Consider the following 57671-nt stretch of genomic DNA (forward strand, 5'->3'; position numbering starts at 1 on the left):
TTTTGCCGCTGCAATAGAGGCATCAAGCTGTTCATTATTTTGAATCACACGTTCAAGGTTAAGTTGAGCCTTTTCTACGGCGAGCTGATAAGGCTGTGGATCAATCTGGAATAGCAGATCGCCTTGGCTTATTTCTTGGTTGTTGGCAACATAAAGATGCGTAATCTGTCCACTCACACGGGGAGCTACTTTAGTTACCACTCGCGTTGCCATTGCCTGAGGCGTCAGTGGCATGGCGAGATCTGCGACTAGAAAATAGGCAAAGACAAGGACAAACGCGACGCAAGAATACTTGATCCAACGTGCGAATTTTTGATCTGGAGTCATAGGCGTTTACTTCTCTTTTAATTCGGGTTTCTGACTTATTCGCTAAGTGAATCAAGTGCATTGTGAGCAATCTGATCTAGGATCAATGAAAGCTTTTGAAGCTCTTGGTCATTGATTTCCGTCAGTAGCTTGCTCCGTACTTGAAGAATTCGAGTCTCCATTTGCTTGAGTAGGGTTTTACCTTCTTCTGTAAGGCTAACAATGCGTGCTCGCTTGTCATGCTCACTGCAATGGCGAGTGATCAGAGATTGCTCTTCTAATAGCTTTAATGTGCGCATCAGCGATGCCAACTCAATCTCAAGCGCTTCAGCCAAATGCTTCTGACTAACGTTGTCGCCCATTCGATAAAGTTTCCATAACGCAGTCCAACGCGGGTACGTCAGGTTTAAAGGCTCCAACTCGCGATCTGCAACCATTTTCCACAAACGGGCAACGCGAGATAACTTTTCAGCCAGAGAAAGGTCGCGCAAACTGTTGATGTCTTGAATCATAAGATCTACTCAATTACTTAGCTTGCTAAGTAATATAAAATAGTTAGCACGCTAAGTAAATAAGTTTTTGTGATTTAAATCACATAGAATATGCCATTGGGGAACAAGTTTGCGTAACGCAACGTAGTACTTGGGTTGTAATAGTAGTGATATACGACACTAAAGGTGATATCAGCACTCCAGGCTTATCAACAAGTGAAGCATTGAGATACAAAAAAAGCACAACCCTAAGTTATGGAGTTGTGCTTTTCGGTTTAGTGAGCGATTGAATTATCAATTAAGGCTCATAGCGAATGAGTTCATCACGTTCGTTCAATTAAGAATCGCTGCTTGAAGTCAACAAAGGCTTCATGCAGCGCATTTTCTTTAATCGGTTTGAGCAATACGTAATTCGCGCCCGCCTCCATAAACGCATCACTGGTTTCTTTCGCCGTATCGGCAGTACAAGCATAAATTGGCGTGCCTAACTTCAGCTTCTGTCGGATCTCTTTGGTTGTTTCAATTCCTCCAAGATGCGGCAGTTGGTTGTCCATCAAAATCAAATCGTAAGTATGATCTTTTAAGAACTCCATCGCTTCCAACCCATCTTTTGCCCAATCAACCTGCATTTTGTACTTGTTACAAAATGCTTTGAGAATGAAGGCATTAGTATGGTTATCTTCTACCAACAGTACTTTTAGACTCTCTGCGAATAACTCACCAGGTTTAACTCTCAAGCTTGAATCAAGAGGGGTGAGCACTCGCTCACGATCTTTCACTGGCATTGTAATAACAAAGGTCGTACCCAAACCTTTTTGACTACGTACTTGAACGTCACCTTCCAGCATATCGACGAGGCTTTTCACAATGGTCAGTCCCAAGCCACTGCCACCGTATTCTCGAGTGGTCGTTGCTTCCTCTTGAACGAAAGGTTCGAACATTTGGTCGAGCTTATCAGGCTCTATGCCGATGCCCGTATCCGTAATTTCTACTACCAACACACTATTTTCGGCGCCGTAGAACTGCTCCAGTTCAGCATGCAAGCGTACGCTGCCCGAGGGGGTAAACTTAACTGAGTTACTGACTAAGTTGAATAAAATTTGGTTCAGACGAACTTGGTCAGTAAAGATTTCAACATTGGGATCAATCTTGTTTTCAATGACGAGGTTAACGCCTTTATTTTCGCAAATTGGACGATAAATGTTTTCTAACGTTCGAATCGTGTCAGTGAAAGAAAACGGGTGCTTTTGAATATTAAACTTACCCTGCTCAATCTTCGAAAAATCCAAAATATCATTCAAAACAGCAAGTAAGTGCTCACCGCTATGTCGGAGTACATCAATTTGGTTATTCTGCTCTTCCGTTTCGACCGAGTCTTTTAATAATTGAGCAACTCCCAGAATGCCATTGATTGGCGTTCGGATTTCATGGCTCATTTTAGCCAGAAAATCGGCACGTGCTTGGGCGGATTTTTCTGCCTCTTTGCGTGCCAAGTTACTTTGTTTTTCCGCTTCAATAAGCGTCGTAATATCCTGACCTTGAACAATGATACCGCTGATATCACCATCCACTCGAATCGGCGATAAGTTCCAGCGATATACCTTGTCTCCAATTGGTACATTGACGCCAGTTAATGTGGCTCCTTGAGCTGCCATTCGCAGGTGCGGCATCAACTTTTCTTTGAAGCCTTTAAACACTGGGTGCATGGTTTCAATGTCGTTTTCCATGACCAATTCTTTGCGGGCTGCCGGATTGATTTGGATGAGTACGCCAGACTCTGACCACACCATAATCGGCGATAACGCAAAGTTAAACAGATCGCGGAATGAACGCTTTTGCGCTTCCAGCTCTTCAAAGGTGTTTTCTAGTGTCGAACCAATATGATCGAACTCCTCGATATCCGATCCGCCAAATCGTTCGAACCCTTTTTCTTCACGAGCCGAACGAGTGTATGCCATCAACGAACCAAGCTCTTCGACGACTCGATTCTCAATCCACTCTTTGGTCATCAACGCAATCATCACCATCCCGATAACCGAAGCCAGCATCGCTAAAAGGTGCTGGATTTGCAGCGTCACAACACTCTGATTGTCCTGCACGGTTAGTAAACACAAATCCGTCGTGGCAGCATTGACTTCGATAGGGGTTTTAATGATCAACAACTGGTCAAGCTTTTGCTGAGACTCTCGCCGCTTCAGAACATCAAATATCTTGTACGCTTCATCTCCGACTAGTGAGCTAGCTAGTGGCGTATCGTTGGCCACCAAAACAACATTATCAACGTTCCCTTCGTTTTTTAGTCTTTCCATCAACCCGAAGTTGTTATCTAGAACAACAACATTGTAAGAATACCCCATCACTTCACCGGTTTTAGGTTGTAAAACCGGTACACGACGCAGTAACAGGTGGCGAGTTCCCATTGGGGTATGTGAAGGAAGGTAATACCAATTGTTGCTAAAAGTCACTTGGCTCGCGAGGTCATTGAGAATCAAGTTATTGATGCCATAGAAATGCGCATTCCCATCATCCCAAATAATGCCTTGATGATCGGTGAGGAAGCGAAATTCTGGCGTATGAGAAGGATCACTCTGGTCAATACTCATGAAAAAGTAATTGAGAGCTTCTTCATCCCGTTCTGTATAAAAATCTAAAACAACATCACTCTTCGAGTTGCTGTTGTGATGAATCTGAATCGCAGCAAAATGGCTATCAAAAATATTAAGAATCAGCGCTGACGTCTGTTGCTTAGTTCTATCCACTTCTTGCCAAATAATTTGCTTCGAGAAGTAATAACTCTGAACGAAGATGCCTAAAATGATCGGAGCAAGTACGAGAATGATTATTTTCGTAATAAGCGTCGACAATGAGCGACGCTTTCTTGTTTTTGATGTAGTTGTCATCAATTGTCTGAGTATCTAAATGCGCGTTTTCTTAATGCTTCAATTCTTTCTGGAGAATCAGATTTCGTGACGACTTCAAAATCACCAGAATAAACGGTTGGAACGGGTTTCCCTTCAAGATCCCACTTAATCGCTTCTGCCATTGCAATGCCAGTATCATCGTTCATACGCATAACAGTAACGTCTAACTCCCCTTTCGAAAGCGCTTCTAATTCTGCAGAGCCGCCACCCCAGCCGTTGATCATGACATCTTCACGCCCTAATTCTTTCAGCGCATCAACAGCCCCTAGCGCCACATCTGTAGAACAAGCATAAATAAAATCGACGTCAGGGTATTTTTCCAAACTCGCTTTTGCTGCTTCATACCCAGACTGCTTTGTCGCTTTGGTATAGTAAGCAGATTGTAGTTCAAAGTTGTTATCACGGTTGACTTGATTGATAAAGGTATTACCTCTGATATCGCTGATATATCCTTCTGAAAAGTAGAGCACACTATAATGGCTCTGTTTTGGAAAACGCTTACCAAACTCCACGGCAAGCTCACGGCTGCCTTCAGCATGATCAAAACCAACATAAAGGAACGGTTGGTGATCCTCCCAATCTCTTACCGGTGTAGTGATATTTTGTAAGATCAACTTGGTTTTCTTTGAGTCTAAGACGTGTTCAACAAACTTACGATGCCTAGTGGTATCGAGAGTGAAAATCAGATAATCGGAGTTGCTCTTCAGCGCTTCCATTAAAGACAAACTTTGTTGCTTAATATCTGCGTTGGGACGGGTAAATACTTGATTAAGTTGATAGTCGATATCGAGTTTATCTAAACGCTGTTCAAATGCGTCGATATTTCGAATCCAATAATCCGAAATCTGTTGACCTGGATAAACCACAGAAATTTTTAACGGACGTTTTTTGTCTCTTTCAACCGGAACAGGAGTCTCTCGCACGGCGTCAGCCAACGCATTCGTTAACTGCTTCTGTTCTGGAAACTGGTCTAAAAATTCTTGATATGCCCAATACCCATTGAGGACTTGAGTGGCTTGCGCTATCGGCGCGACAGTGGCCATTGACATCAGGGAGAATACTAACGCTTTTTTCATCTACTGCTCTTTTAGCTTTTTATGAGCCTAATTCAGCTCTATTCGTTACCTAGCCGAGTCATCCTTTACTCTTGTAATCTACCTTCCTCTGAGTGCCTGTTTCAATAATAAATTGGTTCTTAGTCTGAGTTGGAACGAATAAACGTTTATTGTGTACCTAATTACAAGGTCACAAAATATCATTTCTCCTTTTCATACTCTGAGTGTTTAAACAGAACACCAACCCATTATGCGTCAGTTTGTTCTTACATGGTACTCAAAAACTAAAAAGAAACCGCCTCAGTGGACGGTTTCTTTGTTATTCGGCATGTCGCGAACGCTTATTTCGATAAAGCCATTTCTAACATCATCTGCTGATTTTCATCAACGACAATACTTGCTTTTGACGTAACAAGTAGCTCTTTCTTAGCTTTTGTTAGTTGCTTAATATAATACTCAGCCCGCATGGCAAGTGTCTTTGAATCAAAATCCGAAGACCACTCCAATACCAAGGGACCTTTTCCTTTTAAAGCTTTCGCTCCTTTGCCCGTTTGGTGCTGATTGAATCTTCGCTCAACATTGTTTGTGACACCGCAATACAGCGCATTGCGGTTATTTCGTATCAAATAGACACTCCAACGCTGCGCTGTATTTTCAATCATGAAAGTAGTGACTCGACCTTAGCTTTAAGTTCATCGAGCTCTTCTTTAAGCTGAGCAACTTCGAGCTCTAGCTGGCTGACTCGATCAGAATTAGAGCCAGCCGCTGACACTGGCACTGCTAGCTCAGAGACGTCAACGTCGCCACAGAACAAATGCATATAGCGTGACTCTCGCTTTCCGGCTTCACGCGGTAACTTGACCACTAATGGCCCTTTGTCTTCGCTTGCTAAGTGCTCCAGAACCGTTTCAACTTCTTTTACATCATGAAATGTCGCGAGACGACTGGTACGAGTGCGAATTTCCCCAGGCGTTTGAGCACCACGCAAAAGCATACAGCACACGATTCCTTTCTCTTGTTCTGTCAGTTTTAAATCACCAAACTCCGTATTACAGAAACGGTGCTGAAACTTGCTAACACGGCTGTTAAACGCACTTTCGTCACTGACGAGCCTACGCTCAATTAGAGCGTCAACGGCATCGAGAACGTCTGACTCAGAGAGCGACATTACGGGATCACGGTTGCTTTTTTGATTACACGCGTTGGTTAATGCGTTTAGGCTGAGGGGGTAAAGATCTGGGGTGGTGACTTCTTTTTCGATCAAGCAACCAATGACTCGTGCTTCAATTGCCGTTAGCTCAACTTTCATAATGCATTTCCTTATTATTTTTGCATTTGACTTGGTACCTAAATCGCTTCGAAATCATGCATCATACATTGGCAAAGAGATGCAAGAAGCGTTAGCGATTCAGGTGTCGGTGTCAGGCTAAAGCATAGCGCAAGACCTGGCACCCTTTGCGAATCGGGTCAGGTATCAATGCTCCGAGAGAATTGGCACTTTCGTCAAATTGCCATCTTGATCAACCATCATTATTTTTGAACGATTCAGCTCAACTTCGATGATTTCGAGTTGCTCGCGAGCGTTGATATACGCTGTTTTTAACTTTTCAGCCACAGAGCGAGTGGCTTGCTCATTATCTTGACTACTTACTTGCTCCGCAGTGTTCCCAGAGTCCATATCAAGTTCATCATTTTGCATTCAATGGTGTTGATAATATAGTGAAGGCCACGTTATGACAATGCATCGATGGATTCTACGATGTTGCCCAAAACTCGATTAAAGAAGCGTGATTATGTAGACACATCGCAATTGGTTGAGAAATGTTCAACTCTGCATTGTGATTGATCTAAAGACTGTTATGCCACTGGATGTTGTGCTTTAATCGAGGGAGATATTCATAAAATTAGGAAAGAGAACTATGAGTAGCGTATTTGAAATCGTTAACCAAGCTCGTCGTAAAAACAAACTAAAACGTGAGCTGCTTGATAACGAAAAGAAAGTTCGTGATAACCGCAAACGTGTTGACCTTCTAGAAAACCTTCTAGATTACATCAAACCAGAAATGACTCACGATGAAATCGTCGCAATCATCAAAAATATGAAAGCAGACTACGAAGATCGTGTTGATGACCACATCATCAAAAGTGCAGAAATCTCTAAAGCACGTCGTGACATCAGCCGTCGTATTCGTGAACTGACTGAAGAAGACAAGCAAACTAGCGGCAAAAAATAAACGCTTAAGCTAGATTTTCCAACCCCGAGTAAAGCTACCTTACTCGGGGTTTATTTTTGTCTCTAAACTAAGCGCCGTGTACAATCAATCCAACTCTTATTCCTAACGCATTCAGCTTTCTATGTCCTCAACTACGACAAGTACACAACCAACACTTGCAAAACAATTATTTACGATGACTTGGCCAATGCTATTTGGCGTTCTATCTTTAATGAGCTTCCAGCTTGTAGATAGTGCGTTTATCGGTCAGCTCGGCGTTTTACCTTTGGCCGCTCAAGGTTTTACTCTTCCGTTGCAAATGGTCATTATCGGAATTCAAGTCGGTTTAGGTATCGCCACGACCGCTGTCATTTCTAAAGCGCTTGGTGCGAATGAAAGTCGTTATGCCAAACAGCTCGGTGGCTTAGTTTTGATGATTGGCTCAATCGGTGTAGCCGTTTTTGGAGGGCTAATTTGGCTTTTGCGCTACCCCATTTTATCTCTATTAAGTGCTCCAGAGTCTGTGATGCCGATTATCGACAGCTACTGGCCTTGGTGGCTGCTAAGTTCATGGACTGGCGCGGTTTTATATTTTTACTACAGTATTTGCCGGGCTAACGGCAACACCATGTTGCCTGGCACAATGATGATGGTAACCAGCGGCGTGAACCTTGTGCTCGATCCACTATTTATTTTCACGTTTGACTTGGGTATTAACGGAGCAGCAATAGCAACCATCGTTGCTTTTGGGTTTGGTATTTTAGTCGTCGCGCCTCGCGTAAAGAAGAATCACTGGGCAACAACGCAGTGGCAAGACCTCAACGTAGCTAAAAGTGTTGCGTCTATCGGTAACATCATGGGACCTGCGATGATCAGCCAACTGCTGCCTCCGTTGTCGTCCATGTTAGCAACAAAGTTATTGGCAAGCTTCGGGACCGCCGCAGTCGCCGCTTGGGCGCTCGGTTCACGCTACGAATTCTTTGCTATCGTTTCGGTGTTAGCGCTGACAATGTCTATGCCCCCAATGGTCGGGCGCTTACTTGGCGCAAAGAACTACCAAGATATCCAATCGCTAGTCAGTATTGCCGTAAAATTCATTCTGGGCTTTCAACTTTTGATCGCAGCCATTACGTTTGCCGTCGCAAACCCACTTGCACTACTGATGACCAGTGATGTTCAAGTAGAGCAAGTATTAGAAATGCATTTGCTGATTGTTCCTATCAGCTTAGGTTCACTAGGTGTATGTATGTTGATGGTTTCTCTTTGCAATGCATTAGGTAAGTCTTACACCGCGCTCACCATTTCAGCGCTACGCTTGTTTGTCTTTTTCCTTCCTTGCTTATGGGTTGGCGCTCAAATGGGGGGAATCCGAGGTCTACTTTTAGGCGCTTGTATGGGCAACATTCTGGCGGGCATTTCCGCTTACCTAACCTATCGACAAACCATACGTAAACTCGCTGGCGCTCAAGCAAACGCATAACAATACATGGTTAAAATAAAGCCCCTTTGATTGGGGCTTTATCGTCTTGAAATGTTATCGATTTAGGCGAGTTTTAATTCATTGAAGAGCTCAAATAGCTGATTCGATTTATAAGGCTTAGGTAAATAAGCATCCATACCTGCAGCAAAACAGTTGTGAATGTCTTCTTCCAAAACACTCGCGGTGAGCGCAATAATGGTCGTTTTCTCACGCCCGGCTTTCTTTTCCCAACGACGAATTTCTTTCGTCGCGGTCAGTCCATCCATCACCGGCATCATACAATCCATTAAAATTGCATCGAATTCTTCTCCCTTTGTGATGGCTTCCAACGCTTCTTGTCCATTGCTTGTTATCAAATAGTCATATCCTGCTTTATCCAGAAAGAAACTCGCTATTTTCTGATTCATCAAATTATCCTCCGCGATTAAGATCCTCCTGTGAGAGCGCGACGTTCGATATTCAGACTTTGGAATACCATTGGTGACAGCGTCACTTGAAATGGTTTTTTCTACCTTCGCTAAATCGTCAATGACATGCTTAAATCGATTGCCAAGAAAAGGCAATGTGAGCACAGCATGTACTCTTTCTGCATTGTCGTAGGGAGTGGATAGATGATGCTGACAAATAATCACACGACGAAGATCATACTTGAGTGACAACTCATCTAAGGCTTCATCCGTATTGGAGTCGTCTCTATGGCACAGAAATATGACATCAAAGTCATCGTTTATTGCTTTTACTTCATTAACATTATTCGCACCAAAGAGATTGATTTTTGCTAATCGACACTCTTTCAAAAGTTGATCAGCGTAATCGTAATTTGTGCAGATCAAGAGCCCTTTATTTATCACGTCCGAGCGCCAGCCAAACACCGGAATAACGTCAACCTCAATAGAGAATTCAAAGCATGTGCCCACTCCTTTTGTGGATGTCGCTATAAGCTGCCCTCCCATCATGGATACCAGTTGACGACAAATTGCCAATCCCAGTCCCGTTCCGCCGAACTGCCTCGACACCCCTTCATCTTCCTGAGTAAAGGGTTCAAAAATCGTCGTTAACTTATCTTGTTCAATGCCTATCCCGGTATCTTCGACTTTAAACATCAGCACTCCGCACTCTTTCTCAGATAACTCGTCATAACTGACATCAACACGTATATGGCCGCTTTCGGTAAACTTGACCGCATTCGATACCAGATTCGTGATTACCTGCTTGATTCGATGATCATCAACCATCACTCGAGTTGGAATGTTTTCAGCTAAGTTAATCCCCAGCTCTAGCTGTTTAGATGTGGCTTTGGATTGAAATAAAACCATCGACTGGTACACCACCTCTCGGATATCGGCCTCGACTAGCGACAACTCCAGTCGACCAGATTCGATTTTAGAAAGATCCAAAATATCGTTAAGCAAGGTAAGTAATGTTTGGGATGAAGAGTCAATGTCATCAACGACTTCTTGTTGATGGGAAGATAACTCGCTTTGAGAGAGTATCTCCGTCATGCCCATAATACCATTTAGGGGGGTGCGTATTTCATGCGACATGTTGGCAAGAAATACTGATTTAGCGCGATTAGCAGACACTGCTGACTCTTTAGCATGGAGTATTTCGTCTGTTTGTCTCTGCTTTTCTTCAACCACTCGATTCACTTGCTGAGCGAAAATCGTCAGTTCATCACTGCCATCGACTTTGACTTTCGTCTGTTTCTCTTCATCGTTGATCAGCGCCGTTAAGGTATGAATAATCGCATCTAGTTTGCTATTAACCCGAAACCAAGTGCCAAAGCCAAGCCAGCAAAGCATGACGATAACCAAAATAACGCCAGAGGTAATCATCGCAATATTGGTCTTTTGTTCATGAACTTGTGTTAGGAGCGACTGCTCTGTTTGTTTCGTGAACCCATCAATGAGTACTTGCAAGCGTTGCACACGGAAATCGAGTTCTCTCAAATACGCTTCATAGTCACTACGTGACATGTCCCCTGACATTAATCGCCCACGAGATGCCAAATTTCTCTGATATCTGGGCGACGTAAACAAGCCTAGCAGTTTATCAACTTGATCGTATGACCCTCCTAAATTTAAAAACGCATCCAAATTTTGCTGCTGTCGATCAATAGCCTGAAAAAACAGACTCTGACTCAACCGACTCTTAGGATCTTGAACTAGGCGATGTGTCAACCAGGCTTCTTTCTGTGTCCAAAAAGACAGCTGAGCAAGGTAAGCAATAAAATTCTGCATTCGAATACCGTCCTCACTGCCATACCACTGATGATTTTGTAGCAAAGAGCGCGACATATTTTGAAGCAGTTGAAATGCCCAATCGCCAAGGTCATCCATCTCGTCCAACCTACCTGATAATACCCCTAGCATGGCCTCTTTCAGCTCATCAGCATATTCAGCGGTATTGGGGTTACTGACGAATTTTTGATGCATGGAAGAAATAACACCGTCTTGTTCTTCTATATTAAGTGCGGCTGATGCTTGAAGCGTAGGCTGGCGGCGTGCTTTCTCTATGGAGTATATAAAATGCGAGGCTTGGGATATCAACTGGAAACCTTGGATATTGATTACCGTTTGATTGAGACGGCTTACGCGCAACGCATTGTCAGAAAACTGCTGAACTGCAAAAACCACTATCACCACCGTGGGTAATAGTGCGAGGAGTGCTAAGCGTGTTTTTATTGATAATCTCAACATCCATCAGCCCAATGGTTGATCTCATCCGATTATTTAATACTAGACTAGTTTCTAGCATTGAAAGGCATATACGACATGGTTACTTTAAAACAACATTCACCTACCAAAATCATGGTCATTCCGCTTATTTCGTCATCGGTCAATGAAATGGTAATTGTGACTCGAATCATACTTTTTGATCTTCAAGCTGAGTACAAACAGTGAAGTTTCACTCATACCTAAGATGCACATCACTTTTCATAAAATTCCAAACCATATGTTCACCTATTTCGTTGCCTTATCGAGACAAATCACACAAAAATGCAAACGAATTAACAGTGACAACAAAACTAATTTGAAAACACACGTTATCATCGCGAAAAAAGTGGATGACTTTTTAAATGTCAATACGTGAAAACCACCGCTTTAGTCACATTAATTCACCACTAACACAACCTTAACTAGTGTTTTACACTGGATTTAATTTTCCTAGCAGAATAAGGGCTCCGACCTTAGAATCCGCACACACAACTATTACAACCCGATTACATAACCCACCACACTCTTGCACGCTGCCGAAGAGGCAACAGCAGAGAGTATGGTTAGCCCCCAAAACGTGAAAGGTCTAATACAACAATGAGTCCAGAGAAATATCTCCAAGACTGGCAAACTAGCCAAACGATTGCTGAATCTATTTCCCCTCTAATTGGTAAGCTATATCGTCAAAAAGGAATCGAAGTGGTTCTGTTTGGTAAAACGCTTATCAATGCTACTACTATAGACATTCTCAAAACTCATCGCGTTGCAAGACGTTATACAGGCAGCCCACTCTCACTTGAGCACACAATGCCTATCATTCAAGCGCTATGTGAAATGAGCATTTCTTCGTGTCGTGTCGATGTTGGCCAATTGGCAACTAAGTACTGGAATGAGCATGACGATACTGCGTCTCTAAATGATTTCCTTATCACTGCACTTGATGGCGCACGCGATGCAGACTCTTCATTGAAAGCGCGTGATGTAGTTCTTTACGGTTTTGGTCGCATTGGTCGACTACTAACTCGCCTTCTGATCGAGAAAAGTGGCCCAGGTTACCCACTACGACTACGAGCGATTGTGGTTCGTGGCGGTAAAAAAGGCGATTTAGAGAAGCGTGCTAGCTTACTGCGTCGTGACTCAGTCCATGGTCAGTTCAACGGTAGCATCGTGATCGATGAGGAACGTAAAGCTCTGATCGTTAACGGTAACTACATCCAAATCATCTACGCAAACAATCCAAGCGAAGTGGACTACTCTGCTTACGGTATTAACAACGCGCTTGTTGTTGATAACACAGGTGTTTGGCGTGATTCTGAAGGCCTAAGCCAACACTTAGCGTGTCAAGGTGCAGAGAAAGTGCTGCTAACGGCACCAGGTAAAGGCGATATCAAAAACGTTGTATTCGGTGTAAATGAATCAGTTATTCAAGAAGATGACACCATCATCTCTGCAGCGAGCTGTACCACAAACGCAATCACGCCGGTTCTTAAAGCGCTGAATGATAAATATGGTGTCCTTTCTGGTCACATCGAAACCGTGCACTCATACACAAACGACCAAAACTTGATCGACAATTTCCACTCTGGTGACCGCCGTGGACGTAGTGCTTCTCTGAACATGGTTCTAACTTCAACTGGCGCAGCTAAAGCAGTAGCAAAAGCACTGCCAGAGCTAGCTGGTAAGCTAACAGGTAATGCAATTCGCGTACCGACACCAAACGTTTCGATGGCAGTCGCTAACCTAAACTTAGGTGAAGACGTAGACCGTGATTCACTGAACGATTACTTGCGTGAAATGGCGTTGAACTCTGAGCTTTCGGCACAGATTGACTACACCGATTCAACAGAAATTGTATCAACTGACTTAGTTGGTTCTCGCCATGCAGGCGTCGTGGATGGTCAAGCGACTATCGCACAAGACAAACGTTGCGTACTTTACATCTGGTACGACAACGAATTCGGTTACAGCTGCCAAGTTGTGCACTGTATGGAACAAATGATGGGTGTTCGTTACCAAACATTCCCTCGATAGGTGAACTTTGCTCCACAACGTTAACCACATAGCGTAACGGACAATATCTCATATTTGTTCTAAATAATAAGCGCAAAGCGCATTACTAATATTTTTCCCCGTTTATACGCCTGATCACCCTCAGGCGTTTTTTCATTTCGCTCATTTGACACTCTCCGGACAAAGTGAAGGCTATCATTCATGTTTTGTTCATGTTCACAGCATTAATCTGAACACATGAATTACAGAGAGGTCATGATTATGAATCGGATTATTGTTACCGCACTGGCACTGATTACGGGCTTTTTTACATTAGTATTTAGCTTGATCATTGCGATTCCGTTGACCATCGCAGCATTGATTACAGGCAAGCGTATTGAGAAGCGCGTGAAGAAAATGCAGAAAGAAATGCATGAAGAGTATGAATTCAATACTGGTAAAGCCGATGCTATCGAAGGTGAGTTCGAAGAGGTTCGCCGATAAGTAAATAGAATTTATATAAGTTTCTCTCCCCCGACTGCTCCTGAGAAACTTCTTGCTTTCACCCTGTCTTTACAATGGCAGGGTGCTTTTTACAAAAAAGGCAGCCACCTGGGCTGCCTTTAATATTTTGTTGTCTTTGCAAATTTATACGGTTACGACCACTCGAAGTGCCAATAGCATGAGAACAATCCCTGACAAACGATCAATTAACACCGCTTTAGAACGAATTCTGTCCACTACTTTGGAGCTCGATAACACTAGGGTGATAAAGGTATACCAAAACCCGTCCACAACAAATGGTGTAGCAACAATGATCATTTGATTGCTCAAATCATTACCTAGCGCTACAAACTGACTAAATAGTGCGATAAAAAACAAGGCAATTTTGGGGCTTAAAATCGAGATAAAAAAGCCTTCCCGTGCAGACTGACTTACCGTTGTTTCTTCTCCTGACTCCAACTTCGCCGCCACACCGCCTTTCGAACGCAGCGCATTGAACCCTAAATATGCAAGATATGCCGCGCCTGCAAGGCTGATCGTCTTGAACAACATCGGGCTTTGCTGCAAAACAACAGCGAGGCCAATCAAAGTAATAAAGGCATAAATGCCAATTCCAAAAGCGTGTGCCCAAGCCGTTGCCAAACCATTGATGCGTCCACCAGCCAGGGCATGTTTTGCCACAATCGCTAGGCTAGGCCCAGGAGACATAGCGCCTAGTAAACACACGGTAAAAAGTGATAACCAAACTGTTAGTGTCATAAGTAACCTCTCTCCATTTGAACTCAATCTATCAATTGAAGAGCTATAATTTGAAATCAAAGTTTCGCATAAAAGTCATGATTTAAAATCATAACCTAATGAATGGAGTATTCCGATATTTTCATCACCGCGTGGATTTGCTCTCGCACCCACTGATGAGCTGGATCATTGTCGTATTTAGGATGCCACATCAGCCAATATTCATGGGTAGGAGTCTCAAAAGGAAGCACTTTATGAACCAAAGGCCAGTGCTTGGCCAAATTATTTGCAATGTGCTCCGGAACTACCATTAAGTGCTCACTTGAGACCAAACGATTTACCGCCGCAGAGAAAAAAGGCACTTTAAAGGTAACATGACGCATCAGCCCCCTGTCTTTTAGTGCCATATCGGTACTTGAGTCTTTGTCTCCCCCACCCGTCACTTGAATATGCGAATGACTAATGAGGTCCTCTACAGAAATCGAAGCCTTACCAGCTAAAGGGTGAGACGCCTTCATCAAACAAACTGACTTATCAGAACCAATATTGATGCTAGATACACCTTCAGGCTGAGTGGGATACATAGAAGAAGCAAGGTGGATTCCTAACTCGTGAAGCTTATCGATAAAATCTAGCTGCCACAGTCGATACGCCAAATCCAATTGTGGTGCTTGTTCACCCAAGTGAGAGGCAATATCGGGCAAAACGTATTGTGCCACGTAATCGCTTGAGGCAATAACCAGCTCGCCTTGCCACAGTTGCGGCTCAAAAGGTTTGTCATCGAGTAAATGGTCAAACTCAGCCAGTAACGCATCAAGCTTTGATTTTAATGCTATTGCTCGCGGGGTTGGTATCAGCTGATTACCTTGCCGAATAAGCAGTGGGTCACCACACAGATCGCGCAATTGTGCAAGCTGTCGGCTAACCGCAGACTGCGTAATGTGCAAACGCTCTGCAGTTCGGCTGACATGACACTCTTCTAAAAGTACATGCAAGGATCTAAGTAGATTCAAATTGATGTTGTTTAACATACTGGCTCAAGAAGGTTTTAATAAATAATGGCACCCATGAAGCTTACTTCACAAACTGGTTGCCAGTTGTATTAAAGAACTCAGCTAAAACGGTATGAGTCATGAGGTGCCTTAGCTCTGGGTAACGTTGAATTTGATCTCTGATTTCGTTCAAACGAGTCATCGTAGGTACTTCGACAAAAACCATCATATCCGTTTCACCACTGATTGCATGGCACCATTTTACGCCATCGATTTTGTATAGTTCGTCGGCATATGATTCGCAATAATATGTGGATGTAGATTTATCGAACTTTAGAGCAAAATAAGCACAAATCGAGTCCCCGCCTGAAGAGGCAATTTCAGCGTGATACCCGAGAATCACTTTGTCATGTTCTAGCTTACGAATACGAGCCGTCACCGCAGAACGAGAAAGGTTCACTTTATCCGCAATTTCAGTCACCGACAGCCGAGCGTTGTGTCGGAGAAGATCCACAATCTTGTGATCAAACTTGTCCATATACTTACCAAGCTTTCCTTATTTTTTTCATTCTATACCGATTATAACTGCATAAGAAACCAACATTTTGTTGGAAATATTTAAAACAACCGTCATATTGACGGTTCAGTAAATCATTTTGTTATTAAGATCTTGGATATGCTATTTGGTAAGCATGAGATGCGCACCGTTATCCATTCAAATAAAAGAGCGATAACGCATTGAAATCAAATACGCTTCTTATGCACTCAGCGCACTAGCGGGCTCATTAAACTCCAATAAATGAGATAATTAGAAGCCACAAGCGTTTTCGTCATAAGCCCTACAACATTGGATGAATCAATTAGCATGGAACAGCTCAAAAAAGACATTTCACTCACATCCGGTATCGCCCAACTATCCACAACATTAATGGGAACGGGGCTTTTTATGATACCAGCCATTGCAGCAGGCATAGCGGGTCATTTTTCACTATGGGCCTGGATTTTATTGTTCATCGCCATTTGTCCTATTGCGCTGACTTTTGCCCAGCTAGGCAAGCGATATCCCAATGCGGGCGGAACCGCATTTTTTGTGCGTAAAGCATTTAACGCCAAGCTGGAAAGCAGTGTAGCTTGGCTATTTGTTAGTGTCATTCCGGTAGGGGTTCCGGCCGCGATTGCACTCGCCGCAGGCTTTCTACAGCAAATATTGCCAGAGCCTATTAGCAATAATCTGTTTGCACAAATTCTAACGGTATTACTTCTTGTGTTCGTCAACTTGATGGGCACTAAGTCATCAGGTCATTTACAAACTCTTATTGCTTTGAGTGTCTTTGCGCTCGTTGGCACATTTTTATGGAAAGGCGACGTTAACAGCGCCGATCTCGTGATGCCAGCTATCACACAAGAGTCAATTTGGCCTATTACCGCAGCGCTTGGCGTGATGTTCTGGTGTTTTGTTGGCATAGAGGCTTTTGCTCATATGGGGGAAGAATTCAAAAACCCTCAAAGAGATTTCCCTATTGCCATTATTGTCGGTTGTTTTGTAGCGGGAGCTACGTACTGGGCTTGCTCTGTTGTTATTTTAAAGTTTGGTGCATATGGTAATGCTCAATTCGATAATGCATCGATTCCATGGTTGAGTGCTCAACTACTTGGCGATGGGGCCAAATGGATAATCAGTTTGATCGGATTCTCCGCTTGTTTCGCGAGCGTTAACTTATACACACAGAGCCTAGCGCGAATGGTCTGGGCTCAAGCTCGGGAACATCGTCCTTACAGCCCACTAGCCAAGATTTCGCGTCGTGGTGTCCCTTTCTCAGCCACCTTATTAGTTGGCGGCGTACTGCTAATATCTTGCGTGATAGGAACGCTATCGCAGCTCGATCTGGAGTTTTTCCTAAAACTAGCAAATAGTGTATTCGTTTTGGTTTACATGTTGGCGATGTTAGCCGCTTATAAATTGCTCCGTGGGTTTGGTAAAGCGCTTGCGGGACTTTCTCTACTGCTTTGTACCGGTGTTTTTATATGTTTAGGCTGGTCAATGTTTTATGCACTTGGCATTTTCACTCTACTTTTACTGCCTTGGAAACAGTGGCGACATAAACGACAAACACGCGCAGTTGAATAGTCACCGCTTCCCATGTCGAAAAATTTGGGCTAAACGTTGGATACCAGCGTCTATGTTCTCTAACGCGATATTACCGTAACCAAGCACGGCACCATGCCAGTGACGTGCTTGGAAACCTGGATGTTCATAATAGCTCAAAGGTCGCAATATGATCCCTTCATGCTCTGCCAGTTTTGTAAAACGCAGCTCATCTATACCGTTTTGCCATTTCAACGTAATATGAAGCCCAGCCGCTTGGCTAACGACGCAAACACTGTCGCCAAAATGCTGTTGAATGGATAAATGCATCTGTTCATGCTTGGTTTTATATAGTCGGCGCATTTTTCGGATATGGCGCAACAACCCACCCTCGGTAATAAAATCTGCCAACGCTTCTTGAGTGTGCGTCGGTGAATCACCACTTAACGCATCTTTAACCACTAAGCATTGCTCTACTAAACGTTCAGGAACCACCAGGTAGCCAAGCCGCAATCCGTTAAACATCACTTTACTGAAGGAACCCACATACAACACATGCTCATCTCGACCCATTTGAGCGGCTAGCCCCTGTAAGCTGGTGTAGGGACGATGAGCAAACTGAAATTCGCTGTCATAATCGTCCTCGATGATCCAACTTGATTGCTCGACCGCCCAGTTGATGATCTTTCCTCTTTGCTCGGTATTGAGTGTGGTCCCCATCGGATATTGATTACTTGGTGTGATATACAGCGCATCGGCATCGCTTGAGGTCACAGCTTCCACATCAAAGCCTAATTTCTCTCTTACGAACAAAGGCTCAAATTGATAGTTTTGGAACTGAATCAACTTCCGCATTTGCGCGTAACCCGGTTGCTCCATCAAAACCTTATCACCTTGTTTTAGAGCTACCATCGTCGCGATTGACAACGCTTGCTGTGCCCCAGAGGTAATAATAATGCGCTCTGGAGAACAATTCACTGAGCGACTTGATGCGAGGTAGTCAGCTAAAGCACTGCGCAATGCCCAACTACCCTGAATATCTTGATTCCCCAACAAGCAGGGGCGGGACATGTGGCGAGCAAGTAACTTTTGCCATTGCGCCATCGGAAATGCGTCCAAATCCGGCACACCCGGTGCAAATGCGCGGTTGATGTCAAAGTTGGTTTTCGGTGATGAGTCTCTCTGAACTGAATTAGGTTCAGGCAAGTACTGCTCCGGCAGTTCTACGGCAACATAAAAACCCGAACCTTTTTGGCTGTTCAAGTAACCTTCCGCCACTAACTGCTCGTAAGCAGAAATCACGGTATTCCTACTTAGATTAAGCGCTTGTGAAAGCTTCCGCGTAGAAGGCAACTTCCCATTCTTCACCCACAATCCTTGAACAATTTTCTTGCGAATAGCAAAAAACAACGCTTGCTGACGCGTTCCATCACTGTCTTTTAAATGCAGGTCACCGATATCAATCAAAGACAAACTGGATCCATCCATTAGTTAAAAGTGGCTCTCTTTAAGCTACCAGTTAAACGCTACATTGCAATCAAAGAATGAGGATCAATCGCTCGTAATCGTGAGCAAACAAGGAGAGAAAATGCTATCCAACACCAATAGAACGGAAATTAAGAAAGGCGCACATAAAGCCGTCTCTGATGTTAGCAAACTGCACGCCATCATAGATGAAAGCCTAATCGCTCATATTGCGATAACCAACGAGTCAGGCCCTGTGGTCATCCCTATGCTGGCATGGCGTGTCGATGATTACGTGTATATCCATGGTGCCAACAACAGTCGACTGTTACGCTCACTCAAACAAGGAGTGCAAACGTGCTTAACCTTTACTTTGCTTGATGGTTGGGTATTGGCTCGAAGTGCATTTCACCACAGTGCGCATTATCGTAGCGCCGTGGTCTTTGGCCAGTTTGAGATGGTGGAGGATAACCAAGAGAAAGACAGGTTGTTGAATCACTTTATCGAACAGATCGCTCCAGGGAGAACAAAACAAGTCCGTTTGAGCAATGAAAAAGAGCTCAAAGCCACCATGCTGCTGCGTATCCCACTCACAGAGGCATCTGTGAAAATCAGCAATTTTGGCGTCAACGACGATGCGGAAGACATGGACATTCCTGTTTGGGCAGGTGTCCTACCCTACCGAACTGTCGTAGGTCCACTGCAAGCTTGTGAAGATTTGTATGAAGGTATCGCTGAACCAGACTACCGCAGTGCCTACTCTAATCGTTGGCAGGAATAAGCACCGTAAAACGTGCGCCGCCTAAGTGACTCTCGCCGACAGAAAGTTCCCAACCTAATTGCCTCGCTGCACTGGTAGCGATGGCAAGCCCTAAACCAAAGCCTTTCACGTCGGCGTTGCGGCTTTTGTCTAAACGCGAAAATGGCATAAATACTTCTTCTCGCATCGCTTCAGGTACGCCCGGACCATCGTCCTCAATATCGATGCTCCAGCAATCCGCTACCATTCGAATCGTCACCTCAACGCAGGATTCACCGTAACGCTTGGCGTTTTGCAGTAAATTATCGAGGACGAGGTTACCCAAAGTAGGCTGAAAGTGAATCAATTGGTTCGCGAGTTCATTTTCTGCTCTCAACATGACGGACTCGAAGCCTAGGTAATTCATGCGGCTTTTACACCAAAGAGGCAGTTCCATGGTTTCAACAGAATCGATCCATGAGTGGTTTTTCACACTTAAGCGAGACAGCATGACGATGTCGGACGTTAAATCCGTCACTACATCAACGTATCGTTCAATATCGTCATGTAACTCTGCCTGCATTTCACCACTCGTGCGCCGAGCTAAATCCGTCGCTAGCTGAATACGACTCAGCGGAGTGCGCACTTCATGAGGAATAGCTTGAGTAAAGATGTGTGTTTGGCGTACGCGTCTCTCAATCTCTTCAGACATGCAGTTGAAGCCTTGGGCGAGCTCTTTCACGGGTTGCGAAAATTGCTTTAGATCGACTCTCGTATTCAACTCACCATAACCAAATTGTTGTTGTGCAGCCGTTAGTTGCCGAATTTGGCGGTCAAGACGTCGTACAGGTATGTAAACCATAATGCCTAAACTGCACACAACAACCAAAAGTAGAGTCAGTATAAATACAATCTCTGAATCTTCATTCCAATCAACATCTGGGCTAAAGAAATCCGTTTTTTCTTTGAAAACTAAACTCTGCGAGGTGTTAGGTAAAGGGAATACCGCAGCATAGGTACTGCCATCAATAAGATAAACAGGTATCCCTTGTATTCGGTACAGTAGCTTACAATCTCGACAAGGCGATGATCCGTCCCAGTTTTCAACCAATGTTAAATCAAAGATAAAGAAATCTTGCTTGCCGTTTTCGGTTAACTTCTTGTAGAGAGAATCCGGAGTGCCTCGTTGCTCAATGTATTGATCGACAAAATAAGCACCATCACTCAAAAAAACGCCGACTTCTGTTTTGCGCATGTACTCTTCCCCCATAAAGAGAAACAAAGCAACAGTCAGCGCAAGGCCAGTAACTAACCCCACATATAGACGAGTAAACAGGGAAAACATGCGTCATTTACCTGTCAGCATGTAGCCGTGGTGACGTATGGTCTTAATGGTAGCGGTATGGATATGAGCCTTAGAGAATTTCTTCCTTAGTGAGGATATACGCATATCAATCGAACGATCAGTAATACAGTATTCAATACCTCTGGCAAGACGGCAACATGATTCACGAGATACTGGCTTATCGACATTCAGCATCAGGAGCTCTAAAATTTCAAACTCAGAACTCGTCAAACCAATATCTTTTTGCAAATAAAATGCTTGGGAACGACGAAGACAAAGGCTAATGCCATATCGGCTCAGCTTTTCTTCTTCAACGGTATCAACTTGACGGCGATAGCGACGCAGCGCCGCTTCAATACGGGCGAGAAGGATATTGCCTTTTATCGGTTTGGTAAGGTAATCATCAGCACCGAACTTAAATAAGCTCACCTCGCTCATTTCATCATCGGTTGCAGTCAAAACAATGATAATCCCATGATAAAATTTACGTGCCTCTTGGCATATTTCTGCGCCATTTTTTCCTGGTAACATCAAATCTAACAGCACTAGGTCCGGCTTGAGTTCCTTAATCGTTTCTAATGCATTTTGACCGTTATCGATAACAATTACTGTATAGCCTTCGGCTTCGAGGTACATTTTGGTTAATCGAGCAATCTCAGAGTCGTCTTCTACCAGTAAGATTGTATTGCCCACCATGAATCATTTACTCCACCAATATGATGGAGGGAGTATATCGCTCGTCCTATACTGCGCAACCCACTTAAATGATAATTTTAATAAAAAGCAGGCTTACATACGCTTACAAACCATACATATACGATAATCCTAATCATTCCACGCCCCTAAAACCATGCAATAACCTGATGTTTTATTTATTAGCAGAATATAGCTTCACATAAAAATAAATTTCGGAATAAAAATCTACTACATTTTTAAATATATCGAATGATAGTCCTTACCAAAAAACAATATCGATATATATGACTTTGTTTGCTTATATAGACAGGACTTTATGTTGCTTCTAAGTTTCTTGCTCTAATAAAGTCTACGAGTAACATGAAATGAGATATTCCCAATTAACACCTTTAGCCATATTTTGCGCTATAAGTCTAACTGCTTGCAGCGGCAGTGAATCTAATTCGAAACCATCAACAACGACACCTCCAACACCACCAGCGCCAACATTGAGCACTGTCACAATCCCAACTGTCGTTTCTACAGAGCTTCCAGCCAAGTTAAAAGTGGCTGCTGATGCTGGCTTCACCCACTATGTGAAAATCTCCCTTTCTGAAGCAAATAACAATGATACATTTCACATTGTGGCTGTTGATGACGGTGCGAATAATGAAAAAATCTTTCGTGCAGCCAAAATCATCCAACACCTTCTCACAAACCAACCAGACTCTAAGTACGGCGCTGACAAGTCTCGTATCGCTAAGACATTAGCCGAGCGTGATGCCACACTAATGCTGACCGAAAACGACGAACAGAATGATGAGATGTTAACCAAAATCTTTATCAACGAACTGATTCGCCAAGACAAACTGAACGATGCAGTGACAAACTCGGGCTTAGCACACTCTTTTGATACGAGTTCTCTAGAAAAGTTTGTTGTAAGCATGATGGTACTTAACGAAGATGATATGGATACACTTGTCACATCTATCGTGGCAACATTAGTAAATAGTAAAGAAACACCAAACTGGCTAAGGAACAGCCAATCTTTGATGTATCGAGAACTGACAGTTGAAGGCGATTGCCATTACATGAGTAATTTTGCCGATTACTGTGCCAATCTTGGTAAAAAAGCCGAACGAGACGCCGCTTTTGAAGAAATTTTACACTTGGTCCAAGCACAAGGTATTGCACCTAACACGGGGACTGCGGCACTGCAAAATGACATTCAAGCTCATGCGTTAAAAATCTATAACGATATTCAAGCGGGCAAACCGACGGTGTGGCGCCCAACTCAGTATGACTGGGACGATTGGAAATCGGACGACTTCGATCCTGAAAGTGTTAAACAAACGGGCCCTTCATATTCTCACGAATACTTTGCTGCCGCTTTTGAAGCTTACATGGGTGTAGCAAAAGCAAACGGACAAGGTTTAGATGGCTACCAAGCGTTAACACGTGAAGAAATGCAAACTCAAGATCCACAAGCCGTTGATTGGATCAGCGGCTTATTCCACGGATACTTGCAATACACCGCGAACATCGACTCTGCGGGCGTCAAACTTTACACAGAAAAGACAAATCCAGGCACAGTGCCTACCTTCCGTATGGCTCCCAACAAAGACGGCTTGATAGAAGCATACACCTACAAATCTCAGTGGCTGACAAGAGTGAAGATCATTGGCGACGACGCAATGAATGTCATCGGTAATGACCAAGACAATACCTTTGAAGGCAACAGCAAAGACAACAGCATTTATGGTGAAGGTGGTATCAACACCTATATCGTGCCACACAAACTGGCAGAATGTACTGTTATCAAAGCAAAGAGCGTTTCTGTTAAGTGTCCGAGTACAGGCTCGGATGAGTTGTACGACATTCAAAAGATCCAATTCACCGACCAAATCTTAGATGTAACCGAGCTATAAACGATGAAAAACATGAAGAAACTTACTCTATTCGCTCCCCTACTCCTTGTAGGTTGTGGTGGCCTAGCCGTCATGGATCGTACTGATGCCGTAAAAGCACAACCAGAAATGCTGATCAAAACCGACGGAGATTTTTGGGGATTCGGTGCAGATGGTCATTTTGATTTTGCTGGTAAGTACAAAGGCAACTATTCACGCAGTGCTTCTAACTCAAGTTGGTTTAACCATATCTCTTTCAAAGAAGGTACGATGGGCGCAGAAGTTACTCGTATCGACAACGGGGAAACTTGGCTTCTGAGCTGCTCTGGAGGCGGTATGTCGGTTAACTACATGGGCGTCGATTTTGGTGGGAATGACCCTTACACCTGTGATATCACCCAAGATGGCGTCAAAGTGGGAGAATTTGCCATGGAGCCAAAATCCGCTCTCATCGACATCAGCTTTGAGAAAAAAGAGACTGGCGTAGTGCGTATTGGCAGCACCCACTTTAATGTAGAAACCGTACATACTAGTCCCGACGCCATGATGGCGGTAGACATTCCATTGGGTTATAGCTTTAAGGAAGGCACACAAGAAATTGCCGCTGTGCAGACGAACGGTACCATTGCGGTACAAATGCTCCCAGAACTTAGTGAACAAAAAAAGGATGTGATTGCCATCGGCGCTGTTGCAAGTGCACTAAGCTGGCGCCCTAAGAAATAGCCATTACATTAAACAACACCAAAAATAGCAAAGCCCTCTACCTTGAGGGCTTTTATTGCTTGTTTTCATAAAGACAAGTGAAGCATTACTTTTCTAATCTTCCCGCATACTGCTTGGGCGTTAATCCACGATGTTTCTTAAACATACGATTGAAGCTCGCCACATTGGTGTAACCAAGGCGCATGGCTATGTCATCAATACTCACGCGCTTACTCAATAACCCAGCCGCAACATTACTCAATACATAGCCGGATACCATCGAGAAGTTGAGGCCTAATTTGTGCAAACGACGTTGAAACTGCTGTTCAGATAAATCAAGCAGAGAAGAAACGCGCTCTAACGTTGGCAATCCATAATGACTGCTGTAGTTCACCACTTCATAAATCACTTTCAACTCATCTTCTGGGTCGGGCATATTAAGCAAATCATCCAAATCGGAAAAACTCATCGCTAGACGGCTGTCCTCGCGATGGCTCACTTGGCGGGAAGCTAATCGGTCATCTCCCGGGATCCATATTTCTGTTTTTGGCTGACTCCATTCCACCTCGCAGCCGAAATATTCTCGGTATGGTTCAGTATTTTTTCTCGACCCTGAAACCTTCACGCGCAAAGGCTGATAGTCTTTACCAAGAAATTCGCGTAGCACTTTAATCATAAATACCGCACAGCGGATACTATCGTGCACCTTTACTGACGTTTCTATAAACGGATTGTGGTAAGTCCATTTGATGATTTTGCCCGACTGTTCGCCAGCAAAAAACGCCCCAGATTGTAAGTTACTCGCACCATAATTAACGCGTCGAATCGCGCTGGCTAAATCATTCCCAGAAAATAGCCAGCGTCCCACAGGTCCAAGCTTTTGCAGTTCAATACCTCGGCTGAGACTCAAAACCACATCTGGATCACTACTGGCTTGTTCAACACAACGATACCATTCTGCGACGGCTTTTAGCGGGATCAGTGTCATTGGGTTGTGAAATACCGACGACGGAATCCCCAGTTCATCCGAGCCCAAATTATATTTAGATAACGCGAGGTTATGCATGTTTAGAATGCCCATCGCGCGAATAAATCGAACCGTCTTCATTACCAATCACATCAAATTTAATCCTCTATTGATTGAATCTGTCACAAAGAAAGACCTAAATCAAATCCAGATCACAATACGCCAACAGTTTGATAGAGGAGTGTTTAATGAGTTTACTGAGTGTCCCATTTGTCGGTACAGGCGCAGATACGGCGTTACATGTTGTCGCTGCTGTCGTTTTAATCGCGAGTGTCGCGGGCGCGTGTTACGGCTTTTGGAAAATCCATGAATTACCTATCAATAAAGCACACAGCAAAGACCATCATCAGATAGGGCTCATCACTGCGCTGACCTGGATAGGGTTTGTCTGGCACTGGGTATGGGTGCTAGCCGTGATCTTTGCATTCGTTGATATGGAAAAAGCCATCATCAATCTGCGTGATACATGGAAAAGTAAACCGCAAACAGAAACACAGCCACAAGAGGAGGCATAATGTTAGAAGGTTTAGCGGTATGGGCACTCTTCATCTATCTGCTCCGTTTAGTCGGCATGCCTTGGAACAAAGCAACCAAATCGTTCGCTTACCTAGGCGGCTTGGGTTGGTTAATGTTCGTCTGGGTAGGCCTCATCAACTTCACGCCGATGGATCTATCCGGCGGCTCAGTGGTGCAGTCACCACACATCCAGTTGCGTCCGGATTCAACCAATGTGAAGGGTAAAGTTGACCACATTTACATTAAGCCAAATCAACAAGTTAAAGAAGGTCAGCTTATTTATGAACTTGACCCAACACAATACGAAATCGCATTAAATCAGGCGAGCGTATCCGCCGATTCTGCACGAGTCGCATTAGCTACGGCAAAAGGCGACATCGAGATTGAAGAAGCGAATCATCAAGCATTGGTGCAAGATCTAGAAACATCAAAGAGCCAATTGGAAGCGGCGAAAGTTGACTACAAATTTCAGAAAAAGATGCTAGATCGTTATGTTGAGCAAAACCGAGTGGTGCAAAACACCATCACGGAAAGCGACATCGACAAACAATCGAGTGCGGTTGATATGGCACGTCACAACGTGTTGACCCTTGAGTCTCAAATTAAGAAGAAACAAGTCGATATTTCCCGCGCAAAACTGGCGATTCATAAAGCAGAGCTCGCAGTTGAAACGAAACAAGCCGAACTGCGCCAAGCTGAAGAGCAAATTGCAAAAGCGCAATGGGATTTGAATAGCACAAAAGTTCATGCCCCAACAGATGGCTTTGTCACCAACTTTATCCTGCGTGAAGGTCAGCGTGTATCGATGATGCCGCGTATCAACATGTACACTAACGAGAAGTACGTGCTGATGCGAGTCAACCACCAGGCGATTCGTAACATCAAACCGGGTCAGCCAGCGGAATTCTCTTCGTCCGTTTACCCAGGTAAGATCTTCTCAGCGACCGTTGAAGGCATTGTTGAAGCAACAGGTGAGTCACAAGGTAATCTACTGGGTTTCGATGATTCCGTACGTGTCACCACTGGAAAGAACTTACAGAACAAACACCACTTTGTTCGTCTTAAGATTGATGAGCCAGAAGGCTACGACATCCCTGTTGGCTCTGTTGGCCTCGCATGGGTCAGCGGTGAAAAACCGATAGGCTTCATGGCCTTCTTAGATGTGATTCGCGGGATCATCATCCGAATGAAGTCTCAACTGTACTTCTTCTACTCTATCTAAACTCGCAAACCGCCAGTTACGCTGGCGGTTTTCTTTTCATTTGTATCCAAACATATCCTTTTCCCGTATAACAATTAGTTAGTAAATAGCGGAGAAGATTCATGTCGGCAAAGGAAAGAAGCCTACCTACCCATCGCATCTCAAGATTCAGCAAATTCGCCTCACTTGCTACCCGTGTCGCAGGCAATGTGATTGCAGAAGGCACGAAGCAGATAGCCAAAGGCAACAAACCAAAAGCGAAAGACCTATTGCTGACGCCGCAAAACATCGCGCGTTTAACCGACCAACTTGCTCACCTACGTGGCGCTGCAATGAAGCTTGGTCAAATGCTCTCAATGGATGCTGGTGATGTTTTAGAACCTGAACTTGCCGATATTCTTTCCCGTCTTCGTTCCGACGCAGACCCAATGCCTGCAAAACAACTCAACGCAGTAATGGAAAGTTCGCTTGGAACGAATTGGAAAGCTGAGTTTCTATCATTTAACTTCAAACCAATCGCCAGTGCATCAATAGGACAAGTGCACCAAGCCTACAGCGATGCGGGCGATAACCTAGCCGTCAAAGTGCAATATCCGGGCATACGGAAAAGTATTGATAGCGACGTCGATAATGTCGGTACACTACTCAAGGTCGTTGGGTTGATTCCCGAGTCTGTCGACTACAAAGGATTGCTCGAAGAAGCGAAAAAGCAGCTACATGATGAAGCCGATTACGCACGAGAGGCGCAATTTGCCATTCGTTATCATGACGCTTTGAAGGAGCACCCTCATTTTGTCGTGCCGAAGATTCATACTGAAAGTTGCTCAGACTCCGTTCTCGCGATGGAATTCATTGATGGTAGCCCGATTGAGAAAATCGAACATTATGATCAGAGTACACGGGATTTTGTCATGCACAGCCTACTCGAATTACTGTTTAGGGAGCTGTTCGAATTTAAGATGGTACAAACCGACCCAAACTTCGCCAACTACTTATATATCGAAAACACTCGTCAAATCGGCTTGCTAGATTTCGGGGCCACTCGCGAGTACAGCGAGCGGTTCAGCACTGGTTATCGCCAAGCTTTTGCATCTGTCGTTAACAATGACGAACAAGGCTTGAATGATGCGCTTGAACAAATTGGCTTCTTCAGCCAAACCATCTTACCTGATCAACGCCAAGCGATTCTCGATTTAGTAAAAATGGCATGTGAACCCATGTTAGTTGATGAGCCATATGATTTTAAAGCCAGTGGCTTAGCGCAAAAACTTCGCGAAGCTGGCACTATTTTGAGCATGGAACAAGAGTACTGGCATACCCCACCTGCCGATGCCCTATTTTTACATCGTAAAATTGGTGGCATGTATTTGCTCGCAGCGAGAATTGGCGCAAAAGTGAACATTCGCCAATTGGTACAGCCATATCTCACTATCAACAGCGAATAGCCTATTGTTTTTCTGTTACTTTCAAGTACCTTGAGCAAGGTTAAGATGCATAGTTGTGCATCTCAATAACATGCCATACTTCCATAAAACGAATTAACTATCGGGGTACTCGGTGAGCAAGTTTCAAGATCTCTCCACTCTAATCCAGCAAATTGGCCAAGCCGAAGAAGCGGATCAAGTCGCAACGCTCAATGAATCTATTGAAGCGGGTCTCGAACCTGGCGCAGCCGCCCTAATTCTGGAAGCCTTTCCAATCGATGATCGTGTTCGCTTATGGCGAGCTTTGCCACTAGAACTGCATATCGACGTGTTAACGGAAATGCGTGCCGACGTACGTTTTTCTATCATCAATGCATTATCTGAAGTCGAGCTAAAACTCACCCTCGCTAAACTTGATAACTTATCGCTGATCGAATGGGCGGATTCGTTGCCTGAGTCGATCATCAACGAAGCGCTCGCGTTAATCGAAAAAGATGAGTTAGAGCTTTACGATCAGGCAAACGAATATGAAGATGAAGAACTCGGCCACTGGGCTGAGCGTAAAATCATCACCCTGCCCTTTAATATTACGATTGGAACGGCTAAGCAGTTAATGGAGCGCTATAGCTACGACACACCTCAACAGGTCTACCTGATCAACCGTAATAAACAGTATCGAGGGACTGTCAATTATTACGAAATTTTACGTAGTGATCCTGATACTCGCTTGAAAACACTCGTTATTGAAGCGGTGACGGTGCTAGACAGTAAGATGATGCTTCCCGAAGCGGTAGAAGCATTAGAGCACAGCACACTGCCCGCTCTGCCTGTGACCGATGCAGACCAAACTCTGATTGGTGAAGTCGATTGGCAATTTGCATTAAGTACGCAACGTGAAATCTACGAAGCGCGCTTAATGGCCGGTACTGGTATGGATGAAGGCGATGACTTGTTTGCGCCAGTATTAAAAAGCTCGCAAAAACGCGGCGTGTGGCTGGGCATCAATTTGCTGACTGCAATTTTAGCGTCTGTCACTATCGGGCTATTTGAAGACGTGATTGCTCAAGTGGTTGCTTTGGCCGTACTAATGCCAATTGTTGCATCGATGGGTGGCATTGCAGGCAGCCAAACCCTGACTCTAATGGTTCGTGCGATGGCGCTTAATCAGATTACCCCAGGTAACCGATTCAAATTCTTAAAAAATGAGTTGGGCATAGGCTCACTGAACGGCATTGCTTGGGCGCTAATCATCGGCGGGTTAGCCGGATTGTGGTTCCAATCGCCAGTTTTAGGCGGAACCATCGCGCTGGCCATTATCGTCAACATTATTACCGCGGCTTTATTTGGTGTGTTGATACCCATTATTTTGGATAAGTTTAAATTGGACCCTGCTTTGGCTGGCTCGGTGATTCTAACAACAGTGACAGATGTGGTTGGTTTCTTCGCCTTTTTGGGAACGGCGAGTTTAGTCATGCTCTAAAAAGTCCACTGTTTATTAATCAATCATTAGCATAATAGAGTCAAATTGCATAACGCAGTTGCAAATTGCAAACAAATTCAAACTTTAAGCAACGCATGTCACAGAAACTACGTATTTTAGGGCATATTAAAGTTGGCACAGTAACTGCATTATATAAATCGACCCTTCTTAAGCCGAGGGTCACCTAGCCAACTGACGTTGTTAGTGAACTTGATTTTGTTCACATGTATATAAGCCAATCGCACTCTTTGCGGTTGGCTATTTTTTTATGTGGCTATTGCTCTCTTATCCTCTGACCGAGCTCGGTTGTACTTTTCTTGCCCACAACAGATTGTTTACTGTTTATAAAATTCAAATATTCGCCCACTAAACCATTAGAAATGCCAGCTTCAACAAAAACAAATCACCTACATAAAATAAAACCAAGAAAACACACCCAAAAAAAGAACAAATAACGTCCAAACCAAAAATTTCATCATGAAATCGTTTTCTTTTCATAGAAATCGACTGAACAATCCAGAGTTATAGATAAATTTAATCCATAAAAACAAATAGCAATTCAAAACATTCATTTCACATAGAAAACCTGTCTATAAATCATAGAAAACACGTAAAAATAAACTTTTCACTTTTAGAATTTAAAAACCAAGCCATTGTTATTAAAAGAAAAAATAGACATAAAAAACCAAGCAAACGTTTAAATTGCAATTTTATCATTGACTATTAAATTTACATCACGATAATACGCGCCGTTTGCCTGAAAACCAGGTGCTATAATTTAATATTTCAATGTGCGGAGGTAATAATGGCTGGAGACAATAACTACAGTCTTGGACCAGTTCCCAACACGGCCAGAAAAGGCGTGGCATCACTAACCATGGTGATGTTAGGACTCACTTTTTTCTCCGCAAGTATGTGGACAGGGGGTTCTCTCGGTACTGGGCTCTCCTTTAATGATTTTTTCCTCGCTGTTCTCATCGGTAACCTAATCCTCGGTATTTACACTTCTTTCCTCGGTTACATAGGCGCTTCTACTGGTCTCTCTACTCACCTTCTTGCTCGTTTCTCTTTTGGTTCTAAAGGCTCTTGGCTTCCTTCTGCTCTTCTTGGCGGTACTCAAGTTGGGTGGTTTGGAGTTGGTGTCGCGATGTTTGCGATTCCGGTGCATAAAGCAACGGGCATCGATACCAATACTATGATCCTTGTCTCCGGTTTGCTCATGACCGCGACCGTTTACTTTGGCATCTCCGCACTGATGGTGCTGTCAGCAATCGCCGTTCCTGCCATTGCGCTACTTGGCGGTTACTCTGTCATTGAGGCAGTAAATAGCGTTGGCGGTATTAGCGAACTACAACAAGTTCAACCAACCGAGCCACTCGATTTTTCAATAGCTCTCGCGATGGTTGTTGGCTCTTTTGTCAGTGCTGGTACATTAACGGCAGATTTCGTGCGCTTTGGCAAAAAGCCGCGCAGCGCCGTGATGATCACCATGGTGGCATTTTTCATCGGTAACTCGTTAATGTTTATCTTTGGCGCGGCAGGTGCATCCGTGACTGGTCAATCAGACATCTCTGAAGTGATGATTGCGCAAGGCTTATTAATTCCCGCCATCATCGTACTTGGATTAAACATTTGGACGACTAACGACAACGCGCTCTACGCATCGGGTCTTGGATTTTCCAACATCACAGGCTTACCAAGTAAATACATCTCGATGGCGAACGGGCTTGTTGGCACACTTTGCGCTCTCTGGCTCTACAATAACTTTGTTGGCTGGCTGACCTTCTTATCGTTGGCAATTCCACCGATTGGCGGCGTGATCATCGCTGACTTCTTCACGAACCGTAAGCGCTACGCAAACTTTGAAGCCGCCCAGTTCCAAAGCGTAAACTGGGCTGGCATTATCGCTGTAGCGATTGGCGTTGGTGCGGGACACTTCCTTCCTGGCGTAGTACCGATTAACGCTGTACTTGGCGGCGCAATTAGCTTCCTGATTCTTAATCCTATTCTCAACAAAAAAGCACTGGCTACACAGCCAGCGTAAGGAACCATCATGACAACACTACTGATCAAAAACGTAACGCTAAAAGGACAAGAAGGTCTGCAGCAAATTTTGATTGAAGATGGTCAATTCAAGCGCATTGAAAGCAACGATGTGGAGCTTAATCATAACGGTGACACCATCGATGCTGAAGGCGGCATGGCGGTGGCGCCTTTCTGCGAGCCGCACATCCACTTAGACACAACGCAAACCGCAGGCGAGCCAAGCTGGAACATCTCTGGCACATTGTTTGAGGGTATTGAACGTTGGGCTGAGCGCAAAGAAATGCTGTCGATTGAAGACGTGAAAACGCGCGCAAAACAAACCTTAAAATGGCAGATCGCAAACGGTGTACAACACGTTCGTACTCACGTCGATGTTTCAGACCCTACCCTAATTGCCCTAAAAGCGATGGTAGAAGTGCGTAAAGAGATGAAAGAGTGGGTAGATATCCAAATCGTCGCCTTCCCGCAGGAAGGTATTCTCTCTTACCCAAATGGCAAAGAGCTGCTAGAAGAAGCCGTCAAATTAGGGGCGGACGTTATTGGCGCGATTCCACACTTTGAATTCACACGCGAATATGGCATTGAATCACTGCACTACGTATTCGAGTTAGCGCAAAAATACGACCGCCTGATCGACGTGCATTGTGATGAAATCGATGACGAACAATCTCGCTTCGTTGAAACACTGGCAGCCTTAGCGCACAAGTTTGATATGGGGAATAAAGTCACGGCCAGTCACACCACAGCGATGGGTTCCTACAACGGTGCATACGCATCTCGCCTGTTCCGTTTATTACGCATGTCCGGTATCAACTTCGTGGCAAATCCATTGGTGAACATTCACTTACAAGGCCGTTTTGATGATTACCCAAAACGTCGCGGCGTAACACGAGTGAAAGAGATGCTGAATGCCAACATCAACGTCTGCTTTGGACACGATGACGTATTCGACCCATGGTATCCACTTGGTACAGCAAACATGCTGCAAGTGCTGCATATGGGTCTGCACGTGTGTCAGGTGATGGGTTACGACCAAATCAACAACTCACTGGATCTGATCAGCACCAATTCAGCACGTACACTGAACATTCAAGACAAGCACGGCATTGAAGAAGGCAAACCAGGTAGTTTACTGATTCTTCCCGCAGAAAATGGCTTTGATGCAGTACGTCGCCAAGTGCCTGTGCGCTACTCGGTTCGTCACGGTAAAGTCATTGCAGAAACACAACCTGCAACGACTCATATTCATCTTGAACAAGCAGAGCAAGTGACGTTCAAGCGCTAAGGTTCGTAAAAATACCGACTAAAACGAAAAAGGGTCTGACGAAATCATCAGGCCCTTTTGCTATTGGCAAACGTCACTGCTGTTCTGTGTCTTACCACCTTAGTAGCCAACCGAACGCACAAAAATGCTATTTAAGATGACCCGATACTTACTAAGTTGCATAAGGTTCTGATGGCTAAATCTCAATTACACTATCGAACTTGGAAATTCCTCTCTGCGTTCGGCATACTTCTGCCTTCACTTTAGTTGTAGATATAACTCATGACCTTATTAAGCCAGATAGAATCGCAATTTTTGGAATTTATGCAGCAAGAGATGCAAGTCGATGCGGCGCACGACATAAGCCATGTTCAACGGGTCGTAAACACTGCAAAAAAACTGGCTGTAGAAGAAGGCGCCGACTTATCTATTGTGCTTCCCGCCGCTTATTTACATGATTGTTTTACCTATCCGAAAGATCATCCCAACCGCAAGCAGAGCTCAATCATTGCAGCCAAAAAAGCGGTCGCGTTTTTAGAAAGTATCGATTATCCGCAGCAATACCATGATGCCATTGCCCATGCGATAGAAGCACACAGCTTTAGCGCTAATATCAGACCCAACACATTGGAGGCAAAAGTCGTTCAAGATGCCGACCGTCTGGACGCTTTAGGCGCAATTGGCATTACTCGCTGTATACAAGTGAGCACTGAGTTTGATGCGCAACTTTACGATAACAAAGACATCTTTGCTCAACAGCGAGAACTCGACGATAAACAATTCACTCTGGATCACTTCCAGACCAAGTTATTCAAAATCGCTGAAACTATGAACACGGAGTCAGCGAGACGCGAAGCGCAAAAACGCAAAGCCTTTATGCAAGCGTATATAGAGCAATTACACGACGAGGTGACAGCATAAATGTCAGAAAGCTATACGTTAATTAAAGAGCTTAAACGCCAACTAAAGTTAGCTGGGCTGCATTATGTCGATGTTGCACAACACCTTGATTTAAGTGAAGGAAGCGTCAAACGTTTACTCGCTGAAGGTCAACACATTAGCCTTGAACGCTTAGAACGCATTTGCCAATTGATTGGTTTAGAAATGGCGGAACTGTTTAAGCTCGCGGCTGCGCATAATAAAGGCCTGGAGTCGCTAACGTTAGAGCAAGAAAAGCAGCTGGTTGACGATAAAGCCCTGCTACTCGTGGCGATCTGTGTTGTAAATGGCTATCAGTTTGAACAAGTCGTTCAACAATACACCTTCAATGAGTTGGAACTGGTACAAAAGCTTGCTCATTTGGATCGTCTGAACATCATCGACTTGCAGCCAAATAACAAAATTCGTTTGCGTATATCTCCGACATTTAAGTGGCAGATGGGCGGCCCTATTCAACGGTTCTTCCAACAGCAAGTTCAAGACGCCTTTTTCCAAAGCTACTTTTCTGGTGAAGATGAACAGTTATCCATGGCAACAGGATTGATGAGCGTACCAACCAACAAGAAGCTGCAACAGAAACTGCAAAAGGTCATCGATGAGTTTTATCAGGCTTGCCAAAGTGATAGCTCTCTCGATATGGACGAAAAGCACGGCACCTCTCTGATTATTGCGATGCGTCGCTGGACGTTCCCTCTGTTTGAACCATGGGAAAGAAAACCTACTCAAAAGTCTCGAAATTAGTAACTCAATAAACAAATGGAGATGAAAGTAACGAATTTCGTTACTTTTGGTGACACCCAACGTCACTTGACAGAGAAAGCTGGTTTAATCGTTCATTGAGCATAAAGTGCTCCCATCTCATTCGACTTTGTTTAATCGGGGCCAGCATGTTTTTCTCAAAACGCTTTTTTCCTTACTTTGTGACGCAGTGTCTTGGCGCACTCAATGACAACATCTACAAAAATGTTCTGTTATTGATGGTGACATACAGCCAAATTGATAACTTACCAATATCCGTTAATCTATTTGTTAATTTGGCGGCAGGCTTATTCATCCTACCTTTCTTTCTATTCTCTGCGCATGCTGGTGCCGTCGCTGACAGCATGGACAAAGCCAAATTAATACGACGTCTAAAGCTCATCGAGCTGGCTATCATGTCTTGCGCAGCAACCGCTATTGCGACCCAAAGTGCTATGCTGATGCTGGCTCTGCTGTTTATGACAGGCACTCAATCGGCCTACTTTGGTCCCGTAAAATACGCCTTGCTACCACAAGCACTCAAACCAAATGAGCTTGTTAAAGGAAATGCTTGGGTTGAAATGGGCACGTTCCTTTCGATTCTTATAGGTACGCTTAGCGCAGGCCTGCTGTTAGCCATTCCTAATGGTACCTTGATTGCTTCTTGTGTCGTTATTGCCTTGTCTTTGCTCGGGTTTATGAGCAGTGTGAACATTCCAACGATGCCTAGCCAATCGACTGACAAAGCGAAGTTTGAACCGATTTCTGGTTTAAAAAACACGTTAAAAGTGGCAAAAAAACAGAGAGGCATTTGGATGTCTATTCTAGCCATCAGTTGGTTTTGGTTCATGGGTGCGACTTACCTGACTCAATTCCCTAACTTTGCGCGTGAACATTTGTTTGCAGACAGCACTGTCGTTTCTTTACTGTTGGCATTGTTTTCCATTGGTATCGCTACAGGCTCTTGGTTGTGTGAAAAGCTCTCTTTCAACCACGTTGAGCTTGGTATTTTGCCATTCGGTATCCTTGGTCTGACCGTCTTTGGCGTCGACTTGCTATGGGCAGTCCCAAGTTATCCATCACTTCCGGTGCACTTTTATGATGTGCAAAACTTCGTTGCTGAATCCAAACATCTGCGCGTCATGATTGACCTGTTCCTTGTTGGTGTAAGCGGCGGTGTCTTTATTGTTCCTCTTTATGCGTTCATCCAATCGCGTTCAAACAAAGGTGAATGTGCACGTGCCATTGCTGCTAACAACATCATGAATGCGTTGTTTATGGTGGTGTCTGCTTTGGTTTCGATCGTTGCACTCAGCGTACTAGAACTTTCTATTGTGGAACTGTTTGCCATGATGGCAATAGGTAACTTCTTCGTGGCAATCTATGTCTATCGTCAAGTACCGGAATTTACACAACGCTTTATCAGTTATTTACTCAGCCATTGTATGTATCGTGTGTCAGTAAAGGGACGCCAACATATTCCTGAACAAGGTGCTGCGTTAATCGTGGCTAACCATGTTAGCTATGTCGATGCGTTGATTTTGATGGGAACCTCTACTCGCCCGGTTCGTTTTGTGATGGACAAATCCATCAGCGAGCTGCCTGTTCTTAAATATGTTTTCCGTCATGCCGGTGTTATCCCGATCTGTTCTCCACGTAAGTGTGCCGACACTTATCGACGAGCATTTGAACAGATTAAACAAGCGCTTAACGACGGTGAAGTTGTCTGTATCTTCCCTGAGGGTCGCTTAACGTCTAACGGTGAACTGGGTGAGTTTCGCCCTGGTGTGGAAAAAATCCTTGAGCGTAATCCTGTTCCTGTCATCCCTATGGCGTTAAAAGGGCTTTGGGGTTCTTTTTTCAGCCACAAAGGCGGACATGCTCTCACAAAACGACCGACTCGTTTTTGGTCAAAAGTGGATGTTGTTATCGGTGAAGTGTTAAGCCCTGCTTCTTTAAATCGTCATCAATTGCAACAACAAGTACAGGATTTACTGGGCTGATACGCTTGCTATACCGATCAAACTTTGCAGCAAAACGTAAATATGCACCACAAAGGGCAAGTAGTTCTTTGTTAATTAGAGTAGGATATCTACAACGTCATAAATCTAGGAGGTATTATGAAAATCATCATCTTACATGGTCTTTATATGCATGGGCTGGTCATGCAGCCTCTTAGCCAAAAGCTGAGAAAACTCGGATACGAAACGCAAGTACTCAGCTATAACACTGTTGCTATCGATGAGTCTTCACTGTTTGATTCTATTGATCATTCGCTTAATCCACTGACCACAAACGTGCTCGTGGGGCACAGCTTGGGAGGCTTGATGATTAAGCGCTATCTCGCCAACAGAAAGCCAACCACCAGCTTGATCTCTCATGTTGTCGCTATCGGTTCGCCTCTTAAAGGCGCGTCCATAGTAGGTAGGATTCAAGATCTCGGATTGGGTGCAATTTTAGGCAATTCGCCACACCACGGATTAAACAGACATAATGACGCGTGGGCTTTTCCGCAAAAACTCGGCAGTATCGCAGGAACGATGCCGATTGGTGCTCGCCCATTGTTGATCCGTAATGACAACACCATGTCGGACGGTACGGTTACCGTAGAAGAGACAAGGCTGGACGGTATGCAAGATCATATCGAAGTGAAACAAACACATACGAGTCTGATTTACAACACCTTCGTGCCCCAGCAGATTGATCACTTTATTCGCACAGATTATTTCCGTCGATAGCACACTTTTCCATCATACAGATGGAATCGACTTTCCAAGCTATTCAGTTCGCAGTACTATCCTAGCTCCACTTCCTCACAATTTGGATGAAGTGGCACATTTTTAATTGTTCTCAGGGCGGGGCGAAATTCCCCACCGGCGGTATACTTTTCAAGTGAGCCCGCGAGCGCTCGATTCGTCGAGGTCAGCAGATCTGGTGAGATGCCAGAGCCGACGGTTATAGTCCGGATGAAAGAGAATAAGAATACACCAGTATCGCGAGTAAGATCGCGTTGAATGCTGGTGCACTTCTTTTTGATCGTATTTTACGACGATCTCTCATACCGCCCTGATTCTGGTGAAATTTAGGAGTTAACCATGAATCAGTCATCACTACTTGCCGAATTCGGCGACCCAATTACTCGCGTTGAAAACGCACTTATCGCTCTAAAAGAAGGCCGTGGCGTACTTCTTCTTGATGATGAAGATCGCGAAAACGAAGGCGATATCATTTATTCAGTCGAGCACCTTACCAACGAGCAAATGGCGTTGATGATCCGCGAATGTAGCGGCATCGTTTGTTTGTGCTTAACAGATGCTCAAGCGGACAAACTGGAACTGCCTCCAATGGTAGTAAACAACAACAGCGCAAACCAAACCGCATTTACGGTTTCTATTGAAGCGAAAGTTGGTGTAACAACGGGTGTTTCAGCAGCAGACCGAGTGACGACCATTAAAACGGCGGCAAACCCGCATGCGAAACCTGAAGATCTTGCTCGCCCGGGCCACGTATTCCCTCTGCGCGCACGTCCAGGTGGTGTAATGACTCGCCGTGGTCACACAGAAGGTACGATTGACCTGATGCAAATGGCAGGGCTTCAACCAGCTGGCGTACTATGTGAAGTGACCAACCCAGATGGCACGATGGCAAAAGCACCAGAGATCGTTGCGTTTGGTCGCCTGCACAACATGCCAGTGCTGACTATTGAAGACATGGTGATGTACCGCAACCAGTTCGAATTAAAACTGGCATAATTAAATCCCAGCTCTGAAAGAAGCCGCGCATTTGTGCGGCTTTTTTGATCGATCCTCTTTGCGCTTGAGTAGTTATACTTATTGAAAACAAAGGGAACAACACCATGAAAGGATTACTGAAACTCGTCGCTCTCGTTGGCTTTCTCTCCATGAATTCGCTTGCTCTTGCATCTGAGTGCCCTGATATTCTTCAAGGTAAGCAAAGGTTGTTAAACTCAACAGAAGAAGTCGATCTATGCGAAAGCTTTAAGGGAAAGACACTACTAGTCGTCAATACAGCAAGCCAGTGCGGCTTCACTCCTCAGTTCGAACAGTTAGAAACCCTCTATCAAACTTACAAAGAGCAAAACTTCACCGTCATTGGTTTCCCGAGCAATGACTTCCGACAGGACAGAGGAAGCGAAACAAACACTGCGAAAGTCTGTTATCTCGATTACGGGGTCACCTTTCCAATGATGGCTCGCTCCTCAGTATTAGGCGTAGATGCAAACCCCGTATTCAGCGAGATTACTAACCAAGCTGGCATCAAACCAAAATGGAACTTCTATAAGTTTCTAATTAGCTCTGAAGGCAAAGTTATTGCCACTTTTCCAAGCTCCACATCACCGACAAGTACTACGCTTACCAATATGATAGAGCAACAATTGTAAGGTGACGACCATGACAACACGCTCAACCATGCTACAACTCGGTTACTTAGGCCTGGTTCCATTTGTGTTTAGTTTAGGGCTGATTTTCACTGACATTTCACTCTTCAATTTAAGTGGCCAGCAATTTTTCATCGCTTACAGTGCCGTAATATTAAGTTTTTTATCCGGCATACTCTGGGGGAATGGCATTGAGCATTACTACCACCGCCTTAGCAGAAATATATTAATTCTCAGCAACCTTTTTGTCTTACTCGCTTGGGGCGCATTATTGCAGGGTCACAAACACTACGCGGTCGCTACCCTACTCTTAGCAATTGGGTATCTTGCTGTTTGGTATGCAGAAAAACTCGTGAGGAAAGTCGAACAAGACGCCGAGCCCAAGGGATATCAAGGAATGAGGAGCAAACTGACCTTCGGCGTAATCGTAATGCACGGATTGGCTTTAGTTTCATAGCCTGGTCTGTCCAGTGCTAAGATCACAAAAAAACGCCTTTTTATAAAACAATGTTCATTTCGTGAATGCACACATATTTTGAACACTGTTTTGTTTCATTTATGAATCAATCCACATATAAGTATTTCAAAGCATTCACAAAGGATATGAATATGTTTTTTCGCAAACTTTTGTTTAGCACTGCGATGATCAATGCAACAACAGGTTGCGTGTCTTACCAGGCACAACAAGCCGCCGCTCAAACAGTAAACAATACAGGTGCCGTGCTTACCAATGTGATTAAAACCACGATTGCTCAGCCATGTAATGTCGCAATCACTGCAGCTAGCTTGTTTTATCCGCATGCCATATTTATGACTAGTGTTCCGACTCAAGCATGTACAAGCGTTCTTAGATAATACGAAAGTGATAAGCATAAAAAATGGCGACTCTACCGTCGCCATTTTTAAGCATCAATACTATTTATAGTTACAGCGTCAATAAGTAATTAACTAATTGATTGTACTCGTCGTAAGTACGAATTTCGTTGGCCAAAACAATGTATTTATTGTTCACAACCACACCCGGAACCCCTCTTAACGTGCTGGCAGAGAATTGCTTATCAAAACCTTTCTGCATTGAGTTTACGGCGAAACTGTTGTACGCCGCATCAAACTTCTTACCTTCTACGCCATTATCAACGAAGAGCTGTTTCAGCTCAGCGTCATCTTTTGGCGCTTGTCGCTTTTGATGAATTTGGGCAAACATGGCAGGAATCATTGTATCTTCAACCCCGAGCGATACCATCGTCGCGTAGGACTTGGCCATCGGAATCGCCATATCTCCGCCCATGAACCCCACATGTACCTTTTCAAACTTTGCCTCTTTTGGCAGAGCAGGTTTTAAACGCTCAATAAGCGACTCAAACTTGTAGCAATGTGGGCAATAAAAAGAAAAGAATTCCGTCACAACAGGTTTCGATGCTTTCTTAACATCCAGAACTTTGTAGTGCTTCCCTTCTTCAAATTGCGCTGCGTGAGCGGTAAAAGTCAGTAAAAGTGCACTACATAAGGCAAGTAGTTTTTTCATTGTTTATTTCCTTGTGGCATTCAAATGCCAAATCATTTCATTTGGTAAAAGGGGGGGAAACCCCAAGTAATTTGAGATGAGGAATTAAACAATCGGAGGACGATAAAGCTTGGTGATCACTGTCACTACTTTTTCGACTAAAGGCCTATCAATCAATGCAAGGCTGTAAGGAAGAAGCAGTAAGTCGTTTTGAGATAAGTTGGCGGGAATTTTGACCATGCAGGAAGAGCTACAACTCGTGTGAGACTGTTGCACCTTATTGATAGTTGACTCATCGTGATGTAATTCTACGCAGTCGTCATTGACGCCAAGTTGTTTGTGCAGAGCAGCCTGTTGAACAATAATATCGCGTACTTCAATTGTTTTCACCGGGGCTGAAGCCTTCGCCATAGGAGCGACACTGCTCAAAAGCATAGCGGCTAAACAAACTATCGCGGTCAACAATGTACGGTTAAACTTCAACATAGCTACATCAACAAAAATGGTGATTTAAGATAATACATGATAACGGTTTGACTTCAAGATACGGACTCTGAGTTCCGCCTCGCCTAAAAACTTGGTACGTTAACGGTTCCATATCCTTGAGGCTTCTCAATACCGCTCCCCTCTCACAAGAACTCATAGCGATTAAGCTATTCATCATTTAGATAGTTCTTCACCTGATACCAGCGACAATTCGATAAAACTTGAAATCGTTATGAAACACGAGTAATAGTTAGAACAGTTTTGTACGAACAAGGAAAGATCAATGCTTAAAAAGAGATTCTTTAAGACAAAAGATGAAGTTGAAGTCACGTTCGAGCTAGATAAAGACCAATGGGACTCCATCCATATTGCTGGGGATTTTAACAACTGGCAGCCAGAACCGATGAAATTAGTGAAGAAAAGCCGTCAATTTAAATTTAAAACGCGCTTACCTAAAGAGCAGAATGTTCAGTTCCGCTACTTGCTCAATGATGCAAAGTGGGAAAACGATCCTCAAGCCGACGCTTATGTTCCCAATGCTTTTGGCAGCGACAACAGCGTCGTGTGCACCACCGAATAAAACGTAAGTTCACCCTAATATTCCATATTAAGGCGCAACAGTTGCGCCTTTTTTAGACACTTCATAATGTGATTAATGATTAAGTTTGAATCATTACTTGGGGTATTTATCGAATCAACTCATCCGATAACCTTATTCTGAGAAAGCTTTATTTGAAATAATTCGTAAATTTGTTTAAGTTCCAGTGATATTAAATATTGTATACATCACTCAAATGAACGCACAACAAGTCAAACCATCTTTAATCATTGTGGAAGACGATCCCAAATTACAAGCTATGCTGGGAGAGTATTTTGTTGAACAAGGTTTCCAGGTCAAATGTATCGACAACGGGACAGACGCACCGGAAGCGATTATTGACACACAGCCAGACGTGGTTTTGTTAGATTTGATGCTACCTGGACAAGACGGCCTGAGCGTATGTCGTCAAATCCGTGAATGCTACAAAGGCAAAGTGTTGATGCTGACAGCGAGTGATGACGACTTCGATCACGTCGCCGCATTAGAGATTGGCGCCGATGACTTTGTTACCAAGCCAATCAAACCTCGTGTGCTGCTGGCACGCATTCGCATGCTATTGAGAAGAAAAGAGGCAGCCTCTACCGAGTCCGAAAACGGTCTACAAATTGGAGTGCTGTGTTTAAACCGATTACGTAAATCATGCGTCATGAACCAGGAAGAAATTGCGCTGACTGACGGTGAGTTCGATTTATTATGGGTTCTCGCAACACACGCAGAAAAAACACTCTCACGTGAGTGGTTAACGAAAACACTACGTGGTATTGAGTACGACGGTACAGATCGCACCATTGACAACCGTATTGTGACATTGAGAAAAAAATTAGGTGATGCCTCTTGCTCTCCACAAAAAATCATCACGGTTCGCGGCAAAGGCTACCTATTTATGCCTGATGCATGGAATGAATAATGAGACGGATTTATCTGGAAAGCTTTGTCGGTCTTATCATTCTATTTATGGTGAGTTTGTGGGGTTACGAATTCTTAGTCTATGAGATCAACACAGATTACGATTACCTGCTACAAGAGCAAGAAGGTCAGGCTTTCCACGATCTTATCTATCCTATCTACGAAGAGCACGGACTAGAATACACTCAACAACAGCTTGAGCAATTTGCCACGTCCAGCCATCGCTTGTTGATTCCTCACACGCTCGAAGAACTTCCAGAGGACATCAGAAAAGCATTTGAAAGTGACACCTCTGTTAACGTTGCTTACGACGAAGAAAGGGATATATGGTTCCGCCTAGATGCGGACACCCCTATTTTCAAAATGATCGATGATCCGGATAGCTCAGTTATTCAGGCGATTAACTTTGATGACAACATTGTATGGTTATTCTTTTTAGCCGGATTTGCTCTGTATTGCATACTGCTGATCTGGTTTTTGAGCCGTCGAATTCGTGAGTTAGAAAGAGTCACGGTAGAGTTTGCTTCAGGCAACTTCAAAGCACGAGCAAGCACCTCAAGCGCCAAATCCGTTGGGACACTGAACAAAAGCTTTAATACGATGGCTGACAAAGTTTCTCGCCTGATCACTAGCAATAAAATGCTGACCAATGCAGTTGCGCATGAATTACGCACTCCTATTTTTCGTTTACAGTGGCAAGCTGACTTGTTATCGGACTCTACATTAACCGAACAACAGAAAAAGCATGTACGTAGTATCGTCGAGGACATTGACGAGATGGAAGACATGGTTGAAGAGTTGCTTTATTACGCCAAAATGGAACGCCCAGATACGGCGTTGCAAACAGAAAACGTAGCACTCGCCAAGTTAGTTAGTGAGTTAAAACAGAGATGGCAAAAAGAGACCAAATTATCAATCTCACTCAATGAAACAAACTCTGAAAACGCGCGCGCATTCGCCGATCCAAAACTGCTAAAACGTGCCTTGGATAATCTGCTACGCAATGCAATGCGATACGCAAATACTCAAATTATGGTTGAGATAAAAAGTGATCAGCAAAGCTGCTTAATCCATGTACATGATGATGGTATAGGTATAGAAGAGCAGCATTGGCCTCACCTTTTTGAAGCATTTTATAGCGCGGATGAGTCTCGAAACAAAAACACGAGTGGATTTGGGCTCGGTTTGGCGATCGTCAGGCAAATAATGGAACTTCAACATGGTGAGGTTTCGATTTCTCATAGCCCACTTGGTGGTGCTTGCTTCACACTTCGTCTTCCAAAATCAGACAGTTAAGTTAACGTCTTTCCTCCTTTACAGAAGACGACACTTCAATACACTCCAGCGACAGAGCTCAACAATAAAACAGTGTACATTTAATCCATAAATTCACAGAACAAATGGATAATACTCATGTACAAACCTTTTATTCTGGTTATGACGCTTGCCTCTACTCTTAGCGCTTGTACTTATAATCAAAAGCCTGTTGTCGACATGACCAATGTTGATCCTGCTAAATATGAACAAGATTTTCTTTATTGCCAAGGGTATGCGGACAACGTAGACAAAACGGAAGCTGCAAAATCTGAAGCCGCTAATGGCGCAGTTACAGGAGCACTAATTGGGGCAGCAGCTGGTGCGCTGGAAAACGGGATAGGTGGAGCTGCTGTTGGTGCCGCTGCAGGCGGTGCTGTAGGAGCAGGGGCCGGAGCGTTGAGTGGAAGCAATGACTCCACCAAGACACAATCTCTCGTACTGCGAAAATGCCTTCAGAATAAAGGCTATACCGTCTACGACCTTGATTAATTCAACTCTTTTTTCTTATTCAAACCCTATATCGTTGTGTGATGAATGCCATTCACAAATGTTTCACGCAAGAACGATTAGTCTCTTTTCATCGTTTGGATAGATGCACAATCTAAATTATTAAGCTGTAGTAAGGTCATATTTTGAAGCCAGGAAAAACAGGTCTACGCCGTGTCATGGATGCGACCGGCTATTCATTTCAGGGATTGAAAGCCGCATGGAAATACGAAGCCGCCTTCAGACAAGAATTGATTCTAGCCTTAGTGCTTTCCGTCTGTGCTTTTTTCCTTCCAGTCACCACATTTGAAAGAGTACTGATGATCAGTAGCCTGTTATTGGTCCTGATCGTCGAACTTATTAATTCCGCCGTAGAAGCGGTTGTCGACCGTGTTAGCGATGACTGGCACGAGCTCAGTGGTAGAGCCAAAGATATCGGCTCGGCTGCAGTATTTGTTGCGCTCACTCTTGCCCTTTTTGTTTGGGCTTCGTTCTTGCTCTAATTTTGATTCAAGACATTTACTTATGAAGACACATAATTTGCAACAGAAAGGTATCTCGTACGTTACCTTTACTTTCTTGTTGGCATTCTATTTCGCGCTGGTTGTAAACATTCCTATTTACAAAGAGCTGAATGGTATTTTTTCAAGCCTAGATAATGTCAAAATTGGTTTTATTATTACGATACCCATTTTCTTTCTTGCCGCGCTCAATTTCCTTTTTAACTTATTTAGTTGGCCTTGGGTTGGAAAACCATTCTTTATTACTTTGCTCATAATTTCGAGTATGGTTAGCTACGCAAGTTACAACTATGGCACACTTTTCGATTCTGGAATGATTGCTAATATTGCTGAAACCGATTCGAGCGAGGCAAGCTCTTACCTGAGTACTTATTCTGTAATCTGGACGCTACTTATGGGGGGCGTCCCTGCGATGATTGTCTATAAGGTCAAGTTGCAATCTCAGCGCCACCAATTGCTGTATTTTTCTCTCACGAAGTTGGTGTCGATGTTGTCATCTCTTGCAGTAATTGCTGTTATTGCCAGTGTTTACTACCAAGACTATGCATCTGTCGGTCGCAATAACAGCTATCTGAAAAAAATCATTATTCCCACTCAATTCGTTTACAGCGCGACTGGGTATGTAAAGGAGAAATACTTCACCACGCCAGAGCCGTATCGCGAGATTGGAATCGATGCAAAGCAGTCAGATAGCGCAGTAAAGCAAGCACAGAACAAGCCGACACTACTGGTGTTTATTGTCGGAGAAACCGCTCGAACACAGAACTACCAACTCAATGGCTATAAGCGAGAGACAAACCCTTACACCAGTAAGCTGGATGTGATTTCATTTCAAGAGGTTGCGTCTTGTGGCACTGCAACTGCAGTATCTGTGCCTTGCATGTTTTCTCAGCTCACGCGAAGCGAGTTTGAACGGACCAAGGCAGATAACCAAGATAATGCTCTCGACATCATGCAGCGCGCTGGAGTTGACCTCATCTGGAAAGAAAATGATGGCGGAGACAAAGAAGTCGCCCACAAGATCAAGAAAATTGAAGTGAACCGAAAGCAAGCAAGTCCTCTGTGTAACGGTCAAACCTGTTACGATATGGCGCTGTTAGATCACTTTGATCAAGAAGTTGCGGATATGCACGGCAATCGCGTTGTCGCCATGCACCTTATAGGAAGCCATGGTCCTACCTACTTCCAGCGTTATCCTAGAGACAAAGCGTTTTTCAAACCAGACTGCCCACGTGCAGATATAGAAAACTGTAGCGTCGAACAAATCGTGAATACGTACGACAATACGATACGCTACACTGATCTTGTGTTGGCAGAAACCATCAACAAACTCAAAGCATTAGAGTCTCAATATAATACCGCTCTCATCTACGTATCGGATCATGGTGAATCATTAGGCGAAAACGGATTGTTCTTACATGGCATGCCTTACGGCCTTGCACCAGACTTCCAAAAACGTGTTCCTTTGCTCATGTGGCTATCTTCCGGCTTTAAGCAAGTGAAACAAATCAACACCGACTGTTTGTCGAATGAAGCGCAAAAGGCAGGCCAGTACTCACATGATAACGTGTTCCACTCTTTATTAGGCATTATGGATGTACAAACCCAAGCCTACGACGGCAAGTTAGATATATTCAAAGACTGCCGCACGACTTCCTAAGTGGACCAACAAAGCCTGACTCAAAATGTGAGTCAGGCTCTTTTCTAACAAGGCATTTAAACTCATCAGCTTGCCAAGCGTTATACTACAACCTGCCATCCATACATCGAAATAAGGACTAGGATGAAAATTGGTATTATTGGTTTAGGAGATATTGCTCAGAAAGCATACCTTCCCGTTATCACTCAGCTTCCAAATATCGAACTTGTATTTTGTACCCGCAACGCAAATGTGCTTGAGAGTCTGGCTAAGCAATATCGAATCTCAGAGACCTGTCAAGACTACCAGCAGCTTCTGCACTTTGGCGTAGATGCTGTCATGATTCATGCGGCAACAAGCGTACATCCTCAAATCGCAGCATTCTTTTTGCAACATGGAATCCCAACCTTTGTCGACAAACCATTAGCGGACAATGCTGATGACGTGGAAAAACTGTACGATATTGCCGAAAAAGAAAAACAACCACTTTATGTGGGCTTCAACCGACGTCATATTCCGCTTTACAACCAACACATGCCAGAGGTACAGCAAGGCAACATTTCTGACCTAAAATCGCTACGCTGGGAAAAGAACCGTCACCAACTACCAGGCGATATTCGTACCTTTATATTTGATGATTTTATTCACCCATTAGACAGTATTAACGTGACAGCCAAAACCGATTTAAAAGAGGCTTACATAACGCATCAGCTTGAGGGTGACCAATTGGCGCGTTTAGATATTCAGTGGCAACACGGAGATACTTTACTCCACGCTTCGATGAATCGTCACTTCGGTATGACGATGGAACGCGTTCAAGCTTGTTATGCAAACAAAGCAATGGAATTCGACTCTTTCGTTGAAGGGAGACGATGGCAAGCGAACCAAGAGCAAAAAATCAATTTGAAAGATTGGACGCCAATGCTGACGAGCAAAGGTTTCCATGCGATGTTGCTCGACTGGTTTAACGTCGTTGAATCTGGAAAAATCGCCAGTGAAGTAGTGAAACGCAACATTGCTAGCCATCAGTTAGCAGAGCAAATTTGTCAATATATCGAGAAAGTTACCTCTAGGTAGCTTAATTCTTGGCTATATGCTTAATCGAGTATTACGCTCTATACTAAAACAAACGTAGCTTCAGGGAGTCATTCATTCTCTGTTAATACTTATGCGGCTATTCTATCAAGCAAGTGAATGAGGGAACGGATCACGTTTATTAACGGAGTGGTTCTAGTTTTACATTACGATACCCTCAGGAACCTGTATCGTCATATTCAAGAGTAAAGGAAATAGAATGAGAACACTCGGTAACATCATTTGGTTTGTATTTGGTGGCGTATTTATGGGGTTGCTATGGTGGTTTTTCGGTATCTTGGCCTTTATTAGCATCATCGGAATACCTTGGGGGCGTGCGTGTATCGTTATGGGTAATTTTTCCTTTTTCCCATTCGGAAAAGAAGCCATTTCACGCGATGAATTGACCAATGAAATGGACATTGGTACGAGCCCTCTAGGCGTTATCGGCAACGTCCTTTGGTTTGTCTTTGCAGGTCTTTGGTTAGCAATCGGTCACGTACTTTCCGCCGCAGCGTGTTTTGTAACCATCATTGGTATTCCGTTTGCACTCCAACACCTGAAGCTTGCGGTTATTTCACTCGCACCAATTGGTAAAACGGTTGTGTCGTCAGAAGAAGCTGCAATGGCTCGGTACAATATCAACCGCTAACAAACAGCCAGTATACTTTCTATCCTCTGGGCCGTCGTGCTCAGAGGGCAACTCCCGTCAAAAGTAAGCCTATTATCGCTATCGCATATTCAATAATGGTTGATTGTATATCCATACCGTCACCTTTAAGTTGAAGTTCACCCTAGCTCTGTACTACTTTACTTTTTTATTAATCAATGGATTAGCTTAACCCTCCAAGCTCACCCACGCTCAAAAATCAGTATTATTTCCGCTCATCTTAATTGAGTTCATTTACGAAAAGTCGAACTATAAGCATAGTTGATATTAATGATTTTTGACGATAAATAACTCACACCAATCCAGCGATAGTTCCAGCGTTTACTTTTTCTCAGTAAACGCAAGCCGTTACGAAAGCGGGTTTCTTCCCGATCAAAGCCACCACTTCGCATCACTATCGCTTTTCTTTAAAAGGCAACAAATATTCGTTGTTATCTTGAGTAAATTATTTTGTTTGTCGCATTTAAGTTCAATCAATATTATTCGCGACATCAGAGAAATAGACCATTGAGCTCCTTAGCATTTATCACAGACATAGAACGTAAAGCCCCTTTTTTGCTCGTTTTTCTTTTTACAAATGTTCTAACTCAACGTCTATTCAGACAGGAATACACCGTGGATAAATATCAAGCTGCTTATGCCAAACGTCTAGAGAAGTTAAAGGGTAATCAATCTCCAAAAACGATAGCCCGTCTTTCGGCTTGGGAGGCATTTCTTAACAAAGAGTACGAACTCCAAGACTTAGAATACCAACTATCAGACGCAGCACACCTACACTATGAACAATCTCATGTGAAAAATGATATTTCTTTTAAGGCGTTCAAGCGGGCGTTCTATAACGAATCCATCAAAATCTACAACCTAACCGATGGCGCCTCTATACAGAAAGTATTCACTCCGCTGCTCGCATTAACGACAGTTTGGGTGCTATTTATCTGCTTTTTTGACAAGTGATCATCACTTTTATTAGAACAATAAACTTAGGGCGATTGCATCATGATTCCAAGCGATAACCAGACGCACAACGCCCCACTTAAATATAAAAAAGGAGTTTGATCTTGTATGTCTAAGATGACACTTCTTTTAATTACAACAACGATCAGTATCGGAATTACAGGCGCCGCTTTCTGTGTGGGAGTGACATATTTATTCAGTGCGCTTTCACTAAATGAGCTGCTCAATAACCTGTAACTCCCTAGGCTTAATATGAAAAGGGCATCCATCGATGCCCTTTTCTTTTACTTAAGGAGATGCCCTAGCACTTAGGACCACTTGGGTATAAAACCGTTATGCGTTAAGCTGCATTCTATTCATCCAATAGGTAAAGAATGGAACACAGTGATGGAACAAGTAGGAGATCGTGCGTTGATTGTCGAAGGTGGTGCCATGCGAGGTGTATTTTCTTGCGGCATACTCGATCATTTTCTCGCTAACGAGTTCTCTCCATTTGATAGCTTTTGGGGCGTATCGGCGGGCGCAAGTAACTTGGCGGCGTATTTAGCTAAAATGCCCGGGCGCAACTTAAAAATCTATCTCGATTACAGTTTAAGGAAAGAATTCATCTCACCATCTCAGATTCTACGTGGCGGCGATATGATGAACTTAGATTGGATGTGGGACGTCACTCTCGAAGAGCTTGGCATCGACAAATCCGCACTAAAAGCGGATTCGAGACCTTTCTTTTTAGGCGTAACACGTCAAGACAATGGCCAAGCCGAGTACCATACTCCTAATGTCGACGAGCTCGCAGAAACAATGAAAGCCAGCAGCGCACTTCCCGTACTTTACCGAAATGGTGTCTTACTGAACGGTACCCGATACGTTGATGGTGGGGTTTCTGATGCACTTCCTGTCGCAGAAGCAATAAAGCGAGGCGCCAAAAAGATTATGGTTTTACGCAGTCAACCCTCTAGCTATCAAAAGCCGAAAGGAAAGTTCAGCGCACTAACCAAACGGATGTTGAAAGAAACGCCAGGATTAATTGAGCCGATGTTGACGCGTGAAGTTCGCTACAATCAAACTTTAGCACTGATCGACAATCCACCATCGGGAGTCGAAATCATCCAAGTTTGTCCTCCTGAATCATTTAAATTAAAACGATTGAGTCGCTCGCCAGCACCATTGCGCCAAGCTTATGAGTTAGGTATTGAAGCAGGAAAAGAAGCCATCATGCGATGGAATCAGAAGTAGAAAAAAGCCACGTGTATTAGACGTGGCTAACGCAAATTCGATGGCAGTGGATTATCGTATTTGCTTCTGGTCGAGCCCAATGGTCAGGCTCAAAACTGTTGATAACTGCGCTACTCACAGAAAAGGGAGTTAGGATGTTGATGCTAGTAGCTTTCAAACAATCCTGAATTGTAGTCTTGGATTGCTTGTTCTATTTCTTCCATGCTATTCATTACAAAAGGGCCATAGTGAACCACTGGTTCATTGATTGGTTCGCCAATAAAAATCAGAGCACCACTCTCCTTTTCGGCTTTTAATTCAACCCATTCACCTTTCGATAGAATCGCCATTTCGCCTTGATTGATCTCACGATCTTTTACCTGAATACGACCTTTATAAACGTAGAGCATCATGTTGTGGTATTGCTCCGTGGTCAAATTCAAAGCGTGACCAACCATAGCTCTCCAATCGGCCACCGTGGCAGCAACACCTGTTTCTGTTAGAGGCCCCTGAATACGTTCGTTGTCTATAGTCAGATGACCAGCAATCAAGCGTACAACGCCCGAGCTTTGAGTTTCGAATTCCGTTATCGTTTCAGGTTGAAAGTCATGATATTGAGCCGGTGACATCTTATTTTTCGCAGGCTGGTTTATCCAAATTTGGAAACCATGCAATTCACCTTCCTGCATAATAGGCATCTCACTATGAATGACGCCTCTTCCTGCCGCCATCCATTGAGCGCCACCAGAACGAAGCTCACCAACATTATCCATGTGGTCACGATGCTGGAAATGACCTTTCAACATATAAGTAAGCGTCTCGATGCCGCGATGCGGATGAGGAGGAAAGCCACCCACATAATCAGCACGGTCGTCAGACTTAAGTTCATCCATCATCAAAAATGGAGAAAAGCTCGCATGATTAAACCCTGCTACTCGACGAATTTTCACTCCGTCACCATCAGCAGTGGGTTGTGATTGAATAAGCTGACGAATTTCTCTGAATGTGCTCATACTATTTCTCCTCGTTTACCTTTGTGGCCGCTTGCAAACCGCATGTTCAGCCATGGCTATCGATATGGTTCTATTTTAGATTGAAGAAAAATAATCATGAGCCTTGCTATTTGAGCTACTTATTCAAATTTTTCGAACAGCCCACTTATCCAAGCTGTCGACATATATTTAAAAATAAGTGTAGCTATTTCCTAAACAAGGTGTATAGTAGGCCTTGGCTCTTAGAAGAGAGCTGTTAATGCAACATTTAGTTTAAGTTTCCTCTCAGTAAAATCTTGAATCCCCCAATTCAGACACCTGCGTACAACTTCCTCTTGATTGAACATTCAATAGCTTAGAAAAGATCCACAAAACAAATTCAAATTTTAATGTTTAATTCAAAGGTATTTTTATGTCTAAAGTAAACGGCTCAGTAAAATGGTTTAACGAAACTAAAGGCTTTGGCTTCCTATCTCAAGACAACGGTGGTCAAGATGTATTCGTACACTTCAACGCTATCGTTTCTGACGGTTTCAAAACACTGACTGAAGGTCAGAAAGTAAGCTTCAACGTAGAGCAAGGTAAAAAAGGTCCTCAAGCGACTGAAGTAACTCCTCTATAAGACTGCTTTTCTTGGTGTAGCATGCCCATGCTGCACCAAATCTCTCTCCTTCAAAAATATTCTCACTTTAATCACTCAGCCTAATATCAGGCATTGCTTTGTGCTACCTAAAATAAATAGGATAGTACTGCTTAATTTATTATTTATAGGAAAAATCATGTCCTCAAAAAGAACAGGCCGTCAAAGGCATTGGTATCAATTACTTAACAAAGACAAAATCACTAAGAAACAGGAGAATAAATGTTAGAAATTGAATTTAATCTAGAACAACCTCACACCTCTTGGAACGCTAAAATACATCAATTAAATGGTGATATTTTACGAAGGCACGTATTACCTAAGCTTCATTCTCATAGCTACATGATCGATTTTGAATATTGTGAGAAAACGCAATCTGGAACTATTCTCTGTGATTCAGGTTCAAAGTTAGGAAGTTTTACTGTTAACTAATTCAGTTTTCATGCATTAATGAATGATGCAACTAATTTGGAAGGTATCCAATGGCTAGAAAAAGTAAGAAGCAAGCAGAAAAAGACAAAAAAGAGTCTGAGCAAAACGCGGCGGCGGTAAAACAAAAAACGCGACGCCGTATAGAAGACATTATGGAACAAAGAGAATTTGACAAGTTATTTGATCTATAAGCTATCCTTGACTCTTTCAATTCTCTCTCTGCTCCATCGTTGTGCAAGGTACCGCCACCTACCTTTGCTCAAACGAAGCCTCACTCTTTTCCTCGCTTATAACAACACGATAAGCCTCGTTCACGCTCAAAAACCAATTTGCTCCTCTATACCCAAGTGACTTATACGGTTGCCAGTTACTTTTCTTAGAAAAATCCTTCGACTACTGACAACTAGGTTATTTGCGTATAGCCAAATTGAGAATTTTGCGTATAATCGCCTCGTTTGCTTCGTATAACCCCAATGATATGGTTTGGGGGTCTCTACCAGTTCCCGCAAAGTGCTGATTACGAAGAGTTGAGATCATCGTGGGTCTTACTCTTTGTGATAGCGTTCGATTTATTCTTATCTATACCTATTCTTAGAGTAACTGCATCCACAATACACATAAGGTGGAATATGAACGCATTTATTCAAGGTCTTCCAAAAGTAGAGCTGCACTTACATATCGAAGGTTCACTTGAGCCAGAACTTCTCTTCAAGCTGGCGCAACGAAACGGCATCGACATTCCTTACTCTTCTCCGAGTGAACTACGCAGCGCGTATCAGTTCGAAGACTTACAGTCATTCCTTGACCTTTATTACCAAGGGGCGGATGTTTTGCGTACAGAGCAAGACTTTTACGATCTCACTTGGGAATACTTACTGCACTGTAAAGCGGATAACGTTATTCATACCGAAATCTTTTTTGACCCACAAACGCATACAGAGCGCGGTATTGACTTTGACACCGTGACCCACGGGATCGCTCGCGCACTAAAAGATGGGCACGAGAAGCTCGGCATTACTTCACAAATCATTGCGTGTTTCCTCCGTCACCTTTCAGAAGAAAGCGCCATGGAGACTCTGCAAGCCGTTCTGAAACACCGTGATAAGATCATTGGTGTCGGTCTAGATTCTTCAGAACAAGGCCATCCACCAGCTAAGTTCAAACGAGTATTTAAACAAGCGGTAGAAGCAGGCTTACTGACTGTTGCTCATGCAGGTGAAGAAGGCCCCGCACAAAACATTACCGATGCAATTGAAATGCTTCACGTCAGCCGCGTGGATCATGGTGTTCGCTGTGTTGAGAATGAAGCATTAGTCGAGTCGTTAATTGAAAGCAAAATGCCACTAACGGTATGTCCATTATCGAACCTTAAATTGTGTGTATTTGACGATATGAAAGATCACAATATTGTCGAGCTACTGCGCAAAGGTGTCGCTGTGACGATTAATTCGGACGATCCGGTATACTTTGGTGGTTACATGACAGATAACTTTTTAGCCGTCAACAACGCACACCCAATGAGTAATAATGAACTAGCTCAATTCACAATGAATGCGATTGATGCTAGCTTCATCGATAATGAGTTGAAAGCGAAGTATCGCCATCTCGTTAGTCAATACGTAAGTCAGCATGAAGCGTTGTAATAAAGCCATCAGTGCTACATCTTGGGTCAAACACTTAGGTGCTAAAACCTTACAAAAGCTCTGTGGTTAACCGCATTTATAAGCGCTAGACTGAGAAAGCTAAACTAGCACACAAAAAGGAATAAAATCATGATTCAACAAGGCCAAGCTCTACCAGTTGCGACTCTAAGCGAATTGACTGCCGATGGTATGGTTAACCACGACGTTACTGAGCTGTTTGCAAACAAGAAAGTCGTACTCTTCGCTGTACCTGGCGCATTCACCCCAACGTGCTCGGAAGCTCACCTACCAGGCTATGTGGTATTAGCCGACGAGTTGAAGGCAAAAGGTGTTGATTTAATTGCGTGTGTTTCTGTAAACGATGCATTTGTGATGCAAGCTTGGGGCGAAGCTCAAAACGCTTCAGAAATCCTGATGTTGGGTGATGGCGACGCAAGCTTTACTAAAGCATTGGGTCTTGAAATGGATACCGGCGGCTTTGGTGGTATTCGCTCACAACGCTACGCCATGATCATTGAAAACGGCATTGTGACCAAACTTAACGTTGAAGAACCAAAAGAGTTTGAAGCAAGCAAAGCAGAAACGATTTTAGCGGCGCTTTAAGCTTACCCTTAGATACAAAAACGGAAGCCATCGCTTCCGTTTTTTGTTGGCTAACGCATTCTCACAACACTCGTTTGTTGCTTACGCTGCATTTCCGCAAAAGTCAGCACAAATGGGGATGATTGCTTTACGCGGCTCGGCAGTGAAGAAAGCGCATTGTAGGCATCCTGTTTCGTTTTAAAATCGCCAACAGTTACCGTATACCAACGCGTGCCTCGGCTGTTTTTCCAGTTAACCCAAACCGGATGCTTAGGATCGATATAACGAATGTAATCTTTCACATCTTTTTCTTGCTTTAGCGCGAGTACCTGCATCGTGTAATGGTTTGGGTTTAAATAACCATACGCATCCTGAGAGGTCATTACTCCAACACATTGGCCACTATCGACCTGCTGCTGGTAAGGCATAGCGCAGCCCATGAGCGATAAAATCAATGTCAAAGATAAAATCTTGTGCACGTGTCACTCCATTTTTGTTCTAGTTTCTTTTCTCTCGCACTCAAAAACACAAAAACGCTTCTAATTAGGCGAAAATAGACCCATACGAGAAGGTTCGATGTTTTAGCGCAACGAGTATTCCAAAAAAGTAAGGCGACCACGTTGGCCGCCTTAGTAAATTGATTTAATAGAACAATAACAAGATAGAGTGATAATGGCAGAAGTTAGCTGTTTTTTATAGCCAACTCGCGACCAATTGCTTAAACCAGTCTAAAATTCGCTTGAATAAGCTGCCTTCTTCCACTGATTCCAACGCAACAAGTTCGGCTTCATTCACAACTTTACCTTCGACTTTGTAAAGCACTTTACCAACCACTTGTTGTTGAGAAATTGGCGCTACCAAATCGCCATTATATTCAACCTCAGCTTGTAGCTTTTTCACATCCCCTTTTGGTAAAGTAAGATAAACGTCATTGGCCACGCCTACTTTCAGTTCATCTTGTTCGCCCATCCAAACTCGAGCGTTCGCAACTTCCGTTCCTGCCTCGGTTGGCATTACCGTATCGTAAAAGCGGAAGCCATAACTTAGCAGTTGTTTGCTTTCGGATTCACGGATATTCTCACTTTTTGCTCCCATCACAACTGCAATTAAACGCATATCACCTTGAGTCGCTGAAGTCGCTAGACTATAACCAGCACCGCTCGTATAACCAGTTTTCATGCCATCAACATTCATACTGCGATCACGAAGCAAGCCATTGCGGTTATATTGCGTAATGCCGTTGTAGGTAAACGAAGTTTCGCTATACAGTGGGTAGATGTCAGGTAAGTCACGAATAATAGCTTGACCCAACTTGGCAATGTCATAAGGTGTTGAATATAAACCGTCACTGTCTAGACCATGAGGGTTGGTGAAAGCCGTGTTATTTAATTCAAGCTTAGCAGCCCAACTATTCATCAAGCTTACAAACCCTGATTCACTACCTGCGACATGTTCAGCAATGGCCACACTAGCATCATTACCTGATTGAACAACCAGGCCACGGTATAAGTCAGATAAAGAAACGGAAGTATTGACTTCAATAAACATCTTTGAGGAATCTGGGAAGTTTTTTGCCCAAGCATTTCGGCTAATGACGACCTCATCATCCAAAGTAATATTACCTGCGTTAATTTCTTGACCAGCCACATAAGCCGTCATTAACTTCGTTAAGCTCGCAGGATTTAGCCGTTTATGTGCATCACGTTCAACCAGCACTTTCCCAGTGTGAAAGTCCATCAAAACATAGCCACGAGAACTGAGTTCCGGTGCATTTGGCACAACCGTTGGTGCTGCATAAGCCAACGAAGATACAGCAGCGAACCCTGTAATTAACACTGTGTTTAATATAGTACTTTTTCTCATCATGACATCTTATCTTAGTAGCATTTAAGGCTTACAAACGGTACCCGAATGAATTCAAAGCGCAGGGTTACCTAGGTAAAGAGCGAGTATATTGAAACGGCGCTCAGTTACAGCCACCTTGTTACGATTAGTTACTTTTACTCAATGTTTGTCGAGAATAATGAGAGGTAGGTAGAGCTTTCGTCTAGAAAGATGAGACAAGAGGCGAGAAATCATGCCGTTATGCTATGTAATTAGTGTTCAGAGAAAAAACCGTACAAGCCAGATCTAAAACTAAGCTTGTACGGGAAAAGATAGCTAAAAATTTTATCACTATCTAACTAGGGGCAACTAAGAAAATCTACAATTCAATTAATAACCCGAACTAATAATTTACTAACCAATGCTTCATCTCGGTCATAACAACATAATAATTTATTGTCAGAAATTCAGATAAAAATAAAAATTTAATTTATATATAACCTAAATATTATCTATTACTAGACCGGAGAAAAGTATAATTTCCCTTTCTTAAAACTAAGGGAGGCTTTTTTCGATGCCTTTGAGTTTGTATCGTCATCAGTAAACTGAGTGTAACAATGAGGGATAAGGCATCCGGCTTTAGCGCGAAAAGATAAGCCACTGTTATTTAAGTTCACTCTCTGCTTTTTTATCACTAAAGACTTTAAATTTCGGTTACCTTCAGTTTGTATAGCAATTCTTTCACGTACCCCAACCCAGTACGACTCAAACGACGACATTATACATATCCTCTTTCATGGTATAAGCAGTTGTAATTAAACATTGCT

General features: G+C 43.6%; 57 protein-coding genes and 2 riboswitches (1 of these 59 running past the window's edge). Of the genes, 37 read left to right on the top strand and 20 right to left on the bottom strand.

The features are described 5' to 3' along the window. The 7 genes from VEA_RS17680 to VEA_RS17710 form a co-directional block, all read right to left on the bottom strand. On the bottom strand, positions 1-327 hold the beginning of the coding sequence (locus VEA_RS17680) for an HlyD family secretion protein (protein WP_006741161.1). Its footprint begins 732 nt before the window's first position; only the first 327 of its 1059 coding nucleotides appear in the window; it begins with the start codon at positions 325-327; its stop codon lies off the left edge, out of view. A gap of 35 nt (positions 328-362) precedes the next feature. Further along, positions 363-818 (bottom strand): MarR family transcriptional regulator, encoded by a 456-nt coding sequence (locus VEA_RS17685; RefSeq protein WP_005397727.1) that lies wholly within the window; start codon positions 816-818, stop codon positions 363-365. Positions 819-1120: 302 nt separating this feature from the next. After that, complete coding sequence (luxQ, locus tag VEA_RS17690; RefSeq protein ID WP_005397731.1) at positions 1121-3697, bottom strand: quorum-sensing autoinducer 2 sensor kinase/phosphatase LuxQ; 2577 nt, start codon at positions 3695-3697, stop codon at positions 1121-1123. Continuing rightward, positions 3697-4794, bottom strand: coding sequence for an autoinducer 2-binding periplasmic protein LuxP (locus VEA_RS17695; protein WP_005397733.1), 1098 nt, complete (start codon positions 4792-4794; stop codon positions 3697-3699). Before VEA_RS17695 ends, luxQ begins: the two co-directional genes overlap by 1 nt. A gap of 320 nt (positions 4795-5114) precedes the next feature. Continuing rightward, positions 5115-5435, bottom strand: coding sequence for a GIY-YIG nuclease family protein (locus VEA_RS17700; protein ID WP_012842363.1), 321 nt, complete (start codon positions 5433-5435; stop codon positions 5115-5117). Next, a complete protein-coding gene (locus tag VEA_RS17705) occupies positions 5432-6082 on the bottom strand; it encodes a YceH family protein (RefSeq protein WP_006741163.1) in 651 nt (216 codons plus the stop codon). Before VEA_RS17705 ends, VEA_RS17700 begins: the two co-directional genes overlap by 4 nt. Positions 6083-6247: 165 nt before the next feature. Beyond that, positions 6248-6451: a hypothetical protein gene (locus VEA_RS17710; protein ID WP_031780656.1), complete on the bottom strand. Its 204-nt coding sequence runs from the start codon at positions 6449-6451 to the stop codon at positions 6248-6250. Between the two features lie 241 nt (positions 6452-6692). Between VEA_RS17710 and VEA_RS17715 the strand changes: the two genes are divergently transcribed. Both VEA_RS17715 and VEA_RS17720 read left to right on the top strand, forming a co-directional pair. After that, on the top strand, positions 6693-7007 hold the full coding sequence (locus VEA_RS17715; RefSeq protein ID WP_005373603.1) for a DUF496 family protein: 315 nt from the start codon (positions 6693-6695) through the stop codon (positions 7005-7007). Positions 7008-7128: 121 nt separating this feature from the next. After that, complete coding sequence (locus VEA_RS17720; protein WP_041853085.1) at positions 7129-8466, top strand: MATE family efflux transporter; 1338 nt, start codon at positions 7129-7131, stop codon at positions 8464-8466. A 62-nt stretch (positions 8467-8528) separates the two neighbouring features. On the opposite strand, the gene VEA_RS17725 is transcribed toward VEA_RS17720, so the two are convergent. Next, positions 8529-11165 carry a hybrid sensor histidine kinase/response regulator gene (locus VEA_RS17725; RefSeq protein WP_041853086.1) on the bottom strand — a complete coding sequence of 879 codons (2637 nt, stop codon included), beginning with the start codon at positions 11163-11165 and terminating at the stop codon, positions 8529-8531. A 615-nt stretch (positions 11166-11780) separates the two neighbouring features. Here VEA_RS17725 and VEA_RS17730 point away from each other — a divergent pair. Continuing rightward, positions 11781-13214 (top strand): glyceraldehyde-3-phosphate dehydrogenase, encoded by a 1434-nt coding sequence (locus VEA_RS17730; protein WP_006741169.1) that lies wholly within the window; start codon positions 11781-11783, stop codon positions 13212-13214. Between the two features lie 240 nt (positions 13215-13454). Continuing rightward, positions 13455-13676, top strand: a complete 222-nt coding sequence (locus tag VEA_RS17735) for a hypothetical protein (protein WP_005397748.1) — start codon at positions 13455-13457, stop codon at positions 13674-13676. A gap of 144 nt (positions 13677-13820) precedes the next feature. On the opposite strand, the gene VEA_RS17740 is transcribed toward VEA_RS17735, so the two are convergent. The 3 genes from VEA_RS17740 to VEA_RS17750 form a co-directional block, all read right to left on the bottom strand. Continuing rightward, positions 13821-14435 (bottom strand): LysE family translocator, encoded by a 615-nt coding sequence (locus VEA_RS17740; protein WP_006741170.1) that lies wholly within the window; start codon positions 14433-14435, stop codon positions 13821-13823. A gap of 95 nt (positions 14436-14530) precedes the next feature. Beyond that, on the bottom strand, positions 14531-15445 hold the full coding sequence (locus VEA_RS17745) for a LysR family transcriptional regulator (RefSeq protein WP_006741171.1): 915 nt from the start codon (positions 15443-15445) through the stop codon (positions 14531-14533). 43 nt (positions 15446-15488) lie between these two features. After that, positions 15489-15944: an Lrp/AsnC family transcriptional regulator gene (locus tag VEA_RS17750; RefSeq protein ID WP_005396378.1), complete on the bottom strand. Its 456-nt coding sequence runs from the start codon at positions 15942-15944 to the stop codon at positions 15489-15491. A 327-nt stretch (positions 15945-16271) separates the two neighbouring features. On the opposite strand from VEA_RS17750, the gene yjeH reads away from it, so the two are divergent. Then, positions 16272-17534, top strand: coding sequence for an L-methionine/branched-chain amino acid transporter (gene yjeH / locus VEA_RS17755; RefSeq protein WP_006741172.1), 1263 nt, complete (start codon positions 16272-16274; stop codon positions 17532-17534). On the opposite strand, the gene pdxR is transcribed toward yjeH, so the two are convergent. Continuing rightward, positions 17535-18980, bottom strand: coding sequence for a MocR-like pyridoxine biosynthesis transcription factor PdxR (pdxR, locus tag VEA_RS17760; protein ID WP_006741173.1), 1446 nt, complete (start codon positions 18978-18980; stop codon positions 17535-17537). It lies immediately after the preceding gene. Positions 18981-19080: 100 nt separating this feature from the next. Between pdxR and VEA_RS17765 the strand changes: the two genes are divergently transcribed. Continuing rightward, a complete protein-coding gene (locus VEA_RS17765; RefSeq protein ID WP_006741174.1) occupies positions 19081-19737 on the top strand; it encodes a pyridoxamine 5'-phosphate oxidase family protein in 657 nt (218 codons plus the stop codon). On the opposite strand, the gene VEA_RS17770 is transcribed toward VEA_RS17765, so the two are convergent. Then, entirely contained in the window at positions 19718-21040 is a 1323-nt protein-coding gene (locus VEA_RS17770) for an ATP-binding protein (RefSeq protein ID WP_006741175.1), read from the bottom strand. The genes VEA_RS17765 and VEA_RS17770 overlap by 20 nt on opposite strands. Before the next feature lie 3 nt (positions 21041-21043). Further along, positions 21044-21736, bottom strand: coding sequence for a response regulator transcription factor (locus VEA_RS17775; RefSeq protein WP_006741176.1), 693 nt, complete (start codon positions 21734-21736; stop codon positions 21044-21046). Between the two features lie 365 nt (positions 21737-22101). On the opposite strand from VEA_RS17775, the gene VEA_RS17780 reads away from it, so the two are divergent. Together VEA_RS17780 and VEA_RS17785 are read left to right on the top strand one after the other, a co-directional pair. Continuing rightward, positions 22102-23643, top strand: coding sequence for a hypothetical protein (locus VEA_RS17780; RefSeq protein WP_041853087.1), 1542 nt, complete (start codon positions 22102-22104; stop codon positions 23641-23643). A gap of 12 nt (positions 23644-23655) precedes the next feature. Then, positions 23656-24345, top strand: a complete 690-nt coding sequence (locus tag VEA_RS17785) for a VV20781 family protein (RefSeq protein ID WP_041853146.1) — start codon at positions 23656-23658, stop codon at positions 24343-24345. An 85-nt stretch (positions 24346-24430) separates the two neighbouring features. On the opposite strand, the gene VEA_RS17790 is transcribed toward VEA_RS17785, so the two are convergent. Continuing rightward, on the bottom strand, positions 24431-25432 hold the full coding sequence (locus VEA_RS17790) for an AraC family transcriptional regulator (RefSeq protein ID WP_006741180.1): 1002 nt from the start codon (positions 25430-25432) through the stop codon (positions 24431-24433). Positions 25433-25539: 107 nt separating this feature from the next. Here VEA_RS17790 and VEA_RS17795 point away from each other — a divergent pair, with 107 nt between their 5' ends. The 14 genes from VEA_RS17795 to VEA_RS17860 all read left to right on the top strand — a co-directional run bounded on the left by VEA_RS17795 (position 25540) and on the right by VEA_RS17860 (position 40213). Continuing rightward, positions 25540-25866 (top strand): MFS transporter, encoded by a 327-nt coding sequence (locus VEA_RS17795; RefSeq protein WP_005433326.1) that lies wholly within the window; start codon positions 25540-25542, stop codon positions 25864-25866. Next, a complete protein-coding gene (locus VEA_RS17800) occupies positions 25866-27089 on the top strand; it encodes an HlyD family secretion protein (RefSeq protein WP_006741181.1) in 1224 nt (407 codons plus the stop codon). The genes VEA_RS17795 and VEA_RS17800 overlap by 1 nt, the downstream gene beginning before the upstream one ends. Positions 27090-27190: 101 nt before the next feature. Next, a complete protein-coding gene (locus VEA_RS17805; RefSeq protein WP_006741182.1) occupies positions 27191-28513 on the top strand; it encodes an ABC1 kinase family protein in 1323 nt (440 codons plus the stop codon). Between the two features lie 112 nt (positions 28514-28625). Then, positions 28626-29972: a magnesium transporter gene (locus VEA_RS17810; protein ID WP_006741183.1), complete on the top strand. Its 1347-nt coding sequence runs from the start codon at positions 28626-28628 to the stop codon at positions 29970-29972. A gap of 805 nt (positions 29973-30777) precedes the next feature. Continuing rightward, positions 30778-32016 carry a cytosine permease gene (codB, locus tag VEA_RS17815; RefSeq protein ID WP_006741185.1) on the top strand — a complete coding sequence of 413 codons (1239 nt, stop codon included), beginning with the start codon at positions 30778-30780 and terminating at the stop codon, positions 32014-32016. Between the two features lie 9 nt (positions 32017-32025). Further along, positions 32026-33303, top strand: coding sequence for a cytosine deaminase (locus VEA_RS17820; protein WP_006741186.1), 1278 nt, complete (start codon positions 32026-32028; stop codon positions 33301-33303). 261 nt (positions 33304-33564) lie between these two features. Further along, complete coding sequence (locus VEA_RS17825; protein WP_012842367.1) at positions 33565-34203, top strand: HD domain-containing protein; 639 nt, start codon at positions 33565-33567, stop codon at positions 34201-34203. Next, the gene (locus VEA_RS17830; RefSeq protein WP_006741188.1) at positions 34204-34962 is read left to right on the top strand and encodes a helix-turn-helix domain-containing protein; all 759 of its coding nucleotides are present in this window, start codon (positions 34204-34206) and stop codon (positions 34960-34962) included. A 146-nt stretch (positions 34963-35108) separates the two neighbouring features. Continuing rightward, positions 35109-36962, top strand: a complete 1854-nt coding sequence (locus tag VEA_RS17835; protein ID WP_006741189.1) for an MFS transporter — start codon at positions 35109-35111, stop codon at positions 36960-36962. A gap of 117 nt (positions 36963-37079) precedes the next feature. After that, a complete protein-coding gene (locus tag VEA_RS17840; protein WP_006741190.1) occupies positions 37080-37697 on the top strand; it encodes a lipase family protein in 618 nt (205 codons plus the stop codon). Positions 37698-37801: 104 nt separating this feature from the next. Next, positions 37802-37941: riboswitch (FMN riboswitch) on the top strand. Positions 37942-38054: 113 nt separating this feature from the next. After that, positions 38055-38711, top strand: a complete 657-nt coding sequence (gene ribB, locus VEA_RS17845; protein ID WP_006741191.1) for a 3,4-dihydroxy-2-butanone-4-phosphate synthase — start codon at positions 38055-38057, stop codon at positions 38709-38711. A gap of 104 nt (positions 38712-38815) precedes the next feature. Next, positions 38816-39361: a glutathione peroxidase gene (locus tag VEA_RS17850; protein WP_006741192.1), complete on the top strand. Its 546-nt coding sequence runs from the start codon at positions 38816-38818 to the stop codon at positions 39359-39361. A gap of 10 nt (positions 39362-39371) precedes the next feature. Further along, positions 39372-39815 carry a DUF3429 domain-containing protein gene (locus tag VEA_RS17855; protein WP_005396352.1) on the top strand — a complete coding sequence of 148 codons (444 nt, stop codon included), beginning with the start codon at positions 39372-39374 and terminating at the stop codon, positions 39813-39815. A 152-nt stretch (positions 39816-39967) separates the two neighbouring features. Beyond that, entirely contained in the window at positions 39968-40213 is a 246-nt protein-coding gene (locus VEA_RS17860) for a hypothetical protein (protein WP_005373664.1), read from the top strand. 70 nt (positions 40214-40283) lie between these two features. Here the strand turns inward: VEA_RS17860 and VEA_RS17865 are convergent, their stop codons facing one another. Both VEA_RS17865 and VEA_RS17870 read right to left on the bottom strand, forming a co-directional pair. Next, positions 40284-40883 carry a thiol:disulfide interchange protein DsbA/DsbL gene (locus tag VEA_RS17865; protein ID WP_006741193.1) on the bottom strand — a complete coding sequence of 200 codons (600 nt, stop codon included), beginning with the start codon at positions 40881-40883 and terminating at the stop codon, positions 40284-40286. A gap of 84 nt (positions 40884-40967) precedes the next feature. After that, positions 40968-41348 (bottom strand): hypothetical protein, encoded by a 381-nt coding sequence (locus VEA_RS17870; protein ID WP_041853088.1) that lies wholly within the window; start codon positions 41346-41348, stop codon positions 40968-40970. A gap of 283 nt (positions 41349-41631) precedes the next feature. On the opposite strand from VEA_RS17870, the gene VEA_RS17875 reads away from it, so the two are divergent. From VEA_RS17875 to VEA_RS17925, 10 genes are all read left to right on the top strand, one after another. Then, a complete protein-coding gene (locus VEA_RS17875; protein WP_005396349.1) occupies positions 41632-41928 on the top strand; it encodes an isoamylase early set domain-containing protein in 297 nt (98 codons plus the stop codon). A 214-nt stretch (positions 41929-42142) separates the two neighbouring features. Then, positions 42143-42856 (top strand): response regulator, encoded by a 714-nt coding sequence (locus VEA_RS17880; RefSeq protein ID WP_005396348.1) that lies wholly within the window; start codon positions 42143-42145, stop codon positions 42854-42856. Further along, the gene (locus VEA_RS17885) at positions 42856-44151 is read left to right on the top strand and encodes an ATP-binding protein (protein WP_006741195.1); all 1296 of its coding nucleotides are present in this window, start codon (positions 42856-42858) and stop codon (positions 44149-44151) included. The genes VEA_RS17880 and VEA_RS17885 overlap by 1 nt, the downstream gene beginning before the upstream one ends. Positions 44152-44268: 117 nt before the next feature. After that, positions 44269-44661 (top strand): glycine zipper family protein, encoded by a 393-nt coding sequence (locus VEA_RS17890; RefSeq protein ID WP_006741196.1) that lies wholly within the window; start codon positions 44269-44271, stop codon positions 44659-44661. A gap of 143 nt (positions 44662-44804) precedes the next feature. Then, positions 44805-45161, top strand: a complete 357-nt coding sequence (locus VEA_RS17895) for a diacylglycerol kinase (RefSeq protein WP_012842368.1) — start codon at positions 44805-44807, stop codon at positions 45159-45161. Positions 45162-45183: 22 nt separating this feature from the next. After that, a complete protein-coding gene (locus VEA_RS17900) occupies positions 45184-46839 on the top strand; it encodes a phosphoethanolamine transferase (RefSeq protein WP_006741197.1) in 1656 nt (551 codons plus the stop codon). A gap of 123 nt (positions 46840-46962) precedes the next feature. Then, on the top strand, positions 46963-47895 hold the full coding sequence (locus tag VEA_RS17905) for a Gfo/Idh/MocA family protein (RefSeq protein ID WP_006741199.1): 933 nt from the start codon (positions 46963-46965) through the stop codon (positions 47893-47895). Between the two features lie 217 nt (positions 47896-48112). After that, a complete protein-coding gene (locus VEA_RS17910; protein ID WP_005373685.1) occupies positions 48113-48544 on the top strand; it encodes a YccF domain-containing protein in 432 nt (143 codons plus the stop codon). A gap of 633 nt (positions 48545-49177) precedes the next feature. Continuing rightward, positions 49178-49516 carry a hypothetical protein gene (locus tag VEA_RS17915; RefSeq protein ID WP_006741201.1) on the top strand — a complete coding sequence of 113 codons (339 nt, stop codon included), beginning with the start codon at positions 49178-49180 and terminating at the stop codon, positions 49514-49516. A 387-nt stretch (positions 49517-49903) separates the two neighbouring features. Beyond that, on the top strand, positions 49904-50752 hold the full coding sequence (locus tag VEA_RS17925) for a patatin-like phospholipase family protein (RefSeq protein ID WP_006741203.1): 849 nt from the start codon (positions 49904-49906) through the stop codon (positions 50750-50752). Positions 50753-50895: 143 nt separating this feature from the next. On the opposite strand, the gene VEA_RS17930 is transcribed toward VEA_RS17925, so the two are convergent. Beyond that, on the bottom strand, positions 50896-51744 hold the full coding sequence (locus VEA_RS17930) for a pirin family protein (RefSeq protein ID WP_006741204.1): 849 nt from the start codon (positions 51742-51744) through the stop codon (positions 50896-50898). A gap of 391 nt (positions 51745-52135) precedes the next feature. Here VEA_RS17930 and cspE point away from each other — a divergent pair, with 391 nt between their 5' ends. The 5 genes from cspE to VEA_RS17950 all read left to right on the top strand — a co-directional run bounded on the left by cspE (position 52136) and on the right by VEA_RS17950 (position 55041). Then, positions 52136-52345: a transcription antiterminator/RNA stability regulator CspE gene (gene cspE, locus VEA_RS17935; protein WP_005396336.1), complete on the top strand. Its 210-nt coding sequence runs from the start codon at positions 52136-52138 to the stop codon at positions 52343-52345. Between the two features lie 240 nt (positions 52346-52585). Next, positions 52586-52795 carry a hypothetical protein gene (locus tag VEA_RS23580; RefSeq protein WP_053807947.1) on the top strand — a complete coding sequence of 70 codons (210 nt, stop codon included), beginning with the start codon at positions 52586-52588 and terminating at the stop codon, positions 52793-52795. A gap of 50 nt (positions 52796-52845) precedes the next feature. Then, the gene (locus tag VEA_RS17940; protein ID WP_005396335.1) at positions 52846-52986 is read left to right on the top strand and encodes a PA3496 family putative envelope integrity protein; all 141 of its coding nucleotides are present in this window, start codon (positions 52846-52848) and stop codon (positions 52984-52986) included. A gap of 249 nt (positions 52987-53235) precedes the next feature. Next, positions 53236-53335: riboswitch (purine riboswitch) on the top strand. An 89-nt stretch (positions 53336-53424) separates the two neighbouring features. Next, the gene (locus tag VEA_RS17945) at positions 53425-54438 is read left to right on the top strand and encodes an adenosine deaminase (protein WP_012842369.1); all 1014 of its coding nucleotides are present in this window, start codon (positions 53425-53427) and stop codon (positions 54436-54438) included. Positions 54439-54567: 129 nt separating this feature from the next. Further along, the gene (locus tag VEA_RS17950) at positions 54568-55041 is read left to right on the top strand and encodes a peroxiredoxin (protein ID WP_005396331.1); all 474 of its coding nucleotides are present in this window, start codon (positions 54568-54570) and stop codon (positions 55039-55041) included. 50 nt (positions 55042-55091) lie between these two features. On the opposite strand, the gene VEA_RS17955 is transcribed toward VEA_RS17950, so the two are convergent. After that, entirely contained in the window at positions 55092-55499 is a 408-nt protein-coding gene (locus tag VEA_RS17955; RefSeq protein WP_006741205.1) for an SPOR domain-containing protein, read from the bottom strand. Positions 55500-55713: 214 nt separating this feature from the next. Then, entirely contained in the window at positions 55714-56883 is a 1170-nt protein-coding gene (locus VEA_RS17960) for a D-alanyl-D-alanine carboxypeptidase family protein (RefSeq protein ID WP_012842370.1), read from the bottom strand. Positions 56884-57671 lie beyond the last annotated feature (788 nt).

This window comes from Vibrio antiquarius (assembly GCF_000024825.1).
Lineage (GTDB): Bacteria > Pseudomonadota > Gammaproteobacteria > Enterobacterales > Vibrionaceae > Vibrio > Vibrio diabolicus.

Coding starts and splice junctions, on each gene's coding strand:
- VEA_RS17685 (WP_005397727.1), bottom strand. CDS start 818: ATGATTCAAGACATCAACAGTTTGCGCGACCTTTCTCTGGCTGAAAAG.
- luxQ (WP_005397731.1), bottom strand. CDS start 3,697: ATGACAACTACATCAAAAACAAGAAAGCGTCGCTCATTGTCGACGCTT.
- VEA_RS17695 (WP_005397733.1), bottom strand. CDS start 4,794: ATGAAAAAAGCGTTAGTATTCTCCCTGATGTCAATGGCCACTGTCGCG.
- VEA_RS17700 (WP_012842363.1), bottom strand. CDS start 5,435: ATGATTGAAAATACAGCGCAGCGTTGGAGTGTCTATTTGATACGAAAT.
- VEA_RS17705 (WP_006741163.1), bottom strand. CDS start 6,082: ATGAAAGTTGAGCTAACGGCAATTGAAGCACGAGTCATTGGTTGCTTG.
- VEA_RS17710 (WP_031780656.1), bottom strand. CDS start 6,451: ATGGACTCTGGGAACACTGCGGAGCAAGTAAGTAGTCAAGATAATGAG.
- VEA_RS17715 (WP_005373603.1), top strand. CDS start 6,693: ATGAGTAGCGTATTTGAAATCGTTAACCAAGCTCGTCGTAAAAACAAA.
- VEA_RS17720 (WP_041853085.1), top strand. CDS start 7,129: ATGTCCTCAACTACGACAAGTACACAACCAACACTTGCAAAACAATTA.
- VEA_RS17725 (WP_041853086.1), bottom strand. CDS start 11,165: ATGTTGAGATTATCAATAAAAACACGCTTAGCACTCCTCGCACTATTA.
- VEA_RS17730 (WP_006741169.1), top strand. CDS start 11,781: ATGAGTCCAGAGAAATATCTCCAAGACTGGCAAACTAGCCAAACGATT.
- VEA_RS17735 (WP_005397748.1), top strand. CDS start 13,455: ATGAATCGGATTATTGTTACCGCACTGGCACTGATTACGGGCTTTTTT.
- VEA_RS17740 (WP_006741170.1), bottom strand. CDS start 14,435: ATGACACTAACAGTTTGGTTATCACTTTTTACCGTGTGTTTACTAGGC.
- VEA_RS17745 (WP_006741171.1), bottom strand. CDS start 15,445: ATGTTAAACAACATCAATTTGAATCTACTTAGATCCTTGCATGTACTT.
- VEA_RS17750 (WP_005396378.1), bottom strand. CDS start 15,944: ATGGACAAGTTTGATCACAAGATTGTGGATCTTCTCCGACACAACGCT.
- yjeH (WP_006741172.1), top strand. CDS start 16,272: ATGGAACAGCTCAAAAAAGACATTTCACTCACATCCGGTATCGCCCAA.
- pdxR (WP_006741173.1), bottom strand. CDS start 18,980: ATGGATGGATCCAGTTTGTCTTTGATTGATATCGGTGACCTGCATTTA.
- VEA_RS17765 (WP_006741174.1), top strand. CDS start 19,081: ATGCTATCCAACACCAATAGAACGGAAATTAAGAAAGGCGCACATAAA.
- VEA_RS17770 (WP_006741175.1), bottom strand. CDS start 21,040: ATGTTTTCCCTGTTTACTCGTCTATATGTGGGGTTAGTTACTGGCCTT.
- VEA_RS17775 (WP_006741176.1), bottom strand. CDS start 21,736: ATGGTGGGCAATACAATCTTACTGGTAGAAGACGACTCTGAGATTGCT.
- VEA_RS17780 (WP_041853087.1), top strand. CDS start 22,102: ATGAGATATTCCCAATTAACACCTTTAGCCATATTTTGCGCTATAAGT.
- VEA_RS17785 (WP_041853146.1), top strand. CDS start 23,656: ATGAAGAAACTTACTCTATTCGCTCCCCTACTCCTTGTAGGTTGTGGT.
- VEA_RS17790 (WP_006741180.1), bottom strand. CDS start 25,432: ATGAAGACGGTTCGATTTATTCGCGCGATGGGCATTCTAAACATGCAT.
- VEA_RS17795 (WP_005433326.1), top strand. CDS start 25,540: ATGAGTTTACTGAGTGTCCCATTTGTCGGTACAGGCGCAGATACGGCG.
- VEA_RS17800 (WP_006741181.1), top strand. CDS start 25,866: ATGTTAGAAGGTTTAGCGGTATGGGCACTCTTCATCTATCTGCTCCGT.
- VEA_RS17805 (WP_006741182.1), top strand. CDS start 27,191: ATGTCGGCAAAGGAAAGAAGCCTACCTACCCATCGCATCTCAAGATTC.
- codB (WP_006741185.1), top strand. CDS start 30,778: ATGGCTGGAGACAATAACTACAGTCTTGGACCAGTTCCCAACACGGCC.
- VEA_RS17820 (WP_006741186.1), top strand. CDS start 32,026: ATGACAACACTACTGATCAAAAACGTAACGCTAAAAGGACAAGAAGGT.
- VEA_RS17825 (WP_012842367.1), top strand. CDS start 33,565: ATGACCTTATTAAGCCAGATAGAATCGCAATTTTTGGAATTTATGCAG.
- VEA_RS17830 (WP_006741188.1), top strand. CDS start 34,204: ATGTCAGAAAGCTATACGTTAATTAAAGAGCTTAAACGCCAACTAAAG.
- VEA_RS17835 (WP_006741189.1), top strand. CDS start 35,109: ATGTTTTTCTCAAAACGCTTTTTTCCTTACTTTGTGACGCAGTGTCTT.
- VEA_RS17840 (WP_006741190.1), top strand. CDS start 37,080: ATGAAAATCATCATCTTACATGGTCTTTATATGCATGGGCTGGTCATG.
- ribB (WP_006741191.1), top strand. CDS start 38,055: ATGAATCAGTCATCACTACTTGCCGAATTCGGCGACCCAATTACTCGC.
- VEA_RS17850 (WP_006741192.1), top strand. CDS start 38,816: ATGAAAGGATTACTGAAACTCGTCGCTCTCGTTGGCTTTCTCTCCATG.
- VEA_RS17855 (WP_005396352.1), top strand. CDS start 39,372: ATGACAACACGCTCAACCATGCTACAACTCGGTTACTTAGGCCTGGTT.
- VEA_RS17860 (WP_005373664.1), top strand. CDS start 39,968: ATGTTTTTTCGCAAACTTTTGTTTAGCACTGCGATGATCAATGCAACA.
- VEA_RS17865 (WP_006741193.1), bottom strand. CDS start 40,883: ATGAAAAAACTACTTGCCTTATGTAGTGCACTTTTACTGACTTTTACC.
- VEA_RS17870 (WP_041853088.1), bottom strand. CDS start 41,348: ATGTTGAAGTTTAACCGTACATTGTTGACCGCGATAGTTTGTTTAGCC.
- VEA_RS17875 (WP_005396349.1), top strand. CDS start 41,632: ATGCTTAAAAAGAGATTCTTTAAGACAAAAGATGAAGTTGAAGTCACG.
- VEA_RS17880 (WP_005396348.1), top strand. CDS start 42,143: ATGAACGCACAACAAGTCAAACCATCTTTAATCATTGTGGAAGACGAT.
- VEA_RS17885 (WP_006741195.1), top strand. CDS start 42,856: ATGAGACGGATTTATCTGGAAAGCTTTGTCGGTCTTATCATTCTATTT.
- VEA_RS17890 (WP_006741196.1), top strand. CDS start 44,269: ATGTACAAACCTTTTATTCTGGTTATGACGCTTGCCTCTACTCTTAGC.
- VEA_RS17900 (WP_006741197.1), top strand. CDS start 45,184: ATGAAGACACATAATTTGCAACAGAAAGGTATCTCGTACGTTACCTTT.
- VEA_RS17905 (WP_006741199.1), top strand. CDS start 46,963: ATGAAAATTGGTATTATTGGTTTAGGAGATATTGCTCAGAAAGCATAC.
- VEA_RS17910 (WP_005373685.1), top strand. CDS start 48,113: ATGAGAACACTCGGTAACATCATTTGGTTTGTATTTGGTGGCGTATTT.
- VEA_RS17925 (WP_006741203.1), top strand. CDS start 49,904: ATGGAACAAGTAGGAGATCGTGCGTTGATTGTCGAAGGTGGTGCCATG.
- VEA_RS17930 (WP_006741204.1), bottom strand. CDS start 51,744: ATGAGCACATTCAGAGAAATTCGTCAGCTTATTCAATCACAACCCACT.
- cspE (WP_005396336.1), top strand. CDS start 52,136: ATGTCTAAAGTAAACGGCTCAGTAAAATGGTTTAACGAAACTAAAGGC.
- VEA_RS23580 (WP_053807947.1), top strand. CDS start 52,586: ATGTTAGAAATTGAATTTAATCTAGAACAACCTCACACCTCTTGGAAC.
- VEA_RS17940 (WP_005396335.1), top strand. CDS start 52,846: ATGGCTAGAAAAAGTAAGAAGCAAGCAGAAAAAGACAAAAAAGAGTCT.
- VEA_RS17945 (WP_012842369.1), top strand. CDS start 53,425: ATGAACGCATTTATTCAAGGTCTTCCAAAAGTAGAGCTGCACTTACAT.
- VEA_RS17950 (WP_005396331.1), top strand. CDS start 54,568: ATGATTCAACAAGGCCAAGCTCTACCAGTTGCGACTCTAAGCGAATTG.
- VEA_RS17960 (WP_012842370.1), bottom strand. CDS start 56,883: ATGAGAAAAAGTACTATATTAAACACAGTGTTAATTACAGGGTTCGCT.